Consider the following 46133-nt stretch of genomic DNA (forward strand, 5'->3'; position numbering starts at 1 on the left):
GTGGGTCCCCTCGGCGCTTGACAGGGGAGGCCTGCAGGCCTCCCCCAGCTACCGCTGGGAGGTACCCCCAGCGGCAGGCCCACCCCAGGGGCTTTGGGGGCTCCGCCCCTGGCCTTCGGCCACCCTCGGCCCGGGCCTGCCTCCGGACCAGCCTGCCACCCCTGTCAAGCACCTCCCCCACACACCACGGGGCGGCACTCTCGTGAGACGGTGACCCGGGGCTGCGCTGACGAGTGGGTGTCGGGGTGGCACTCCCGCGAGTTCGTTGACCCGGGTCCTGGGCCGCGCCCGTCGGCCGGCGGTTCACGGCCGGGCGCTCCGCGTCACGCGTCGTAGGCCGTGGAACGGCTGACGTCCTCCCAGGCGTTCAACTCCGCGCGCTCCGCGTCCGCGTGGGCGCGGATCGCGTCCACGGCGTCGTCGCCCAGCGCCAGGCGCAGCGGGGTGTGGTCGGCGTCCAGCGCGGTCAGGATGGCCTCGGCGGCCCGGACCGGGTCGCCGGGCTGGGTGCCGTCGGAGTCCGCCAGACCCGTGCGGACGCCGCCGACCGTGTCCTCGTACGCCGGCAGGACCGTGGCGGTGCTCCGGAGCGCGCCGGCTCCGGCGAAGCCGGTGCGGAAGGCGCCCGGTTCGACGATGAGGCACGTGATGCCGTGCGCGGCGACCTCGCCGGCCAGCGCCTCGGTCAGTCCTTCGAGGGCGAACTTGGTGGCCGAGTACGCGCCCACGCCCGGGAACGACAACCGCCCGCCCATGCTGCTCATCTGCACCACCGCACCCGACTTCTGCGCCCGCATGTGCGGCAGCACGGCCCGCACCAGGGCGGCCGGGCCGAAGAAGTGCAGGTCCATCAGGTCGCGCAGTTCGGCGTCCGAGGTCTCCTCGACCGCGCCGACCAGGCCCCGGCCGGCGTTGTTGACCAGTACGTCGATCCGCCCGAAGCGGTCGACGACCTCGGCGACCACCTCCGCGGCGCGGGCCGTGTCGGCGACGTCCAGGGCCACCGGCACCAGCCGTCCGGCGTGTGCGGCGGCGTCGTCCGCGAGGGCGGCGGGGCGGCGCACCGCCGCGACGACGGTGTCGCCGGCGGCGAGGGCGGCCTCGGCGAGCGTGCGGCCGAAGCCGGACGAGGCGCCGGTGATCAGCCAGATCCGGTCGCCGGGCGTCGTCGGCGTGTCCTGCGCGGGCATGGGTGTCCTCCTGGGTCGGCCGGGTCGCGCCTGTGCGGGCATTGTCGGTCACCGCGGGGGCGCCGGCGGGTTTCTCCGTGCACAGTCAGGAGCCCCTCGGAGTACGAGATTGCCCGGCGGGCGCGGCTCAGGGCGGGGCGAGGAGCATCAGGACCTCGTCCCGGGTGTCGTCCGGGGCGAGCCGGAGCGCCGCGGGCCAGCGCCCGGCCTCGCGCCAGCCGAGGCGCCCGTAGAACGACTCCAGCCCCTCACCGCCGCGGGCCGCGAGTCGGAGTTGCTCCAGGCCGAGTTCGTCCCTGGCCAGCCTGCGCAGCTCGGTCATGAGCGCCGTGCCGATGCCGCGGCCGCGGTGGGCGGGGCGGGTCTGGAGGTGGTGCACCGTCCCCCAGTGCCCGACGAGCCGGTACGGATCGCGACGCAGCAGCACCCAGCCCGCGAGCTCCCCGCCGACCCTCGCGGTGACGAGGTGCCCGCGGCCGGGCGCGAGTCCGCCGATGATCCCGTCCGCGACCGGACCCACCTCGTCGGCCGAGACCGGCGGGAACGGGAAGCCTGCGGCCCCGCCCGCGTTGGTGACGGCCACCCAGCAGTCCACGAGCTCCCCGCGCAGCCGCGCCCCGACCTGCTCCGGGTCGCTCACCCGGGCCAGCGCGGGCGGGCCCGTCCGTGCGTACGTCATGCGGTCAGTTGCCGCCGGTCTGCTCGACGAGGTCGTTCAGGGACCCGATCCGCCCCGTGGTCTTGAGCTTCTCGCCCGTGTCCGACCAGGTCCGCCCGATGTCCTTGGCGGCCTTCTCGGCGGACTCCGTGCTGTAGTCGGGCTTGTACGCGTCGGCCGAGAAGATGTCGCCCCAGGACTTCTGCTCGATGTCGTCCTCGTTCGCGTGCGGGTTGCCGTACAGCGCGTTGGCGCCGACCTTCAGGGCCCCCGGGATGTACTGGTCCTCCTCCCACAGCGCTCCGGCGGCGATGCCGAGTTCCGCGGCGAGTACGCCGGCGTCCTGGACCAGGGCCCGTACGCCCCACTCCCACCGCTCGCAGAAGTCCTCGAACGCACCGGCCACGTCCGCGTGCCCGGCCTCCATGCCGGTCATCGCCAGGGACGAGAAGCCGGCGCCCATCGACGCGCCGCCGGCCGTGCCGGTCTCACGCAGCCCGGCCACCGCGCCGCGCAGGCCCGTGGTGATGTTCCGGACCGCCTCCGGGTCCATGGCCAGGTCCTTGTCGCGGCCCACCGGTCACCTCCGCAATGTCGAGATCGGGATCCCCCGCACCGCGGGCCACGTTGTCCGCCGCCGCCGACGGGGCCGCCGGGCGGGTGCGGGGCGAGAGGCAGCCCGCAGGCGCCGGGCGCACAATCGAAGGACGAACGCAATGACCACGGCCGCCGCGCGGACGTGCCCGTCGCCCCGACGCCCCGTCGCGCCGACGCACCCGTCACTCCGGCGGCGCGGGGCACCGGAACGGCCGGTACCGGCCTTCCCCCGCCCCTCAGTCCTTGGGGGACGCCATGGATCTCGGCTTCCTGAAACCGCTCTTCACCCGGCAGGGCCCCTGGGCCTCCGTGTACATCGAGACCACCCGCGCGACCGAGGACGCGCAGAAGATCCAGCAGTTGCGCGAGCGCGCCCTCGCCTCCCAGCTGATCGACGCGGACGTGGACGGCTACACGGTCCGGGCGATCATGAACCACCTCCTGCAGGAGCCGGTCTCCGGCGCCCCGCCCGGCCGGGCCCTGTTCGCCGCCGGCGCCGAGGTGGTGCTGGACGTCCCGCTGGCCCGGCCGCCGGCAGCGACCGACGCGAGCTGGTCGATCCTGCCGCACGTGGCGCCGTTGGCCGTCCTGAAGGGCGACCAACCGGACTGTCTGATCGCCTTCATCGACCGCACGGGAGCCGACCTGGAACTGTGCGACGACCGGCAGCGGCGGCGCCTCGGCGAGGCCCGGGGCCGGGCCTGGCAGGACCGCGGCCACCGCGGCACGCCCGAGGACCGCCACGAGTGGCACTACCGGCACAAGGTGGAGAACGCCTGGGAGGAGACCGCCGGCATCATCGCCGCCGAGCTCGCCCGCCGGATGCCCGAGACCGGCGCCGGGCTGATCGTCCTGGCCGGCGACGCGCGCGAGCGCCACGCCGTGCACCACCGGCTTCCCGAGCGGGTGCGGGCGGTGACGGTGGAGATCGACGGCGGCGGCCGTGCCCGCGGCACCTCGGAGGACGTCCTGGACCGGCAGATCCGACAGGCCCGCGAGAAGTTCGCCCGGGACCGCCTCGACAGCGCCCTGGACCGGTTCCGCACCGGTCGCGGCCGCCCCGGCGAGCACCGTGAGTCCACCGTCGACACCGGCCCCGGGGAGGCGGCCGAGGGCATGCCGGCCGTGCTGGACGCCGTCCGCACCCACCAGGCGGCCACCCTGCTGCTCACCCCGGGCGGTGCCGACGCCGGACGCGAGGTGTGGATCGGCCCGGGGGCCGACGAGGTCGCCGTGCAACGCGGCCAGGCCAAGGCCATGGGCGTCGCCAAGCCCGAGCGGGCGCGGGCGGACGACGCCCTGCTGCGTTCGGCCGCGGCGGCCGGCTGCGAGGTGCTCGTGGTCCCCGAGGGTGTCGCGGGTCCCGCCGGTGGCCTGGGCGCCGTACTCCGCTGGACCATGTGAGGGACTGGGCCGGGCGCATCGCGCCGCGCCCGCGGATGCGCCACCCGTCGGTTGCGCATCCGGGGGCGCCCGCCTCTCGATCGCGCGTCGCCGAGGTGCCCGACTCCGAGGTGCGCGACGCCGGTGCCCCCGATCCCGAGGCCGCCCCGCCGGAACGGCCCTAGGTGGCGGCGGCCGTGCGCAGGCCCAGGGTGACGAGCACGGCCGCGGTGCCGCGGGCCAGGGCCACCCTCGCGCGCGGGCGGCGCAGCAGGGCGGTCGCCGGCCCCACCAGGCCCGCCCAGAGGCCCAGCCACGCGACCATGAGGGCGGCGTGCGCGGAGGCCAGCACCAGCGCCTGGCCGGCGAACGGCCGCCCGGGTGCCACGAACTGGGGCACCAGCGTCAGGTAGATCGAGGCCGCCTTGGGGTTGAGGACGTTCCCCAACAGCGCCTGTGCGTAAGGTGAGTTCCCGCCCCGCACCGGTCGCGGGAGGCGCGGGTGCCGGGACCGGGCCCGGGCGGGTGCCGGCGCCTGGGCGCAGGCCCGGGCGGATCCGACGGCGTGCGCCGCGCGGGTGGCGCCGTACCAGGTCCACAGGCCCAGCCCGACCAGGTAGCAGGCGCCCGCCAGCCGTACCGCCGCGAAGGCCCGGCCGGAGCTCGCCACCAGGGCGGACAGACCGGCCGCGGCCAGGCCCGCGTGCACGTACAGGCCCGTCACCGTCCCCAGCGCCACCGGTACGGCCCGCCGCCGCCCGCCCTCCGACACGTGCCGGACCAGGAGGGCGAGGCTCGCGCCGGGCGTGGCGACCAGGGGCAGGAGTGCGGCCAGGAACCCCGCGACCGCGTACGGGTCCGCGCCCGCCGCGCTCACGGCACCACGCGGTAGTGCGTGGTCAGCCGGCCCTCCTCGTCCAGGACGTGGTACGCGAGGCCGGGTGGCTGCTCGCGGTCGGCCACCCCTTGGCCCGCGTCCTCCCACGGCAGCCGCAGGGTCCACGTGACGGCGGGGCCGACCAGCAGCGGGCGGCCGGCGAAGGTCGACGCGGCGGCCGTGTGCGCGTGGCCCGTCAGGACGGCGGCCACCGCCGGGTGGCCGTCGAGCAGGCCGGCCAGCCGCTCGGGCCGTTCGAGCAGGTAGCGGTCCGGGAGCGGGTGGTGCAGGAGCACCGGCGGCTGGTGGAAGGCGAGCAGCGCACGGGTGCCCCGGGCGAGTCCGCCGAGCGTCGCGTCGATCCAGGCGACGGTCTCGTCGTCGAGCAGGCCGTGGTCCTCGCCGGGCACGGTGCTGTCGACCATCAGGACGGCGGTGTCGCCGATCCGGTGCACGCGGTTGACCGGCCCCCCGGCGGGCTCCTCGCCCAGCAGGGCCTTGCGGTACGCCGACCGCGCGTCGTGGTTGCCGGGACAGGTCAGCACGGGGAACGGGGCGTCCAGCAGCCGGGCCGCCTCCTCGTACTCCGCCTCGGCGCCGTGGTCCGCGATGTCGCCGGTGACCAGCAGCGCGTCGACCGGTCGGGGCAGGGCCCGCAGGTGGTCCATGACGCGCGCGGTCCGCTCGGTGGCCCGTGCGGTGCCGTCCAGGTGCAGGTCGCTGATCTGAGCGAGCAGCAGAGACAACTCTCCCCCTAATGGAAAACAAGTGTTTACCGTTAGCGATCACGACCCTAGACTGATCACCCGGGCGGCCGCAAGGAAGGGCCGGCCCGCCCGGCGGGTGCCGGGAGCGAGCGGGGCGGCCCCGGAGGGCCGCGGGAGAGGTGGGGTGAGGGGCCGTGGAGCGGTGGCTGGCACTGGAGCTGGCGGGTACGGTCCGCCACGACGGCGACGGCGGGGTGGCCGACGACCTGGACACGGTCGAGGGCCTGGCCCTCTGGCTCGCCGGCCGGCCCGAACTCGCCGCCGCCGCACCGGCGGCGGACGAGCGGCTGCGCTCCGAGGTCGTCGCCCTGCGGCAGGCGGTACGGGCCCTGTTCGCGCGCGCGGTCCAGCCGGCCCCGCCGAGCCGCGCGGACGCCCACCGGCTGCTGCCGCTCGGGGAGGCGCTGGACCGGCTCAACGCGGCGGCCGCCAGGGAACCCGTCGTCCCCCGGTTGAGCTGGCCCGCCGAGGCGCCGCCCGAGGCGCGCCTCGTACCCGTGCACGCCGCCCCGGAGGCGGCGGGGCCGGGGGTTCCGGCGGGCGCGACGGCGCCGGGCGGGTCGGGGCGGGCGGTCGGCGCGGCGCACGCCGCGGACTCCGGCGCGGTGGTCGCCGAGCTGGCCCGCGCGGCGATCGCGTTCCTCTCCGGCCCCCGGAGCGGACAGCTGCGGTCCTGCCAGGCGCCCCGCTGCGTGCGCTACTTCCTCCAGAGCCACGGCCGGCAGGCCTGGTGCAAGCCCTCGTGCGGCAACCGGGCCCGGGTCGCCCGGCACGCCGAACGCCGGCGCTCGGGCCAGCCTCCGACGTGACGGCTTCGACGTGACGGCTGCGACGTGACGCCGTCGACGTGACGCGACGTTCCGGCGGCCCGCCCGCGCGGTGGGGCCGGGGGTGCGGCCCGCGGACGCGTTCCCGGCGCGCCACGGCGCGCGGAGCGGGTGCCACCGGGATACTCCCGCTCATGGCAGAGACGTTTGAGCACAGGCCCGCGGTGTGGACCGCGGCCCGGCTGCGCGAAGCACTGGCGGAGCTCCCCGCGGACACCCCGATCCACATCGGCGTCGCCGACGCCCCCGGTGACTTCGACGAGTACGGCGACTACGTGCTCGTGGCCGCCGAACCCGTCGAGATCGACCTCGCGGACGAGGCGACGGAGGTCCGGTTCACCCTCTTCGCCGACGCCCGGGCCGGCGTCTACTTCGCCGACCTGGACTGACCGAACAGCGCGCGGGCCGCGGCGACGACCACGTCGGGCCGCTCCTCGTGCAGGTAGTGGCCGGCTCCCGGGACCACCTCGACCCGCAGGTCGTCCGCGTACCGCTCGCCGCCGGCCAGCACCCCGGGCGGCAGGACGAAGTCCTCGGCCCCGGCGAGGATCACCGTCGGCACGGTCAGCCGCGCCGCCTTGTCCCGGCCCCGCAGGAGCGCCGGCACGTCCCGCAACGCGTAGGCCCGGTGCAGCAGTTCGCCGGCCCGGGCCCGCGCCGGCTCGGCACCGGAGCGCAGGTACTCGGCCACCGCCGCCGGGTCCCATCCGCGCCGGTCGACGTACCCCTTGCGCAGCAGGAACCGGGTGAAGCCGGGCCGGCGGCGCAGCACCCACCGGCCGAGGCCCGGGAACTCCAGCACCGAGGTGTACCAGTACCGCCAGGCCTGCGGCGCCAGCCGGCGGTGCAGCGGCCAGGGGTGCACCATGTTCAGGGCGAGGTAGGCGCTGATCCGCTCCGGCGCGCGCAGGCACAGCCGGAAGCCCGCCCACGCGCCCCACTCGTGCCCGATCAGGCCCACCCGCTCCAGGCCCAGCGCGTCCAGCAGCGCCAGTACGTCGGCGACGCGGGTGTCGGTGTCGTACCCCGAGGCCGGAGCCTGCGACCAGCCGAAGCCGCGCAGGTCCACGCAGATCAGGCGGTGCTCGCGGGACAGTTCGGGGACCAGGTGCCGCCACGCGTACCAGTGCTGGGGGAAGCCGTGCAGGAGGACGAGCGGATCGCCCGTCCCCGCCTCGGCGACGTGCAGGGTGACGTCCCCGACCTCCACCCACCGGTGCGTGACGCCCGGCACCTCGGGCAGCGGCGCGGCCCCGGCGGGGGCCGGGACCTCGGGCCCCGCGTCGCCGGCGGGGGCCTCCGGATCGGCGGACGCCGGGCCGTGCCCGGGGCCTTCGTGCCCGGGGCCTTCGTGCGTCGGTCCGGCGTGTGACGGTCCCTCATGGGCCGGTCGTCCGTGGGTCGTGGTGGTGCGGTGGTCCATGCGACTCCTCCTGCCTGGTGCGGCTGCCGTGCGGCGGCCGCGAAGGGGCGGTGGGCCCCTCGCCGCTACGTCAGGAGGCGCCGAACCCGGCAGACGTTCCCCGGGATCTTCCGCGGACGTGCCGGCGTCCCTTCGGCCGTCCCGTCCGCGAGCCGGTCGGCCGGACCCGCCGGCGGACTTTCCCGGGGTCCCGGGGGAGTACGGACACCCCGTCGCGCCCTCTGAGGGGTGAAGCCCGCACACGACGGAGGAGAACCGCGATGCCCGCGCCGACCCCGACAGCCCCCACCCTGCCCCGCGACCGGCACGTCCCGGCCCCCCGCGCCGGCGCCCGGTCCGCCGCCGGACCCCCCGTGGCCGATGCCCGGTTCGGCCGGGCCGGTGCGCTCGTGCGCGCCGCGCGGGAGGGGGACGTCCTGGCCCTGGACGAGCTCATCGACCTCATGACCCCGTACATCACACGGGTGTGCCGCCCCATCGCGCTCGACGAGACGCCCGACGCGGTGCAGGAGACCCTGATCGCGCTCTTCCGCGGGCTGGACCGGCTGGCCGACCCCGACGCCTGCTACGCCTGGGTCCGTACCGTCGCGGTACGGGAGGCCGTACGGGTGCAGCGGCGGGCCCGGCGCGCCGAGCCGGTCGCCGACCCGGCCGACGTACCCAGCCCGGAGGACCACGAACTCGTCGTGCACGTCCACGACGTCCTGCGCCGGCTGCCCGCGGCGCACCGCGAGGTCCTCGTGCTGAGGGAGCTCGCGGGGTTGGGCGAGCGGGCCGCGGGCGAGCTCCTGGACCTGCCGGGCGGCACGGTCAAGTCCCGGCTGCACCGCGCCCGGGCCGGGTTCAGAGAGGCGTGGCGGGCTTGATGCTGCGGGGCGGGGCGGGGCGGGGCGGGGCCGGGCCGGGCGAGGCGGGGCGGCGGTCTCGGGGCCGCCGCGCCAGGCGCACGCCCCGTGCGAGCGGGCGGGTGCGGATAGCATGCGCGCCATGACCAAGATCACCATACGGGCCGCCCGGCGCGAGGACCTCCCGGAGATCGTCGCCATGCTCGCGGACGACGAACTCGGCGCGACCCGCGAGTCGCCCGACGACCTCACGCCGTACGAGACCGCGTACGAGCGCCTGGCCGTCGACCCGAACCAGCTGCTGGTCGTCGCCGACCGCGGGGGAGAGGTCGTCGGCACGCTGCAGCTGACCATCGTCCCCGGCCTGTCCCGCAAGGGCGCCACCCGCTCGATCATCGAGGGGGTGCGGGTGCACCGCAGCGAGCGCGGCCGGGGTCTGGGTGCCCAGCTCGTCGAGTGGGCCGTCGAGGAGTCCCGCCGGCAGGGGTGCCGGCTCGTGCAGCTGACCTCGGACCTGACCCGCACCGACGCCCACCGCTTCTACGAGCGCCTCGGTTTCACCGGCTCCCACCTGGGCTTCAAGCTCCAGCTCTGACCGCCGGCGCCGGACCGCCCGCGGGCGGATCCCGGCGCCGCTCCCGCTCGGGCGTCCAGGCGTTCGGGCACGGGACCGCGCCGCGGCTCGCCGCCCGCCCGCCCGGCGGGCCCCGGAGCGGCCGTTCGCCGGGGCGGGAGCCCGCACGGGTGGTCGGGGAGCGAACGGTTCCGGCCGTCCGGGGTGCGGACCGGGCCACGCGCGCCCGCCTGCCCCCGGCGGGGGCGCGGCAGGTGCCAGACTGGGTCGGTCGGTTCGGTGGCGTACGTTCCCGGAGGTGTCACGGCGTGGCATTCGGTGCCCAGGAGTCCTTCCCCGTCATGCGCCCCGCGGTGCGGGAGACCTACGGTCCGTCGGACCTGAGCAGGGAGCCGGTCTTCGCCGGCGGGTTCATCAACTTCGGCTACTGGAGCGCCGTCGACCTGACGGCTCCGCTCGGCGAAGCGGAGCGCGTCCGCAGCCAGCAGGACCTCTACCGGCACGTCCTGGACGCCGCCGGACCGCTCGGCGGGCAGCGCGTCCTCGAGGTCGGCTGCGGGCTCGGCATGGGCTGCGCCCTGGCCCTGCGCGAGCGCGGGCCGGCCGCCGTCACCGGCATGGACATCCACCCCGCCCAGCTGGAGCGGGCCCGCGACGCCCACGCCGGCCTCCTGGAGGAGGCGCCGGGGCGGCTGCGGTTCGTCAGGGGAGCGGCCGAGGGGATGCCCTTCGGGGACGACGAGTTCGACGCGGTCGTCAGCGTCGAGGCCGCCCAGCACTTCCCGGACCTGACCGCCTTCGCGGCGGAGACGGCCCGGGTGCTGCGCCCGGGCGGACGGGTCGCGGTCGCCAGCTTCTTCGCCGCGGACGACGGGGCCGGCCGGGCCGCGGAGCTCGCCCAACTGCTGGACACCTTCGCGAACGGGCTGGACATCGCCCGCCCCGTGACGGCCCTCACCGGCGCGCTGACCGCGGCCGGCCTCGCCGACGCCCGGGCGGAGTCCATCGGCCCACAGGTGTGGGCGGGTTGGGACGTCTGGCTGGCCCGGCTGTGGGCGCCGGACACCTGGCCGCGGAACTTCCTACGGGCCTACGAGCGGGGGATCCTCGACTACCACCTCGTCACGGCCCACCGACCGCCGACTCCCTGAGCCGCTGCCCTGTCGACCGCCGGCTCCCTGAGCCGCCGACGGCGACCCCGCCCTGGCGCCGCCGCGCCACCGTCGACGTCCGCGGCCGGCCGTCGCCGACGGGCCCGGTCGGGTCCGGTCCGGGCGCGGCTCACCCGCGCGGAGCGCCCTGCCAGCGCCACCGCGTCACGCGCTCCCGCCCGGGCAGATCGCCCCGGCCGGTCGCCCACAGCAGGGTGGCCCAGGGGTCGGCGTCGGCCGGGGCGTCGGGGAAGAGCCGCGCCAGCACGCGGGCGCACACCGCCGCCGGGGCCCGCCAGTCGAGCCCGAGACCCAGGGCGAGGTCCTCGGCGTGCACGAACAGCTCCACGAGGCCCATGGCCGCCGAGCCCTCGGCGTCCACCGTCCCGAACACGTGGTGGGCGCGCGCCTGCGGCGTCGCCGTCCGCACCATCGCCACGTGCAGCGCGCCGCAGGCCTCGAGCACCTGCACCACGCCGGCGGGTCCGCCGTCGCGTTCGGCGAAGACGACGTTCGCCGGCTTGCCCGGAGCGGTGCTGCGGTACACGAACGGTACGTCGGAGGCGGCGTGCGGGGCCTGCGGGCCCAACTGGGCGGCGTACGCGAAGAGGTCGTCGGCCAGGTGCTCGGCGGTCTCCCAGCAGGTCCACTCCAGGGTGCCGGCGGGCCGGTCCCAGTCCGCGGCGAGCGCGGCGGGCGCGCGGAGCAGCGCGACGACCAGCCGGACCCCCTCGGCCAGGTCGTCGGCCGTCACGGGCCCCGGAGCGGGGGGTCGCAGCGCAAGATCATGATCGGACACCCGGCCGAGCCTAGGGCCTTCGGTCCGCGGACGGCCACCCGCTTTTCGGCGCGACCCGCTGCCGTCGGCCGTCCCCGGCCGGGCGCCCGGGCGCGGTCCGCCCCTGCCCGTCCGTGGGACCGGGGGATGTCAGCTCTGACGGCGGATCAGCTCCTCCAGCGAGCCCTCCGGTACGGTCCCTTCGGGGGTGAGCTTGTCGACGGCCGCGGGGAGCGTGCGGGCCAGTTCGTCGGCGGCCTCCTCGGGGGAGACGCCCGCCTGCTGTGCCACGTGGTCGAGCGCCTGGTAGGGCAGCGCCTGCGCGACCTCGGGGCCGGTGACCTCCTGGTTGGCGCCCGTGCCGATCCACGAGTCGGCCTGTGCGCCCAACCCGCCCTCCTTCAGAGTGTCCAGCAGCGCCCCCAGCGGGTTGCTGCCCGCCCCGTGCGTACCGGCTCCGCCGAGGGAGGTGAGCAGCGCCCCCAGCAGTGCACCCCCGCCCTTGCCGCCCTGCCCGCCGAGCAGTCCGCCGAGCAGACTTCCCAGGTCGTTGCCCATCGCCGTCGCCTTCCCTCGCGTCCTGACGTCCTGACGTCCACCCCGTTATACGAGCCGCTCCCCGCCACCCCGTCCCGGCGAGGCCCCTCGCCCCGGCGCGTTCACCCGTCAGGGCGTGGCGGGTCGGTCAGGCCGTCGACGCGGCCGCGGCCGTGGCGGCGACCGGCAGGGTCGGGCCCGGGGAGGCGGCCGTAGGGGGGCGGCGGAAGCCCTTGACCATCAGGTGGCCGGCCAGGGCCAGTTCCCACGCGAAGACCGGGACGGCGGCCAGGGAGCCCCACGGGGACAGCTGCGGGTAGGCCCGAACAGGACCGCGGTCGCGGAGGCGAGGATCAGCGGGCCGCCGACCAGCCCGAGGACTGCGACGGGGCGCGGGACCAGCCGCGACCGGTACATCAGCAGGGCGGCCAGCACCGTGTTGGCGCCGAGGACGAAGTTCGGTCCGAGCAGGAACGTCCAGTCGTGCACCGCCACCAGGGCACCGCCGACCGTCCGCAGCGCGTCCGCGTCCGGACCGGCCGCCCCCGACCCGTCGCGGCGCAGCGTCACCACCGCCAGCAGGCTCACGATCCCGACGCAGATGGCGGCCGCCTCCAGCGTGCGCAGCGCCGCGTAGCCGAGCGCGAGGCCCTCGCCGTGGCGGCGGACCACGGGGAAGAGGGTGACCGCGGTGCCGACGACCGCCAGGGCGGGGCCCACCTCGAAGAGGGCGCCCAGCAGGACGGGGGCGTCCGGGCCGCGTCCGGTGACGTACTCCGCGTGCGCGAGCACCGGCTCGTACAGGGCGAGGGCGCGGAACTGGGCGTCGTACCCATGGCGCTCTACAAGCACGTGGCCTACAAGGAGGAGCTCCTCGACGGCCCGGTCGACGCGGTGCTCGCCGAGATCGCCCCGCCGGCCGCGGAGGGGACCTGGAAGGCGGCGGTCCGGGAACGGATCCTGTCGGCCCGTCAGGTGCTGCTGCGGCACCCCTGGGCCGCCCGGGTCATCACCTCGCGCGCCGCTCCCACCCCCGGGGCGCTGGCCTACCTCGACTCCGTCATCGGCACCCTGCGCGGCGGCGCTGTCCGTGGACCTCGCCCACCACGCCATGCACGCCCTCGGCAGTCGCGTCCTGGGCTTCACGCAGGATCTGGTCCCCACCGGGGTGGGGGCGACTCCGGGCGCGGAGACCGGTGCCGGTGCCGGTGCCGGCGGCGCGGCCGGTCCCGGCGGCGGGCTCGCCGGCGACCTCGGCGGCGGGACCGACCCCGCGGCGGCCGGGACGTCCGAACTCGCGGCCCGGTACCCGCACATCGCCGCCGTCGTCGCCGACCGCGCCCACGACGGTGCCTCGGTGGTGGGGGCGGGCTGCGACGACCAGTTCGAGTTCGAGTTCGAGTTCGCCCTCGACCTCCTCCTGGACGGGATCGAACGCCTCCACCGCCGGGGTTGGGCCTCCGGCACCGCCGGCACCGCCGGCCGCGCCTGAGGGGCGCGCCCCGGGCGGGTTCGGACGCCGTCTGAGTACCCGTACGGATGCGGCCCGCGGCCGGGCCGCGCCACGATGCCCGCATGACGAACTCCCCCGCAGGGGCGGGCGGTCGGACCCGCTCCGCCGTCCCCGTCCTCGTCGTCCTGACCGGGCTGCTGCTCACGCCGCTGTGCGCCGCCTTCTGGTGGGCCGTCAACAACGCGATCGAGCACAAGAGCGGCACCGACTGGGCCGGCAACCACGAGACGAAGGTCGGACTCGAGCACGCCGCCGTGCTGCTCGCCGGACTGCCGCTGTTCGGCCTCGCCGCCGGCTGGACCGGCGCCACCGTACTCGGGCGCCGCCCGGCGGTCGGGGCCGCGGCCGGGGCGCTGCTCGGCACGGCCGGGGTGTGGGTCGTCGGCATCGGCGCGGTCTTCAGCGCCCTGAGCAACTGGACCTTCGAGTTCTGACGCCGCGGGGGCCGCGCCGGACGACCGGAGCCGGTCCGCGGCGGTCCGCCGCACGCGCCGGCCGGACCAGGGGGTGTCGTACGACGGGCCGGAGCAGGGGGCACGGTCCGGTGCCGTGCACCGCACGGCGGAGGAGCGGAGCCACGCGGTCAGGCACCTCCCGGCGGTACCGGGGGGCGTCGGCGACCGAGGACGACGCGGCGAGGCGGGGTGTCCTACGGACCCGGCGAGCCCGGCTTGGTCCGTAGGACACCCCCAGGGGGCGGGGGCGGTGGTCCGCGGGCGTCGGTCGCCGGCGGCGACACCCGTCCGGTGGCCCGGGCCCGTCCGCGACAATGGGCGGATGCGATACGCGATTCTCGGCAGTGCCCAGGTGGTACGGGACGACGGCAGCCCGGTCGCCCTCGGCGGCGCACGGCTGCGCGCACTCGTCACCGCGCTGGCCCTGCGGCCCGGTCGGGCCGTGCCCGCCGGGACGCTGGTCGCCGAGATCTGGGACGGCGCGGAGCCCGCGGACGCCGTGGCCGCGCTCCAGGCGCTGGTCGGCCGGCTCCGCCGCGCCCTCGGCCACCACCACGTGCTGTCCGACGCCGGGGGCTACCGGCTCGCCGCGGACCGGGAGGCCGTGGACGCGTACCGCCTCGACCGGCTCGCCCGCGAGGCCGCCGCCGAGCTGGCCGCCGGGCATCCGGACCGGGCCGCCGCGCTCTACGACGAGGCCCTCGCCCTCTGGCGCGGCCCCGCCCTGGCGGACCTGCCCGAACCGGGCGCCGAAGCGGCCCGGTTGGAGGCGGTGCGCCGCGATGCCCGCCGCGGCCGGATCACCGCCGCGCTCGCGCTCGGCGAGGCGGACCGGGCCCTGCCCGAGCTGACCGCGCTGTGCGCCGACCACCCGTTCGACGAGCCGCTGCAGGCCCTGCGGATCCGCGCGCTGCGGGCCGCGGGACGGCCCGCCGAGGCCCTGGTCGCGTACGAGGACGTGCGCCGCGGCCTCGCCGACCGGCTCGGCACGGACCCCGGCCCGGAACTCCGGGCGCTGCACGGCGAACTCCTCGCCCCCGACCGGGCACCGCGGCCGACGTCCCCCACGACCCGCCCCGGATCCACCCGGACGCCCGACACCGGAACCGCGACGGCACCCGACACCCGGAGCGTGCCCGCATCGGGTGCCGCGGCGGCGGATGCCCGGGCGGTCGCGGCGCCCGGGACCGGGACCGGGACGGCGCAGACCGCCGCCGGGGCCTCCGGTGGCTCCGGCGGCCCGGAGCGGACCGGGTCCGCAACCGCTCCGACCCGCCCCGCCGGCAACCTGCGGGCCCGCCTGACCACGTTCGTCGGGCGCGAGGAGGACATCCGGGTCGTCACCGAGGACCTCGGTGCCGCACGGCTCGTCACGCTGCTCGGACCCGGCGGCTCGGGCAAGACGCGGCTTTCCCTCGAAGCGGCCGAGGCCCTCGGCCGCAGTGCCGGCCGCGACGGCACGTGGCTCGTCGAACTCGCGCCCGTGGAGGCCCCCGAGGACGTGCCCGAGGCGGTCCTGGGCGCCCTCGGCGCCCGCGAGACCAAGCTGCGCGGCGCCGCCGCCGAGGAACTGCGCGCCATGACGGACCGCACCGGCGGTGACCCGCTGGCCCGGCTGATCGACCACTGCGCCCCGCTCGAACTCCTGATCGTGCTCGACAACTGCGAGCACCTCGTCGCGGCCGCCGCCGACCTCGCCGAGGCCCTGCTCACGCACTGTCCGGGCGTGCGCGTCCTGGCCACCAGCCGTGAGCCCCTCGGCGTTCCGGGCGAGGTCACCCGCCCGGTCGAACCGCTGCCGGACCCGGTCGCCCTCCGCCTGCTGCAGGACCGGGGGGCCGCCGCCCGCCCCGGCTTCCGCACCGACGACGACCCCGACGCGGCCGCCGAGATCTGCCGCCGCCTCGACGGCCTGCCCCTCGCCATCGAACTCGCCGCGGCCCGGCTCCGGATGCTCTCACCGCGCCAGATCGCCGACCGGCTCGACGACCGCTTCCGCCTCCTCACCAGCGGCGCCCGCACCGCGCTGCCCCGCCAGCAGACGCTGCGCGCGGTCGTCGACTGGTCGTGGGAGCTCCTCGACGAGCCCGAACGCACCGTCCTGCGCCGGCTGTCCGTGTTCGCCGGCGGCTGCGACCTCGCCGCCGCGGAGGCCGTCTGCGCCACGCCGGGGGACCGCTTCGACGTACCGCACGTGGTGGGCTCCCTCGTCGACAAGTCCCTGGTGGTGGTCGCCCCCGCGGACGACGGCCAGATGCGCTACCGCCTGCTGGAGACCGTGGCCGAGTACGCCGCGGAGCGCCTCACGGCGGCCACGTCCGAAGCCGCCCCCGCTTCCGGTCCCGCCCCCGCTTCCGGTCCCGCCCCCGCTTCCGGTCCCGCCCCCGCTTCCGGTCCCGCCCCCGCTTCCGGTCCCGCCACCGCCTCCGGTCCCGCCACCGCTTCCGCAGCCGCCACCGTCCCCCAAGCCGGCCCCGCTTCCGGCCACGTCCCCGACCGGGCTGCCACCGAGGCCCGTCACCTCGTCCACTACCGTGAACTGGCCCGGACCACCGAGCCCCTGCTGCGCAGCCGCCACCAGCGTGCCGCCGACGCCCGGTTCACCACCGAGTACGAGAACCTGCGCACCGCCCTGCGCCGTGCCGCCGCGGCCGGACAGGCCGACGAGGTGCTGTGCCTGGTGCACAGCCTCTCCTGGTACTGGCTGATGCACGACCTGCGCACCGAGGCCCGCCACTGGTCCGACGCGGCCGCCGCCCTCGGCCCCGACCCGTTCGCGCCGCCCGTCGTCCCCGCCGTGCCCGTGTACGAGAGGCTGCTCGACACGCCTCCGCCGTACCACGGCGAGATACGGACCGAAGGCTGGCGCGGCGTCCAGATGATCCGGTTCGCCGCCCGCAGCGACCAGGGCGGCGGCGAGTGGTGGACCGAGGACTGGCCCGCCCGGGTCGAGGGCGTGCTCGCCGCCTACAGCCCCGGTCTGCCGCAGCTCAGCCGCCACCCGGGCGGCCTGTGGGTGTACGCCGTGATGCTGACCGGCGACGGCGAACTGCTGCGCCGCCACGTGGACGCCGCCGTCGAGACCTGCCGGGCGGGCGACCACCCGTGGGAGCTGGCGGCCGCCCTCCAGCTGCGCGCCAACATCCTCGCCAACCGGGCCGACTGGGCGCAGGGCGCGGCCCGCGACGCCGAGGAGAGCCTGGCCCTCTTCCGCCGGCTCGGCGACGACTGGGGGTGCGCCGAGGCCCTCTCCGCCCGCGCCGAGTCGCTCGAGAAGCACGGGGAGTTCGCCCTGGCCGCGGCGGACTACCGGGCGGCCGTCCGGCACGCGCGGCGGCTCGGCGCGCACGCCCAGGTGACCGTCCTGGAGGTCCGGCTGGCCGGCACCCTCTCCGAACAGGGCCCCGCCGAGCAGGAGGAGGGCGAGCGGATGCTGCAGCGCATCCTGCAGGACCCCCCGCGGTTCGGCAACGAGGCCCTGCCGGCCGCCCGCATCTTCCTCGCCGTGCGCCTGGGCCGGACCGGCCGGCACGCCGAGGCGCGCGCCCAACTGGAGACCCTCCAGAGCGAGTTCCCGATCGGCTCGTACGCGGTCTTCGACGGTTTCCTGCTCGGCGCCCTCGCCTGGCTGGAGAACCTCGAAGGCCGGTACGAGGAGGCCCTCGCCGTGGTGCGCCGCGCGCTCGGCACGGTCCACGACAGCCTCTTGCGGATGGTCATTCCGCAGATGGCCGCGGTCTACTTCATGACCGCCGCGGAGGCCCTCGCCGGTCTCGGCGGCCCCGACCGGTCCCTCACGGCGGCCCGGCTGCTCGGTGCCTACGAGGCCCAACTCCCCGCCGGGCACGTGCCCGTGACCACGGAGCGGCAGAGCGCCGCCCGGACGGAGGCGCTGCTCAGGGCCGCCCTCGGGGACGCGGCGTACGAGGCCGCCCACGCGGAGGGCACCGCGCTCGACCAGGACCGGGCCACCGCGCTCGTGTGACGCGCGGGGGCGGCCGCGATCAGCCCCGGCCCTTGGGGGGCCAGTAGTTGTGGACGGGGAAGACCCGGACCGCGGCCTTCTCGGGGTCGCTGGGCCAGCCCAGTTCGACGGCGAGCGGCATCATGCGCTCGGTGAACGCGTTCATCTGCTCCTCGGTCTCCCAGACGTCGAAGACCTCCAGGCCCTCGCCGGTGGGTACGCACGTGTGGGACACGCAGCCTTCGAAGATCTCCGGTGTCTCCTGGAGCTTCGCGTTGAGGGCGTCGTACTGGTCGGTGCTGATGCCGGGGAGCGCGGCGTGGACGAGGACCGCCATGGCCTTTCCCTCCTCGTGAGGTCGGACGTGGGGGCCGGCCCGGTCGCCCGGTGGCGGGCCGGGGCCCCGTCGCCCAGGACACCACGCCCCGGACCGGACGGCATCCGGACGGCATCGGGACGGCGTCCGGACGGTGCCCTCACGACTGCCCGGCGGCGGCCGGGCCGGGGCCGGTCGGCAGCCCCGCGGCCCCGGACCTCACCTCGGTGCCGGGCCGCCACCCGCTCCGCCCAGGAAGTCGGCGATCAGCCGGTTCGTGGGCTCGGGCAACGCGGTGGGGAGCGCGAAGTGGGTCAGGCCGGGCAGGACCTCGACCCGGGCGTGCGGGACGGCCGCCCGGGCGCGGACGGCGATCCGCGCCGCGTCGTGCACGGCGCTGTGCTCGGCGAACAGCACCAGCAGCGGGGCCCGCAGCCCCGCCGGGTCCACCCGCCGCCCCGTGACCGGCCGCCGGCCGGCGAAGGCCTCGGCGGCCAGGGCGTACAGGCGCTGCCACTGCGGGTCGGTGCGGGTACCCGCCGTCTCCCGTGCCACGAAGCGCAGCGCGCGGGCCCGCGTCGGCCGCGCCAGCAGCGGCAGCGAGCGCAGCAGGAACCCGGCCCGGAAGCCCCCGAAGCACTGCGTCGGGTCCAGCAGCACGAGCCGGTCCACCCGGCCGGGCGCGTGCAGGGCGTACGAGGCGGCGAGCCAGGCCCCGTACGAGTGCCCCAGCAGGTGCGCCCGTGCGACGCCCAGGCCGTCGAGCACGGCGTCGAGCCAGGCCGTCAGGTCGGCGGGGCCGCCCAGCGGGCGGCCGGCCGGGACGCTGCGTCCGGCGTCCCGGAGGACGTCGACGGCCAGCACGCGGTGGCGTGCCCCCAGCGCCCGGGCGTTGCCGAACCAGACGGTGCCGGTGGCACCGCCGCCGTGCAGCAGGACCAGCGGGGGCGCGTCGGGCGGCCCGTAGACGTGGACGCGGGTGCTGCCGTACGGCGTGGGCACGTCCAGCTCGCGCGTGCCGTCCGGCCAGCGGGCGAGCAGGGCGTCGTAGGCGGCGGAGAACTCCTCTTGGGCGGACACGCGAACCCCCGTCTGCGGTCGTTGCCCCGCCCGTACCCGATCACGTGCGGGCGGATAGGCGCCGACCCTATCCGGCCCCGCGCGCGAAGATCACGCCGCCCCCGGCCGACTCTCCACCGCGCGGACGGAGTTGCGGCGGTGGCGCGGCGGTTGGACCGCGAGGGACGGGCCCTCGGCCGCCCCGTCGGCCCGGTGCGCGGTCACGCCGGCCGGTGCCCGGCCGCATCCGACGCCTGCTTCGGGGCGGCCGCCGGGGCGGCCGGACCGGCGCCGACCGCCTCCCGGTCCCGTCCGGCCGGGACCAGGTGCCGTACCAGGGCGGTGCCGGCGAGCAGGCCGACCAGCGCGCACACGGCCGGCCAACCGAAGGCGGCGTACGCCCGGACGCCGAGCCACGAGCCGACGGTGCCGCCCGAGTACGCACAGGTCATGTAGGCCGTGTTCAGGCGGCTGCGGGCGTCCGCGCGCAGGGCGTACATCCGCGACTGGTTGGCGACCGCGCCGGACTGCATGGCGACGTCCAGGAGCAGGATGCCCGCGGTCAGGGCGACGAGACCGACCGTCCCGCCCAGGGCTCCGGCCGCGAGGACCACGGCCGCGGAGAGGATCCCGAGCAGCGTCACCAGGTTCACCGGGCCGGGGCCGTACCGGTCCACCAGGCGTCCGGCGTACGGAGTGCACAGCATCGTGGCGGCGCCGACCAGGGCGAGGACGCCGACGGCCGAGGTGCCGTACCCGTACTCGGGGCCGGTCAGGAGCAGCGCCACACAGGTCCAGGCCGCCGAGAAGCCGCCGAACGCGGCGGCCTGGTACAGGCAGGAGCGGCGCAGCTCCGGCTCGGTGCGCAGCAGGCGCAGGGGTTCGGCCAGGAAGCGGACGTACGGGAGGCGGGCGGCGTCGGGGGCCGGGGTGGTGGCCGGCGCCGCGTACGCCATGACCCCGGCCAGTACCAGGGTGACCGCCGCAGCCACCAGGTAGGGTGCCCGCCAGCCCAGCCACTCGCCCAGCGTCCCGCTGAACGCACGGGCCAGCAGCATGCCGCCCGTCGAGCCGCTCAACAGCGTGCCGAGCACCGCGCCCCGGCGCTCGGGCGCCACCAGCCCGGCCGCCAGCGGGCCGATGATCTGCGCGGCCACCGTGGTGAGTCCGACCAGGACGCTCGCCGCGACCAGGGGCGGCAGCGACGGGGCGCAGCCCGCGCCGAGCAGGGCCAGGCCGGCCAGGGCGAGCAGCACGACCAGCAGCGTGCGGTGCCGGAACCGGTCGCCGAGCGGCACCAGGAAGACCATGCCCGCCGTGTAGCCGATCTGGGTGGCCGTCACCACCACGGTGGCGGTGTCGGGGGAGACGCCCAGGCCGGTGGCGATGAGCGGGCCCACGGCCTGCGGGAAGTAGAGGTTGCCCACGGCCACGGCGCAGGTCACGGCCAGGATCAGCACGAGTCGACGGCTCATACCCGAAGTCCACGCCACCGACCGCGCCCTGCCAAACGATGTAGCCCTGGGCTAAACGGTCCGGCCTCCCGGACGCCCGCCGCGCGGTCGGTGGGCGTCCGGGAGGGAACGTCGGGTTCAGCAGCCGCCGCAGTTGAAGTACGTGACGTCCCAGTGGTTGCCCTCGTCGGCGTACAGGTTGCCGGCGCCGGACTTCCACTGGGGTGCCCCGTCGCCGCGCAGGCCGACGTAGGCGAAGGTGTTCTTGATGTAGGTGCCGATGCACGTGTACTTGGCGAAGTCCAGCTTGTAGCCGTTCCAGTGCGAGTACGTGCCGGACGCGTGCCCGGTCTCGGTCCCGCCGGTGATGTTGAGGGCGCAGCCGCTCGCGCCCTTGAGGGTCTGGGCGCCCTGGGCAGTCGCGAGGTTGAGCTGCTCGAAGGAGGTACAGGTGGGGTTGTTGCGGTCGGAGCAGCCGCCGGACGAGGACCAGGTGATGCCCGAACTCCGGAACATCGAGGTCGCGGTGGCGTGACTGATCTTGGTGGCGGCGTGGGCGTCCGTCGCGCCCGTGAGCACGCCGACACCGGGGGCGAAAAGGGCGCCGAGGACGAGGGCGAGTGCGCTGAGGACCGGGCGAACCTTCATGGCGTGTCTCTCCTGCGGGTCACCGTGCGGAATGGGACGGGCGTGCAGGTGGGGCCCGGAGTGCCGACCGGGCACACCGATGGTGCCCGACCGCCCGGCGCCCCCGCCAGGGGGCCGGGCCCGCGGCGGAGGACCGTGCCCCCGCCGGGGTGCGGGGCCGCTGTCGCCGGCCGTCGCCCCGGGCCGGACGTGCGCCGCGGCAGGATGTGACAGAAGCCCGTCATTGTGGTCGTGCGGGGTGCGCGGCGAGGATGGGCGCATGTCCACCACGTCCACCACCCGCCGCGTCGTCATCGCGGTCTTCCCCGATGTCGACCTCCTCGACGTCACCGGTCCGGCCGAGGTGTTCGCGCTGGCCGACCGCGAGACGGGCGGCCGGGCGGGCTACGAGGTGCTGCTGGCCGCACCGGGGGCCGGGACCGTCACCACCTCGGCGGGGGTGCGGCTCGTCGCCGACCTGTCGTTCGCCGAGGTCGACGGGGTCATGGACACCCTGCTGGTGCCGGGGGCGGTGGACGTGCACCCGGACGGACCGGTCGCCCGGATCGACCGGGACGTGGTGGCGTGGCTCGGGAGGGTCGCGCCGCTGGCCCGCCGGGTGGCCTCGGTGTGCGTGGGCGCGCACCTGCTGGCCGCCGCGGGGCTGCTGGACGGCAGGACGGCCACCACCCACTGGTCGACCGCCGCCCAACTGGCCGCCGACCACCCGGCGGTGACGGTGGACCCCGACCCGATCTTCGTACGGTCCGGCAACGTGTGGACCGGCGCCGGGATCAGCGCCTGCATGGACCTCGCGCTGGCGCTGGTCGCCGACGACCTGGGGGAGGAGGTGGCGCTGGCCGTGGCCCGGCAACTGGTCATGTACCTCAAGAGGCAGGGCGGACAGAGCCAGTTCTCGGTCCCGCTGAGCCGGCCGCCGGCCGCCCGAAGGGACATCGACGAGCTGCGCGTGTTCATCGCCGAGCACCTCGACGACGACCTGTCGGCGGCCGCGCTGGCGGCGCGGATGTGTCTGAGCGAGCGCCATTTCGCCCGGGTCTTCCGCCAGGAGACCGGCACGACGCCGGCGGCGTACGTCGAGGCCGCCCGGGTGGAGGCGGTCCGCCGGCTGCTGGAGAGCACCGACGAGCCGCTGGACCGGGTGGCCGCGGACAGCGGGCTGGGCTCGGTGGAGACCCTGCACCGCGCGCTGCGCAAACAGATCGGGACCACCCCGGCGGCCTACCGGCGCCGCTTCCGCACCACGGGCTGAGGCCTTCCCCCCTCCCGTACCCGTTTCGTCCGCCCCGGGCGGGCGCCGGCGTGCGGTCCCTCCGGGGCCGCCCGGCGGAGCCCGCCGCATCACTTCACTTCACTTCACTCGAACAGGAGTTCCCTACCCATGTCCTCGTCCACGTCCTCGTCCCCGTCCACGCCCGAGTTCACGTCCACGCCCCCGTCCCCGTCCCCGTCCAAGACGCTGCGCGACGTCATCGGCCTCGACGACCGCCTCCCCCGGCTCGCCGACAGCACCGTCGTCCTGATCGACTTCCAGAACACCTACCGCACCGGCGTGATGGCCCTCGAAGGCGCCGAAGAGGCCCTGGCGGCCGGGGCCCGCCTGCTGGCCGCCGCCCGTGCCGCCGGGGCCCGCGTCGTCCACGTCGTCAACGACGGCGGCGCGGACACCCCGTACGACATCCGCGCCGAGATCGGCGCCATCAGCGCCGAGGTGGCCCCGGCCGACGGGGAGCCGGTGGTCGTCAAGGCGGTGCCCAACGCCTTCCACGGCACCGACCTGGAGAAGACCCTGCGCGACCTGGGTGCAGGCGAGGACCTGGTGCTCGCCGGCTTCATGACCCACATGTGCGTCGCCTTCACCGCGCAGGGGGCCTTCAACCTCGGTTTCCGCCCCACCGTCGTCGCCGAGGCCACCGCCACCCGGCCGCTCACCGCCCCCGACGGCACCGTCGTGTCCGCGGCCGCGCTCCGGACGGCGGCGCTGACCACCGTGGCCGACCTGTTCGGCGTCGTGGCCGCAACGGTCGCCGACCTCACCGCCCGCCCCTGACGTCGCCGTACCGGCGATCCGGCGCCGGTGGTGGCGCAGGTCAGTACCAGGTCTGGTTCTTGCCCCAGTGGCAGTCCCACTGGGTGGCGGGGGCGCCGTTGTCCTTGGACCAGCCGCCTATCTCCAGGCACTTGCCGCTGTTCACGTTGACGAGGACGGAGGTCATGTCCTGGTCGCCCACCTCGTAGACGTTCCACTGCTGGTTGGCGCCTCCGTGGCAGTCCCACTGGCCGATGGCGGCGCCGTTGTCCTTGGACCAGCCCTTGACCTCCAGGCACTTGCCGCTGTTCTTGTTGTAGATGAGCTGGCCGGAGCCGTAGGGCACGCCCATCCACAGCTGGTTGTCGCCGATGTGGCAGGCCCACTGATTGACGCCGGCTCCGTTGTCCTTGGACCAGCCGCCCACTTCGAGGCACTTGCTGCTGTTGCGGTTGGACAACGGGTTCCACCGGGACAGATCGACCGCGGCCGATGCGGGCGAGGCGGGCAGGCCCAGTGTGATCAGCAGGGCGCCGCCGGCGGCTCCCAGGGTGCGGCGGAGGTTCTTGGGCGTGGTGAATCGCATGGTGGTCTCCTTGAGGCTGTCGGGTGTGGACTAGTACCAGTCCTGGTTCAGGCCGCCGTGGCAGTCCCACTGGGTGGCGGGCGCGCCGTTGTCGGTGCGCCAGTCACCCATCTCCAGGCACTTGCCGCTGTTCACGTTGACCAGGGTCGCCGTGTCGCTGAAGCCTTCGAAGCGCACCATCCACTGCTGGTTGGCGCCGCCGTGGCAGTCCCACTGGCCGATGGCGGCCCCGTTGGCCCTGGACCAGCCCTTGACTTCAAGGCACTTGCCGCTGTTCTTGTTGTAGATGAGGTAGCCGCTGCCGGAGGGGGTCCCCGCCCAGTACTGGTTGGCACCGGCGTGGCAGTCCCACTGGTTGACGGCGGCGCCGTTGTCGGTGGACCAGCCGCCCACCTCCAGGCACTTGCTGCTGTTGAGGTTGGACAGCCAACGCCACTGGGACAGGTCGACGGCGGCCGCGGGAGAGGTGGGCAGGGCGAGGGAGACGAGCAGGGCGCCCACGGCTGCACCCAGGGTGCGGCGGAGGTTCCCGGCCGGCTTGGATCGCATGGTGTTCTCCTTGGAGGACGGCGGTGTGGTCAGACCCACCACTGGTTCTCACCCCAGTGGCAGTCCCATTGGGTGGCCGGGGCGCCGTTGTCGTAACTCCAGCCGGCGATCTCCAGGCACTTGCCGCTGTTCACGTTGATCAGGGCGAACGTGTAGGAGGTGCTCTGGCGCACCTTCCACTGCTGGTTGGCGCCTCCGTGGCAGTCCCACTGGCCGATGGCGGCACCGTTGTCCTTGGACCAGCCCTTGACTTCAAGGCACTTGCCGCTGTTCCTGTTGCGGAGGAGGTAGCCGCTCCCGGAGGGGGTGCCCTCCCAGAACTGGTTGTCGCCGCCGTGGCAGTCCCACTGGTTGACGGCGGCGCCGTTGTCGGTGGACCAGCCGCCCACCTCCAGGCACTTGTTGCCGTTGAGGTTGACCACGGTGCCCCAGGGCATGTCGAGGGCGGCCGCGGGAGAGGCGGGGAGGGCGAGGAGGGCGAGCAGGGCGCCGCCGGCCGCTCCCAGGGTGCGGCGGAGGTTCTTGGCTGTTTCGAATCGCATGGTGTTCTCCTGGAGGGCGGGGTGTCGGACGGGATCAGGCCCAGACCTGGTTGTCGCCCCGGTGGCAGTCCCACTGCGTGGCAGGGGCACCGTTGTCGATGCGCCAGCCGCCGATCTCCAGGCACTTGCCGCTGTTCACGTTGGTCAGGAGCAGGATGCCTTCGCCCAGGACCTCCGTCTTCCACTGCTGGTTGGCGCCGCCGTGGCAGTCCCACTGGTCGATCTGGGCCCCGTTGTCCTTGGACCAGCCCTTGACCTCCAGGCACTTGCCGCTGTGCGCGTTGACGATGAGCCGGCCCTCGCCGTAGCGGATGCCCTTCCACCTCTGGTTGTCGCCGTCGTGGCAGTCCCACTGGTCGACGCCGGCGCCGTTGTCGGTGGACCAGCCGCCCACCTCCAGGCACTTGGCGCTCTTCCAGTTGGCGAGGAAGTACCACTCGTTCAGGTCGGCGGCGGTGGCCGGCGCTGAGGGCAGGGCCAGCGAGATGAGCAGCGCGCCGCCGGCGGCACTCAGCACGCGGCGGACGGACGTGGCGATGTTCAGGTGCACGGAAATATCCCCTCATGCGACCAGTGAAGGTCGACTTTCAGCCCGCAGCGGGCGAATGGTGTGTGACCGCGTCAGCCCTGTCGAGAGGGCGTCGGTCGTCAGGGCCGGAACCAGGCCTGGCGTCAGGGGAGTTTTCCCCGGTCGCGGTGCTTGACGTACTGCTGCCGGCCGGCCGACACCCGATTAAACCTTTCCGGGCACGGAGACAACTGCGCGATCCGTGCAGCGTTGTTCGATGTTCCGTGCAGGGTCCGGTTTGTCCCTCCGTACTCCCGTTAGCGTTCAGGTCGCCTCGGGGGGAGGCTCCGCACCACGTCTCCTCCCTCCCGCACGCCCTCACGCAGGGCCGACGAGTAGGGAAAGGGGAAACCGATGAGTACCCGGCGCAGGAAGGCGGCCGGCCTGCTGGCAGGTGTTGCGCTCCTCGGCTTCGGCGGCATCACGCCGGCGAACGCGGGCGTCACCGCGGAAGGCCAGTTCGAGTCGGAAATCAAGTGGTGGACGGCTCCGACGGAGTCCCGCCGCTGGTCGGACAACAACGACACCTGGGACTACACCGGCATCTACTTCGCGGGATGCCGGTCGGACGACGACTACCGGGGCTACGACTACGCGTCACTGCGCCTGTGGAAGTACGTCTCCTACGCCCCGGACCGCAACAAGGGCACCCGGGACAACCACTGCGGGTGGGTGGACTACGGCGATCCGGACGACGCGGGCACCTACTACTTCTCGCTGGTGGACGTCGGGAACGGCGACTACATCGAGATCGACTACGTCAAGGTCGCCTGGTAGCCGCCGGCCGGATCAGGGTCGGGTCTCCGATCCGCGAGGGTGCCGTCCGCTGGGGGCGGCGCCGGACACATGGAAGAGGTATCAAGTGAAGATCGGTTCGAAGTCGTTGGCCGGGGCGGTGGCCGGTGCCGCGCTCCTGGGTGCGGTGTCGGTGATTCCGGCGCACGCCGCAGAGGGGTGGTTCGAGTCCAGCATCGGCTCGTGGCACGTGGACAACGAGTCGCGTCGCTGGTGGGACAACAACGACACCTGGGACTACACCGGCATCTACTTCGCGGACTGCGTCACGGACGGCGGTGACGGGTTCCGGTTCGCCGACCTCCGGCTGTGGAAGGTCGTCGACGGCGCTCCGGACCGCGACAAGGGGAACAAGAGGAACTACTGCGGGTGGGTGGACTACGGCGACCCCAACTCGCGGGGCAACTACTACTTCGAGCTGACGGACGTGTCCAGCGGCTCGTACCTCTCCGTCGACTACGTGAAGGTCGCCTGGTAGTGCGCGTGCTGACCACGTAGGGGGAGGGTCCCGGTGGGTTCAGCACCGGGACCCTCGCCCGTCCACTGTCCCACGACCACAGCCGTCCCGCCGGCAGCGGGGTGGCGGATTGCGCGTTCCTCCATGTCTCTGGTTTTTGATCGTGTGTCGTTCCGGTACGGGCGCAAGACGCCTGTTTTCAGCGAGTTCAGTCTCCGGATCGATGCGCGGGCCACGGTCCTCCTCGGCCCGAACGGAGCCGGCAAGTCCACGCTGATGGCCCTCGCCGCCTCCCACCTGTCCCCCTCCGCCGGGTCGGTCACCTTCGACGGAGGCACCGCGAAGGGCCGCCATCTGGCCGCCTACCGCGAGCGCGTGGCGTGGATCCCCCAGCAGATCACCCCCATGCCCGGGCTGACCGTACGGGAACAGGTCGCCTATGCGGGATGGCTCAAGGGCATGCCGAAGGCCCTCGCGTGGAAGGCGTCCGAGGACGCGCTGCGCCGCGTCGACCTCACCCGTCTCGCGGACCGCAGGAGCCACCAGGTGTCCGGCGGGCAGCTCCGCCGCATGGGGATCGCGGGGGCGCTGACCCACCGCAGTGGGCTGATCCTGATGGACGAGCCGACCGCCGGCCTCGACCCCACGCAGCGCCAGGTGTTCCGTGAGCTCGTCGACGACCTCGCCGGCAGCGTGCAGGTGATCGTCTCCACACACCAGACCGAGGACCTCGCGGACCTGTACACGCACGTGGCCGTCCTCGCCCACGGCGAGATCTGCTTCCAGGGCGACCCCGCCGACTTCCACGCCCTGGCACCGGCCGACACCGGCGGACGCCGGCAGGCCGAAGCCGCCTACGTGAAGCTCGTCGGACGGGAGATCTGACCGATGCGCGTCTCCACTCTCCTGCGGTCCTCCTCGGCCGGAACCATGCTCGTCTTCCTGGCCGGCTACGTCCTGCTGCTCCTGTCGGAGGCGATCACCTCGTCCGCCGTTCCCGGATACGGGCCGTCCGTCCTCGGCAGCGCCTCCTACACGATCCCCTTCGCCGCGGCCGCCTGCGCGGCGAGCGGAGCATGGGAGGGCGCACGCCTGCGCCGGGGCAACGTCTTCGGGCAGACCCCTGCCCGCGGCCGGCTCGCCGTCGCGCTGCCGCTGCTGGTCCCGGTGTGGGCCATGGGCGTCGCCGGGATGCTCGTCGCGGTCGGTGTCGCGGTCTCGGCCGCGGGAACGCTCCCGTCCCTTTCCCACCTGGGCATGTTCGCGGTGTACGCGCTGCTGATGGCGGCCGCCACGCTGGCCGGACACCTCCTGGGCGGCCGACTTCCGCAGCTTGCGGCCGCACCGTTGGCCATGGTCGCCGGGTTCTGCCTGACCGCGTTCCCCGGATCCTGGGACACCCCGTGGCCCCGCCACCTGGTCGCCGGCGCGTACGACAGCTGCTGCTCGGTCGGATCGGTCATCGACCCCGTGGCCGTGTGGGCGCCGCTCCTGTTCACCGGCGGCATCACCACCGCATGCCTCCTCGCGATCGCCCGGGCCGGCCGCTGGAAGCCCCTGGCCGCCCTGGTCGCCGCGTCCGCGGCCTCGGTGCTCCTGGTCATCGACATGGACTACGAGCCGGTCGCCGACCGGAACCCCGAGGCCTTGGTCTGCGACACCGCCGGCGTCCCCGAGGTGTGCCTGTGGCCCGAGACCCCGGGACGCGCCCGGATCGCGGCGATCACCCGCACCTACAGCGGCCGCCTGAAGGGCGCCGGGCTCCCCGTGCCCTCCTCCCTCACCCAGAACCGGGACCTCAAGCCCGGGCAGGCCGGCTTCGGAGGCAGCGGTCAGGTCCGCGAGCAGGACATCGCCGCCAACCTCGCCCACACCCTCCTTCCCCGCATCCCCGAATGCGCCCGAACCAGCCACAGGTACCCGGCGTTTCCCGCGCGGGGACCGCTCACCGCCTGGCTGACCGCCATCGCCGAACAAGCCCCCCCGGCGCCGGTCCGGGGCCGCGTCTCCCCCGACGACGCCAGACTCACCGAGAAGGTCCTCGCGCTGCCGTCCGACCGGCAGCGCGCCTGGTACGAGACGAACCGGGCGGCGCTCACCGGCTGCGACCAGGGGCCGGCCCTGAACCCCGAAGGGGCGGGCCGGTGAACTGGTGGGCCGCATCCCGGAACGTCCCCACCCTCGCCGCCGTCACCGCCGTGACGGTCGGCGCGGGCATGGCGTTCGGACAGAGCCGCATCCCCGTACCCGCGATGGTCGGCGGGGCCGGACGCTTCCTCCTCGCCGCGCTGATCACCGTCGTCCCCGCCGTGGCGTGGCTCGCCTCCACCGGCCGCGCCCGGGACGCCACCGAAGCGGTGGCCGTGCGGGCCGTGCACCGCTTCGACACCGCCCTCGCCGCCGCCTGCGCAACCCTCGCCCTGAACATGGCCGTCCTCGGACACGTCGCGGGCGCCGACCCCGTGGCCCTGGCGATCGGCCGGAACACCGCCTTCTACCTCGGCCTGGCGCTCGTCCTCAACCCCCTCGCCGGCGCCCGGATCGCCGCCCCGCTCCTCACCGCCGTACCCCTGGTCCTCGCCGTCGGAGGGTGGCGGAGCGGCGGCCGCGGACCGCAGCCGTGGGCCGTCGTCCTGCACCCGGCAACCAGCATGCCCGCCCTCCTGGCGGGCGTCGCGGTCCTGGTCGCCGGGGCGGCGTTCAGCAGCCTCAAGCCGCCGCGCGGAACGTTCTGACCGTGGGCTCCGACGGTGAGGCCCCTGGGCGTGCGCGTGAGCGCGGCTCCTCCGCCCAGGGGCACGAGCCGCCCGGCGTGGGCCGCGCCGGCCCGGAGCATGGTGTCACGACGCGTCGGCAGCGAAGAACAGCTGGTTTCCCCCGTAGTGGCAGTCCCATTGGCGGGCCGGAGCGCCGTCGTCCGTACGCCAGTCCGCGATTTCGAGGCACTTGCCGCTGTGCACGTTCTGAAGGACCACGTAGTCGGTCCCGTCAACAGTGGTACCCATCCAGTTCCACTGCTGGCTGGCCCCTCCGTGGCAGTCCCACTGCCGTACCGCGGCACCGTTCGTGCGGCTCCAGTCGGCGACCTCGAGGCACTTGCCGCTGTGGCCGTTGTACAGCAGGTCTCCTGCACCGCCCTTGTCCCAGAACCACCACAGCTGGTTGTTCCCCGGATGGCAGTCCCACTGCCCGACCGCACCACCGTTGGCGGTGCTCCACCCGGCGACCTCGAGGCACTTGACGCTGTTGTGGTTGCTGAGCCTCTGCCAGTTGCTGCCGATGCTCGCGGACGCGGGCGGCGCGGGGAGGCACAGGGTCACGAACGCACCCGCCGCAACCGTCCCTACGGCGCGGCGAACGAACGTGGCTGTTTTGTCTGTCATGGACATCTCATTCTCTTGGGGCGGTGTCTCCGGACGAGAATGTAGGCGGGCGCAGCGCGCGCAGGTGTGCGTGGCGTGCAGGGATTCCGTCCTCTGCGTGCCGTGGGGCGGCCTGGGAGAGCGCACGGTGTTCGGTCGGGGTGATCCCGTAGGCCTCGCGGAACGCCCGGCTGAAGGCGGTGGCGCTCGAGAAGCCCCAGCGAGCCGCGATCGCCTGGACGGGCTGACCGCTCAGTTCCCCGCCCGCGAGGTCGGTGTGGGCGCGCTCCAGCCGGCTTCGGCGGATGTGTGCCGCGATGGTCAGGGGCTGGTCGCCGAAGAGGACGTAGAGGCGCCGCAGGGACATGTTGTGCCGATCGGCGATCATCTGGGGAGTCAGGCCCGGGTCGCCGAGGTTGTTCTCGATGAAGCGGTGGATCCGCTGCAGTGTCTCCTGCGCACGGGCCTCGGTGGGCGCCTGGCCGGGGTCACCGAGCTGCCGGGCGAGGAACGCGGTGGCCAGGTCGAGTGCGACGGACCCCATCCCGCGCCGCTCCTCCGAGCGGCAGTCCGGGCCGTACGCGAGCAGCGTCCTCAGGAAGTCGGCGAGGACTGCCCCCGACCCCGTGTCTGCGGCCAAGCCCGTCGCGAGGAGGCGGTCCACACGGTCGGGGCGCAACGCCACGGCCTGACGGGGGATCTGCATGACCACCGACTCGATCTGCCCGCCTATGCACGCCCCCTCACTCGGCCGTGAGGTGTCCGTCAGCACGAGTCCCCCCGCGACCACCGACTCGTTGCGTCGCTGGGAGATCCTCAAAGACCCTCGGGTGACGAGCGCCAGCTGCAGGTGCTCGGGATCGCCGCGCCGGACATGGGACAAGGTGCGGCGCGAAAGCACCGGTGAGCAAGCCACTACGGACAGCCGCACCACGCCGAGATCCAGGTCCGTGATGCTCGCCCGGAAGTCGGCCGCATGGCGTGTGCTGAGCGATACGGGCATCACATCGGTGGACACTGCCTCGCAGAACCAGTCGAACGTGCTCTCGCTCGCCCCGACAGCATCCGGCGCAACCGGCGACTCCATGCGATCCCCCAACCTCGACGTGGCCGCGCTCCGGCCCTTCACCGGCCGTCGCACCGCCGTGCTCCACCCCACCGCTGCCTTGATCATTATCGGGCACCTGCTGCTGGCGGGGCCCAGCGGCGCGCGTCAGCCGGGAACGGACGGTCCGCGCTCACGCCGTGACCGGGCTGCCGCACCGTCCCCCCGACCCCGGTTGTCCGCGGACAACCGGGGTTGTCCGGCCACCTCGACGCCCTGACCTGCGCCGTCGCTCCCCGCGGGGACGGTCAGCCCAGACCGCCCCCCAGAGTGGTGCACGGCCCGTCGCCCCGGCCCCCTGGGGCGGCCGCACGCCGCGGTTGCCCCGGTCCCCGTGGCGGCCGCGCCGCGGACCACGCCCCGCGTCCCGGCAGGCGCGCCCCGTCGCTCGGGTCGCGGCCGATCGCCCCGAATCCCCCGTACGCCCGACCCTGGAGGTTAGCGTTGTCCCGACTGCGCAACGTGGTCCCGGCGGCCGTGCTGTCGCTCGCCGTACTCGGTACCGGAGCGGCAGTCCTCCGTCCCGGACCGGCCGGAACCACCGCGACCGCCGCGCCGGTCCCCGACCGCCCGGGTCCCGCCCGCCGGTCCGCGGCACCGGCGCCCCGCCCGCCGACCGAGGCCGAGCTGGACCTGCTGCACGACGCCCGCGAGCTCCTGTTGCGCGACTGCATGCGGGCCGAGGGCTTCGTGTACCGGCCCGTACCGCGCCGGCCGCTCGCCGACGCCCGGGACTTCCCGCTGGTCGTCACCGACGTCGCCTGGGCCCGGCGGCACGGCTACGGCGGTGACCTGCGGCGCGCCGCCGAGCGCCTGGCCCGCGACGACCCCAACCAGCGCTACTTCCGCGGTCTCGACCCCGCCCGCCGGGCCCGGGCCCTGGTCGCGGCGAACGGGGCCCGCCCGGACGGGCCCACCGTCCGTACCCCCGACGGCGCCCGGCTCGGGCGGAGCGCGGACGGCTGCCAGTCCGATGCGGACCGCCGGCTGTACGGGGACCTGGCCCGCTGGTTCCGGGCCCGGTCCACCCTCACCTCCCTGACCGCCCTCACCGACGACCGCGTGGCCGCCGACCCGGACTACGCCCGGGCCCTGCAGCCCTGGTCGGCGTGCATGCGGGACAGGGGACACGCGTTCGCCGGTCCCGCCGCCGTCCGCGACACGTTCCCCCTGCCACGCGGCGCCGAGCTCCCGCTGGCCGTCGACGAGGCGGTCTGCGCCCGGTCCTCCGGGCTGGCCGGCACCGTCGAGCGGCTGCACCGGACGCACGAGCTCCGGCTGCACCGGCAGTACCGGGCCGACGTGGCCGACGCGTACCGGCTCCAGTCGGCCGCGCTGCCCCGGGCCCGCGCGGTGGTCGCGGCCGGCTGAACCCGAGCCGCACCGACCACCCCCGATACCGCACCACCCCATGCAACGACAGTCCAGTCCCTGACCTCCGACACCAGGAGAACCAGCATGCGTTCGTTACGGACCCTCACCGCCGCCACCGCCCTGGCCACGGCCGCGCTCCTCGCCACGCCGCTCGCCGCGGAGGCGGCCGCCGCGCCGGCCTCCGTCCCCACCACCGCGACGGCGGCCGCCCGGCCGGCGCCGCAGGTGGCGGACCCCAACGGCTACGTCTACGCCTGGTACGACGTCAACTTCCAGAACCTGTGCGGCTGGTGGACCGGCAACGCCGCCAACTGGGGCGACTGCTGGAACCGCGCGAGCTCGCTGTGGAACAACCGCTACCCGGGCGCCAACGACGACATCTTCGTCTACTGGGGGCTGAACTGCAGCAAGGCCCGCCGCGGCGTGTACAACGGCGTCTACCTCGCGGACCTCACCCAGTGGCCGTTCGACTGGGGCACCGGCCAGGGCTCCGGTACGTCCCTCAACGACAACATCGCCTCCCACTGCGTGACCAACCTCCCCTAGCCTTCCGCGAACGGGGGACCGCGGGAGCGGTCGGCCCCGCCCCGGCCCCCATCGGGTGGGAGCGGGGCCGGCCGGCGTCGTCGGGAGCCCGGTCAGGCGCGCCACAGCACCCAGGGCTCCTCGACGCACCCGCCCTGGCGGGCCTGCTCCGACTCCCCGCCCCCGGAGCGGACGGTCACGCACTTCCCGCTGTTCCGGCTGGCCAGGTGCCAGGCGCGGAACCGCGGACTGTAGCGGAAGGTCCAGAACTGGTCGCGGAACAGACCCCCCTCGTCACCGCAGAGGAACTGGGTGACGACGGCGTCGTCCGCCGTGCTCGCGGCGTCGACGGACAGGCACAGGCCGTTGTGCCGGTTGCGCACCGCGTACACCGGTCCGGAAGGGCCCGTCGCCTCCAGCGTGAGCTGCCAGAACTGCTCGGCACCGGCTCCGCAGTGGTTCTGCACGACACCGACCGACGGTACGTCGTTCCCGCGCGGCGCCGACAGGCACATGTCACTCGCGGCGTTGGTCAGCCGCAGTGGGCCCGTCGGCAGCGGGGGCGTGCCGTCCGTCGGGCTCGGCGTCGGGGACGGGGACGCGCTGGGGGAGGCGCTGGGCCGGGGCGGGGTCGAGGCGCCGGACGGCGGTACGGGCCCCGGCGACCGCGGTGCGGCCGGGGTCGGAGGCAGGGCCCCGGTGGTCGGGCGGCCCGTCGTCGGGGCGGCGGCCGTCGGCGTCGGGCCGGGAACGGTCGACGGACCCGTCGCGGTCGGCGGCGGCGTGCCCGGTGCGGGGCCGCCGGATCCGACCCCCGGTCCGCCGGTCGCCACGGGCGCGGCCGACTGGCCCCGCCCGGTGAGCAGCCCGCCCACCAGGGCTCCGCCGAGCGCGGCCGCGACGAGCAGGAGGGCGCCGGTCACCGCGAGCAGGGCGACCGGTGCCGTCGACCGCCGGTCGGCCCCCGGCCGTCCGGCGCCGGATATCGCGACGGCGCCGCCCGGGTGTACGGGGGCGAGCTCCGCGGCCGGACCGCCGCGGCCCACGGCGGCGGGCGGCGCCGCGGCCGGTGCGTGGTCCATGCGCTCCAGGACGACCCCCTCGAGCACCTCCTCGTCCCAGCCGTCCGGCACCTGCCGCCCGTCCCACCGGTCCGGAACCGGGCCGTGGCCGGCCGCCCCCGCCCGGTCCCCGAGCGGGTCCGCGCCCCGGTCCCCGAGCGGGTCCGCACCCCGGTCCCCGGTACGGATCCCGCGCCGGGCCACGGCGTGCAACCGCCGCACGCCCTCGCGGTGCAGCTCCAGTTCGCTGCCCACCCGGACCAGGGCCAGGGTGAGTTCGGGACCGGCGCCGGCGTCGTGCCCGTGATCGGCGGCGCGCAGATGGGCCTGGGCGAGGGCCTCGCGGGCAGCCGCCCGTACCGCACACGCCGACCCCAACTCGCCCACGGCGGCGGCCAGATCGACGGTGACGGGCACCGGCTCCGCCGGCCGCCCGGCGTCGGAGCCGGTGCCGGTGCCGGAGTCCGGGTCCTCACGAACACCGGCGTGCGGGCCCGCCGGCGCCGTGGCGTCATGACCCGCCGCAGCACCCCCGTCCGGAGCGTTCGGAGCCACCGGGACCTCGCCGTCCGGGACCGGTCCGGCCGGCTGCCCGGCGCCGGTCCGGTCGTGGAGCACGGTGATGACCGCCAGCAGGGTCTTCACCAGCCGCGCCGACTCCGCGAGGTCGGCCTCGGCCTGCCGCAACGCCGCGTCGACGCTGGGCTCCGGCGCACTCGCGGCCTCCGCCGCGAGTGCTGCGTCGTGCAGTCGACGGGCCCGCTCCAGCACGGTGTCCCTGCCCCGCGCGTCGCGCACCCGGTCCCTGATGACGGTGCCGAGCCGGCCGAAGGGGACGATCCGGGCCCCCGACCGGTACTCGCTCCACAGCGTCCGGCCGCCCCCGTACCGGCCGGCGAGCTCGCGGACGGTGAGCCCGTCGGTCATCTCCAGGAGGAAGGCGGCCAGTTCGTTGGCCGCGCTGGTGGCCCCCTTCATCGCGCCCTGGGGACGCCCGGTTCTCGCCATGCCCGACTCCTGTCGTCCGTCCGCGCCCCGGGTCCGGGGCCCGAACAGGGAACACGGGCCGATCACAGGTGTCCACGTTCCGCCGTCGCCTCGACCCGAAACGGGCAGGAAGCGTCTGAAAGAGGTAGGCGCATGATGCCCGGAACCCCGACGACCCGGTACTCCCCACTGCGCCGGCCCTCGGCCGGAACACACCGCCAGGTCCCCGATGCGCCGCCGCCCCCGAGCCACCGCCCGCTGCGCCCGACCACCCCCGGTCCGCCCCGCTCAGCCCCGTGCCGCCCCGCCCCCGGCACGGCCCGTGCGGTGCACCCGGGCCAGCATCAACACCGTGTCGTCGGTGGGGGCTTCAGGCAGGAGGCGGGCCAGGATCCGGTCGGCGGCCGCCTCCAGGCCCTCGGCCGAGCCCGCCCGCGCGCTGCCCGCCTCCTCCGAGAGCGCCCGGTGCAGCCCGGCCAGCCCGACGTCGAGGTCCCGGCCGCGGGCCTCGACCAGCCCGTCCGTGTACAGGGCGAGGACGGACCCCTCGGGCAGCTCGACCCCGGTCGACCGGAACGGTACGCCCCCCACGCCGAGCGGCACGCCGAGCACGTCCCCGAGCGGGCGAACCGAGCCGTCCGGGTGCCGCGCGAGCGGCGGCGGATGGCCGGCGTTCCCGATGCGCGCCCGCCCCGTGTCCGGGTCGTACACGAGGTACAGGCAGGTGGCGAGCTCGATTCCGGCCTCCCGCGCGCACACGTCGAGCTCCGCGAGTACCTCCTCGGGCCGCTCGGTGTAGCGGGCGACCGCCTTGGCCGTGGTGTGCAGCCGCCCCATCGCCGCGGCGGCCGGCACGCCGTGGCCCATGACGTCCCCGACGACCAGCGCGATCCGGCCCCCGGCCAGGGACAGCACGTCGTACCAGTCGCCGCCGACCTCGGTGACGCGGCCGCCGGGGAGGTAGCGGTGGGCGACGTCGACGTACGGGCTGGTGGCCGGTGCGCTCGGCAGCAGGGCCCGCTGCAGCGTGAGGGCGATGTCCTGGACCCGGCTGTAGAGGAGGGCGTTGTCCAGGGAGAGCGCCGCCCGGGAGGCGAGCTCGCCCGCTAGCTGCAGGTCGGCCTCGGTGAAGGCGGGCCGGGCGGTGCCGCGGCCGAACATCGTGATGCCCTGGACCGTGCCGCGGGCGACGAGCGGGGCGATCACGAGGGACGCCAGTCCGCTGTGGAGGAGCCGCCCGGCCCGCTCCTTGTGCACCACGGTACGGGCGGCGAAGTCCGCGTCCACCTGCACGGCGATCGGGCGGCCGGTGCGCAGCATGTCGTGGATGGCGGAGGCGGGCGGATAGGTCACCGTGTCCAGTTCGGCGAGCATCTCGGGTGCGGGTGGCGGCAGTACGGTGTGCGCGGCGATGCGGCGCGTGACCAGGGGCCGCGCCGGGTCGAACGGGACCGCCTCGTCTGCCCACTGGACGAGCTCCACGACCGAGCCGTCGCAGAACTCCGGCACAACCGCCCCGACCAGCTCCCCGGCGGTCACCCGGACGTCGAGGGTCGTGCCGATGCGCGCCGAGGCGCGGTCGAGCAGCTCGAGCCGCCGCCGCGCCGCCGCGGCCTCCACGATGGCCCGCTCGCGGTCCGTGACGTCCAGCAGCACCCCGCCGCAGCCGCGCCGGGAGTCCCCGGCCCCGCTGAGCGGGAAGAAGCTGACCGAGCGCACCTGCTCGACGTCCCCGGCGGTGCGCACGGCGACGAGGGCGCCGACCACCGGCGGTCCGCCGGCCGCGACCCGGCGCAGCATCCTCAGGTACGCGCCCCGGTCGTGGACCGGGGTGACCTCGTCCACGCGCCGGCCGAAGTGCTCGGCCAGCGGTACGCCGTCCATGTCGGCCAGGGCCTGGTTGAGATGGACGTACCGCAGCTCCTCGTCGAGCATCGCCAGCCCGATGGGGCAGCTCTCGAAGAGGGAGTCGAGGAAGGACAGGTTCGTCTTGACGCGGTCGAGGTCCACCCCGTTGCTGGCCAGCACCATGACGTCGGAGCCGCCGGTGCCGGTGACGGGGAAGCCGCGGAAGCCGCAGTCGAACACCGTGCCGTCGCGGTGCAGGGCGGGCATGCGGACCCGCCAGTAGCCGAGGGTCCGGGCCCGCTCGGCGAGCAGGGCGCCGGGATCGGGCGCACCGGGGTCCGGGGTGGGGAAGAGCACGGTCGACGGGCGGCCCAGCACGTCGCGGGCGGGGTGTCCGAAGAGCTCCCGCGCGCCCGGCCCCCACGAGCAGACCCGGTCGTCTTCGTCGAGGCCGAAGACGGCGACCGCGACCTGTTCCAGCAGCGAGCCCGCCTCGGACCGGATCGGGCTGCTCCACGACCGCTCCGCTCCCGCGGCAGGTTCCTCCCCCGGCAGGCGCGATGCCATCGGACCCCCTTCGGGTGCGGCGCCCCGGTCGGCTCCCTCAATTCTGCGCAGCGGACGACGGGCGTGCGAACGCTGGGGCTCGGCGGTGGTCCGGCGGCCGTGCGGGCCCGGGACGGGGCGCGCACCGCACGTCGGCGCGTGCACCGCGCGTCGGCGGGCGGGCCCTTTCGGAGGTGCTGCGCTGACTGCGCCGAAGAATTACCTGCATGAAAGAAGAGATCGGGCGAACGGAACGATCGGGAGGTGGACCCGGCCGGGTCGAGCCCGCACCCCCCGACTACGCTCCGCCTACACCCGTCGGTAACCGGCCCTTGCCGGCCACGACCCTCCGATCTCGACGATGCGAGCCCCACTCATGCTCATGTCCCTCCGCTCCTGGGCCACAACGTGGTTGACCCGCCTCCTGCTGGTGCGCCTGCGCAAGCAGGGCGGCCTCGACCTGTCCGTGCTCAGGAGGCTCCCCGACGCCGCGCTGATGCCGCTGCACCGGGACGGCCTCGATCCCGTCGCACCGCTCGGCGAGCTCCGCGACCGCGAACCGGTCAGCCGGCTGCCGATACCCGGAGCGACGGTCTGGCTGGTGTCGGGGTACGCGGAGGCGAAGCAGGTCCTGGGCGACGCGGGGGCGTTCAGCAACGACTTCCGGCACCTGGTGGGCACCGCCGCGTCGGAGGCGGACGAGAACCCCGGAGGACTCGGCTTCTGCGACCCGCCGGACCACACCCGGCTGCGCCGCCTGCTCACGCCCGAGTTCACGATGCGCCGGCTGAACCGGCTCACGCCCCGCATCCACGCCATCGTCGAGGAGCAGCTCGCCCAGCTGGAGAAGGCGGCCCAGGCCGACCCGGACGGCCGGGCCGACTTCGTCGAGCACTTCGCGATGCCCGTCCCCGCCCTCGTCATCTGCGAACTGCTCGGCATACCGTACGAGGAGCGCGACGCGTTCCAGGAGTTCTCCGTGGCCCGCTTCGACGTGGTCGGCGGCACCGCCGCCTCGTTCGGTGCCGTCGCCCAGTCCCTCGAGTACCTGCGCGGCGTCGTGGCCGCGCAGCGCCGCGACCCGGGCGACGGCCTGCTCGGCATGCTCATACGCGAGCACGGTGACGCGGTCACCGACGAGGAGCTGGCCGGACTCGCCGACGGGGTCCTGACCGGGGGCCTGGAGACCACCGCCAGCATGCTGGCCCTCGGTACGCTCATCATGCTCCAGGACCGCGAGCACTTCGACGCCCTGCAGCGGGCCGAGGACCCGGCCGCCGTCGCGGCCCCGTTCGTCGAGGAGCTGCTGCGCTACCTGACCGTGGTCCAGACCGCCTTCCCGCGCTTCGCCCGCGAGGACGTCGAGGTCGGCGGCGTACCGATCGCGAGCGGCGACATCGTGATCGTCTCGCTCAGCGCCGCGGACCGCGACCCGCGCCTCGGGGAGGACATGGAGGCCTTCGACCCGTCGCGCCCGCCCACCCCCTCGCACCTGGCCTTCGGCCACGGCATCCACCGGTGCATAGGCGCCGAACTCGGCAAGATGGAGCTGCGCGCCGCCTTCCCGCAGCTGGTCGCGCGCTTCCCCGGGCTGCGGCTGGCCGTGCCGTCGGCCGAGCTGGAGTTCCGAAGGCTCTCGATCGTCTACGGCGTCGACACCCTGCCCGTACACGTGGACTGACGAGCCGTCGTCACCCTCCCGCGCCGCCCGTGCGTCCGCGCCGCCCCCGCAGGACGCGGGGGCGGCGCGGGACGGCGGGCGGCAGGGCTCGCGCCGGGGCCGGGGCCCGGGGTGGGAGGCCCGGGATCGGAGGGCCGGGCCCAGACCGCCGGGGTCAGGCCCGGGGTCAGAGCATCACGTGCTTGACCTGCGTGTACTCCAGCAGTCCGGCCAGGGACAGGTCGCTGCCGTACCCCGAGTGCCGCACGCCGCCGTGCGGCATCTCCGACACGGTCGTCCCGTGCGTGTTCACCCACACGATGCCCGTGCGCAGCGCCCGGGTGGCCCGCAGCGCGCGGTCCAGGTCCCGCGTCCACACGCTGGCCGCGAGCCCGTACCGGACCCCGTCCGCCAGCCGCAGGGCCTCCTCCTCGCTGCGGAACGGCTGCACCGTCACCACCGGGCCGAAGACCTCCTCCTGCACGATCTCGTCCTCCTGCCGCACTCCCGCGACCACCGTCGGGCGGTGGAAGAAGCCGGGCCGGTCCAGGGGCCGCCCGCCGGTGAGGACCTCCGCCCGGTCGGGCAGCCGGGCGAGCAGCCCGCGTACGGAGGCCAGTTGGGCCGCGTTGTTCAGCGGACCGAAGTCCGCCGACGCATCGCCCGGCGGGCCGGTGCGCAGTGCGGCCGCGGCCGTGGCGAAGGCCTCGGTGAACTCCTCGTACACCCGGTCGTGCACCAGCAGGCGCGCGGCCGCCGTGCAGTCCTGCCCGGCGTTGTAGAACGCGACGGCGGCCAGTTCGGCCGCCACCGCCCGCACGTCCACGTCCTCGTGCACGATCACGGGCGCGTTCCCGCCCAGCTCCAGGTGGACGCGCTTGAGGTCGTCGGCCGCGGCCGACGCGATCTCCCGGCCCGCCCGCACGCTCCCGGTCACCGCGACCATCCGGACCGCCGGGTGGCCGACGAGCGCGCGCCCGGTGTCCCGGTCACCGCACACCACGTTCAGCACCCCGGGCGGCAGGTGCGCGGCGGCGATCCGGGCCAGGAGCACCGCGGAACCCGGCGTGGTGTCCGCGGGTTTGAGCACCACGGTGTTCCCCGCCGCCAGGGCGGGCGCCACCTTCCACACCGCCATCATCAGAGGGTAGTTCCACGGTGTGATCTGCGCGCACACCCCGACCGGCTCCCGGCGCAGCAGCGAGGTGCGCCCGGCCGCGTACTCGGCGGCCGCCGTGCCGGGCAGGCCCCGTGCCGCCCCCGCGAAGAACCGTACGACGTCCACGACGGCAGGCAGTTCGTCGGTGCGGAACAGCAGCGGCGGCTTGCCGGTGTCCGCGACCTCCGCCGCGGTCAGCCGGCCGGCGTGCCCCTCCAGGGCGTCGGCCAGGTCCAACAGGGCCCGCTGCCGCGCGGCGGGGGTGCGCCCCGCCCACGGGCCCCCGGCCGCCTCCGCCGCCGCACAGGCGGCGGCGACGTCGGCCGGTCCCGAGCGCGGGGCCCGGCGGACCGGGCCGACGCCGGCCGGGTCGGCCAGTTCCATCCACGCCCCGGACACAGCGGGCCGGTCGACGCCGCCGATGTGGTTGGCGAGTTCGGGATCCGGTGCCGGTGCCGGTGCCGGTGCCGGTGCCGGTGCCGGTGCGGGGGCCGGCCCCGGGACCGCGCCCGGGCGGTGTCCCGCATCGAGTTCAGCCACGGCGCAGCGCCTCCTTCGCGGCGGCCCGGCCCGTACGCACCGCGCCTTCCATGTATCCGGCCACCCACTGGTCGGATCCGCAGACGTAGAAGGGCGGTTCGTGGGTTCCGTGCCGGGGCCCCACCGCCATCACGTCCCCCGGGACCCACTGCGTGACGTACCCCTGCGTCCACGGGTCGGTGCCCCATCGGCGCAGGAACACCGCCACCGGATCCAGCGCCCCGGGCCCGAACAACCGGGCGATCTCACCCAGGAGTTCGCCCTCGCGCAGCTCGTCGGGCATTCCCGCCAGCACGCCGTACCGCTCCGGCGGCACCAGCGCGGACAGGACGCCCTCGCCCTGCGGCCAGGTGCTCCCCAGCACGCCCTCGTTCTCCGACAGGCCGCTGCACCCCGTCTCGCGCCAGAACGGTCTCTCGTACGCGGCGACGAACTTGGCGGCGTGGGCCTGCCGTTGGCGGCGCAGCGAGGCGAGCCGCTCCTCGGCCACCCCGCGCACGGTCACCCGGCGCAGCGGTCCGACCGGCAGTGCGCACACCACGGCCCCGGCGGTGAGCCGCTCCCCGTGCACGAGCTCCACCGTGCAGCCGGCGGCGGGAGACACGTCGACCGCCCGGACCGGGGCGCCGAGCCGGATCCGGTCGGCGCCGAGTCCGTCCGCCGTGCGCAGGGCCACCGTGGCCGAGCCCTCCGCGACCCGCAGGCCCTCCCAGTCCTCGTACCCGTACGCCTCCCCGCCCGGCACGGCCGCGTGCTTGCGCAGAGCCGACAGCAGGGACGTCCGCTCGTACGAGCCGCTCGCCAGACCCAGTTGGCCGACCTCCCACAACCGGACCACGGCCGGGGACGCCCCCTCGGCCCGCAGCCAGTCGCCGACCGAGAGCCGGTCGAGTTCGGCGGCCCGCGGGTGGGACCACGGGTCGGCCGGGTCGACCGTACCGGCCAGGGCGACGAACGCCGCCGTGACCCGCTCGTGGCCCCTCCCGTCACCCGGGCCGAACCAGTGCGGCCGGTCTCCCGTCGAGACCGCCTCGGGCGTGGCCCGGGCGATCACCCCCGGCTCGGCGGTGTAGCTGGGCACCAGGGTCAGCCCCAGCTCGCCCGCCAGCTCCAGGTAGGCCGTGTGCGCCCGGCCCACCACCTCGCCGCCCAGCTGGACGAGCCGGCCGTCCGGCAGCCGGGTCTGCTCGACCCGGCCGCCGACCCGGTCGCGGGCCTCGACGACGAGGACGTCGGCCCCGCCGGCGGCCAGGTCGCGGGCGGCGCTGAGGCCGGCCAGCCCGGCCCCGAGCACGATGACGTCGTACCCCACGTGACCGTCCCCCTCAGTCCAGGACCAGGCAGTGCTCGGGCCGCCAGCCCACCGTGACCGGCTCGCCGCCGATCCACCGGTCCTCCCGGCGGGACCGGTCGGTGTTCTGCTCCAGGGCCGCGACGCTCACCCCGGGGGCCAGCTCGACGAGGTACGTGGTGGTGGCGCCCGAGTAGACGGTCTCGCGGACCACGCCGTCGGCGAGGGTCATGCCCGGCTCGAAGTCGGACAGCCAGATCTTCTCGGGACGCACCGCCAGGTGCACCCGGCCGCCCTCGGCGATGTCGGGCCGCTCCCCGACGGGCAGCACCGGTCCGCCGTCGACGTGCACCCGGCCGTCCCGGAACACGCCCGGCACCAGGTTGGAGGTGCCCATGAAGGAGGCGACGAAGCCGTTCGCCGGCCGCTCGTACACGTCCTCGGGCGTACCGCACTGCGCGATCCGGCCCTCCTCCATGACGGCCACCCGGTCGGACATCGTCAGCGCCTCGTCCTGGTCGTGGGTGACGAACACGAACGTGATGCCGATCTCCCGCTGGATCTGCTTCAGCTCGACCTGCATGCGCCGCCGCAGCCGCAGGTCCAGCGCGGCCAACGGCTCGTCCAGCAGCAGCACCTGGGGACGGTTGACCAGCGCCCGGGCCAGCGCGACGCGCTGCCGCTGACCTCCGGAGAGGGTGCGCGGCCTGCGGTCGGCGAGCCCGTCCAACTGCACCAGGTCGAGCATGTCCGCGACGCGGGAGCGGATCTCGGCGCGGCCGACGCCCTTGCGCCGGAGGCCGAAGGCCACGTTGTCCGCGATCGAGAGGTGGTCGAAGAGCGCGTAGCTCTGGAAGACCGTGTTGACGTCGCGCAGGTGCGGGGGCAGGCCGGTGACGTCCTGGCCGCCGAGCAGCACCGCGCCGTCGGTGGGATCGGCGAAGCCGCCGATCATCCGCAGGGTGGTGGTCTTGCCGCAGCCCGAGGGGCCGAGCAGGGAGAAGAACTCGCCGGGGGCGATGTCGAGGCTGAGGTCACGGACGGCGTACGCGTCCCCGTAGCGCCGGCTGACCCGGTCGAGCCGGACGGCGGGCGGGTCCTCGGGACCGGGTGCGGCGGGACGGGGTGCGGCGGGACCGGTGGGCGGCTGGACGGGCGCGGAGGTCATGGATCACTTCCCGGAGAGCAGGTCGAGGCCGCCGCGGCGGCCGAAGAGACGCGGGATCGCGAGGGCCAGCGCGATCAGCGCCACGGAGCCGGCCAGCATGAGCGTGCCGACGGCGTTGATGGTGGGCTGGACCCCGAACCGGATGGCCGAGTAGATGCGCACCGAGAGCGGCTGGGGGTCGACGCCCGTGGTGAAGTAGGCGAGCACGAAGTCGTCGAAGACGAGGGCGAACACGAGCACCGCGCAGGCCAGGATGCCGGGCAGCAGCGCCGGCAGGGTCACCAGCCGCAGCGCCTGCCAGCGGGTGGCCCCGAGGTCCATGGCGGCCTCCTCCACCTCGGGATTGAGGGCCGCGACGCGCGACCGCATGATCACCGTGACGTAGCTGATGGAGAAGGTGACCTCGGAGAGCATCACGGTCGCGGTGGACAGCGGTACGGCCACGCCCTTGAAGAGCAGCATCGCCGCGACGCCCGTCACGATCTCCGGAGTGATCAGCGGGACCAGCATGATCAGGCCGGCCAGCGAGCCGAGCCGGTTGCGCGAGCGGACCAGCCCGAGCGCCAGCGTCACCCCGAGCACGATCGAACCCGCGGTCGCCACCAGCGAGATGCGCAGCGACGTGCCCAGCGAGCCCAGCAGCAGGTCGTCGTGGGCGAACGCCTCGTACCACCGCAGGCTGAACCCCTTGAACACGGTCAGGGACTTCTGCGCGTTGAACGAGAACAGCGCGACGACCCCGATCGGCAGGTAGAGCAGGGCGAAGAAGCAGACGGTGACGGCGATCGCGAACCGGGGCCGGCGCTCCGCCCGCCGGCGACGCTTCCGGCGCACGGTCGCGCCCTTCGCGGCGGGACGCGCGGCGGCGGTCGGGGCCGTCGGTACGGTGGTGGACTCCGCGTTCATCGGACCGCCTCCGCCTCGTCGCGGCGGGCCCGGCGCAGGTAGCCCAGCAGGGCCACGAACAGCACCGCCATCAGCAGCATCGTCAGGGCCGAACCGAGCGGCCAGTCCTGGCCCTGGAAGAACTTGTCCTGGATCAGGTTGCCGATCATGATCTGGTCCGGTCCTCCCATGAGTTGGGCGCTGACGAAGTCGCCCATGGCGGGCAGGAACACGAGCACGCAGCCGGCCGTCGCCCCCTGCCGGGTGGCCGGCACGGTGACGAAGAGGAACGTGCGCAGCGGCCCCGCGTACAGGTCGCGGCCGGCCTCGATGAGCGAGACGTCCATCCGCTCCAGCGCCGCGTAGAGCGGGATGACCATGAAGACCACGAACCCGTAGACGAGTCCGGCGATCACCCCGGGACCGGTCTGCAGGATGGCGGTGCCGTCGCCGGCGACGCCCAGGGCGCGCAGCGCCCGCAGCACCGGTCCGTCGTCGGAGAGCACCACCGACCAGCCGTACATCCGCACCAGGTAGTTGGCGAAGAACGGGACCACGATCGCGGCGATGAGGAGGTTCTTGAACCTGCCGCCGTGCAGGGCGATGGCGTACGCCACCGGGTAGGCGACCAGCAGGCAGACGAGGCAGGCCAGCAGCGCGTACCCGAGGGACCGCAGCAGCACCACCCGGTAGGCGGGGTCGACCAGGGCCGCCAGGCTGCTCGGGTCGAGACCGAAGCGGGGGTTGCCGAGCGGGTCGGTGGTGCCGACGGAGAGCGCGGCGACCAGCAGGAGGGAGGCGAGGAGGAAGGCGCTCATCCAGACGGTGCCGGGGAGCATCAGCCACGTCCAGAGGCGGGTGCGGGTGCGGGTGCGGGTGGGGCGGGCAGGGCCCGTGGCGCGGGTGGGGTCCGTGGTGCCCGGGCGTGCCGCGCGTGTGCGTCGTGCCATGTCAGCCGGCCTTCACTTCGGTCCAGGCGCGGTCGCGGGCCCGTTCGCCCGGGCCGTCCGTGCCCCGGAAGAACAGGTCGTCCCGCAGGTCGTCGGTGCTCACCACGCAGGCCTCGAACGGGCCGACCACGGAGCGGTACGTGTCCTCGGTCCCGGCGACGGGCATCGGGTAGCCGATGTAGCGGATGTTCCGCTTCACGTTCTCCGGGCGCAGCATGTAGTCGATGAACAGCATCGCGGTGCCGGGGTGGGGGGCGTCGACGGGGATGGCGTAGCAGTCGGAGTTCACGGGGGCGCCCTCCTTCGCGGTCTCGAACCCGAACACGTCGGGGTCCTTGGCCTGGGCCAGCATCGCGGCCATGTCCCCGCTCCACGCCTGGGTCATCAGGGCGTTGCCGTTGAGCAGGTTGTTGTAGCTGTCGCTGGAGAAGCCGCGCAGGTGCGGGCGCAGCGACTTCAACGTGGCCGTGATGCGGCGCAGTTCACCCGGATCCGCGGTGCACAGGTCCACGCCCAGCTTGAGGGCGGCGAGCCCGAGCACCTCGTCACGGTCGTCGAGGACGAACACCTTGCCGCGGGCCCCCGGGTTCCACAGGTCGTCCCACGAGCCGGTCAGTTCGTCGCCGAGCCGGTCCCGGCGCCAGCCGATGCCGGTCTTGTACATCGTGAAGGGCACGGTGTGCGCGGACCTGGCGTCGTACCAGGGGTCGGCGAAGTAGTCGTACGCGTCGAACACCGCGCCCGCGTTGGTCAGTTGGGAGTGGTCGATACGGTGCAGCCGGCCGCCGGCGGCGAGTCGTTGCGCCCATTTGGCGTTCGGGAAGACGACGTCGTAGCGGTTGCCGGCGTTGAGCTTGGCCGCCATGCCCTCCATCGAGTCGTAGTTGGACTGGATGACCTTGACCTTGTACTCGTCCTCGAAGCCCGCGAAGACCGCCGGGTCGACGAAGTCGGCCCAGTTGAAGTAGACGAGGTCGCCGTCGGGCTTCATCTCGATCGGCCGCTCGGCCGCCGCGCCGGTGGACCCGCTCGCCATGAATCCGCAGCCGGCGGTGGTCAGGGCGAGGGCGGCGGACCCGCCGGCGCGGAGGAAGGAGCGCCGGGACGGGGACGGGGAGGGGGAGGGGGAG

The 46133-nt window shown here is 75.0% G+C and carries 45 protein-coding genes and 1 pseudogene; 19 read left to right on the top strand and 27 right to left on the bottom strand.

Features of this window, described 5'->3' with window-relative positions; all coding sequences use genetic code 11:
- Nucleotides 1-323 precede the first annotated feature (323 nt).
- The 3 genes from IF43_RS0127350 to IF43_RS0127360 all read right to left on the bottom strand — a co-directional run bounded on the left by IF43_RS0127350 (nucleotide 324) and on the right by IF43_RS0127360 (nucleotide 2425).
- The gene (locus IF43_RS0127350) at nucleotides 324-1190 is read right to left on the bottom strand and encodes an oxidoreductase (RefSeq protein ID WP_030206199.1); all 867 of its coding nucleotides are present in this window, start codon (nucleotides 1188-1190) and stop codon (nucleotides 324-326) included.
- Between the two features lie 127 nt (nucleotides 1191-1317).
- Nucleotides 1318-1869: a GNAT family N-acetyltransferase gene (locus IF43_RS0127355; protein ID WP_030206201.1), complete on the bottom strand. Its 552-nt coding sequence runs from the start codon at nucleotides 1867-1869 to the stop codon at nucleotides 1318-1320.
- A 4-nt stretch (nucleotides 1870-1873) separates the two neighbouring features.
- Nucleotides 1874-2425 carry a hypothetical protein gene (locus tag IF43_RS0127360; RefSeq protein WP_107048605.1) on the bottom strand — a complete coding sequence of 184 codons (552 nt, stop codon included), beginning with the start codon at nucleotides 2423-2425 and terminating at the stop codon, nucleotides 1874-1876.
- Between the two features lie 275 nt (nucleotides 2426-2700).
- Here IF43_RS0127360 and IF43_RS0127365 point away from each other — a divergent pair, with 275 nt between their 5' ends.
- On the top strand, nucleotides 2701-3849 hold the full coding sequence (locus IF43_RS0127365; RefSeq protein ID WP_030206206.1) for a hypothetical protein: 1149 nt from the start codon (nucleotides 2701-2703) through the stop codon (nucleotides 3847-3849).
- Between the two features lie 160 nt (nucleotides 3850-4009).
- Here IF43_RS0127365 and IF43_RS0127370 read toward each other — a convergent pair whose 3' ends face one another.
- Entirely contained in the window at nucleotides 4010-4705 is a 696-nt protein-coding gene (locus IF43_RS0127370; protein WP_030206209.1) for a LysE family translocator, read from the bottom strand.
- On the bottom strand, nucleotides 4702-5445 hold the full coding sequence (locus IF43_RS0127375; protein WP_030206211.1) for a metallophosphoesterase: 744 nt from the start codon (nucleotides 5443-5445) through the stop codon (nucleotides 4702-4704). Before IF43_RS0127375 ends, IF43_RS0127370 begins: the two co-directional genes overlap by 4 nt.
- Before the next feature lie 161 nt (nucleotides 5446-5606).
- Between IF43_RS0127375 and IF43_RS0127380 the strand changes: the two genes are divergently transcribed.
- A complete protein-coding gene (locus IF43_RS0127380) occupies nucleotides 5607-6281 on the top strand; it encodes an ABATE domain-containing protein (protein WP_030206218.1) in 675 nt (224 codons plus the stop codon).
- Between the two features lie 152 nt (nucleotides 6282-6433).
- Nucleotides 6434-6688, top strand: a complete 255-nt coding sequence (locus IF43_RS0127385) for a DUF6225 family protein (RefSeq protein WP_030206221.1) — start codon at nucleotides 6434-6436, stop codon at nucleotides 6686-6688.
- On the opposite strand, the gene IF43_RS0127390 is transcribed toward IF43_RS0127385, so the two are convergent.
- On the bottom strand, nucleotides 6667-7722 hold the full coding sequence (locus tag IF43_RS0127390; RefSeq protein WP_051796246.1) for an alpha/beta fold hydrolase: 1056 nt from the start codon (nucleotides 7720-7722) through the stop codon (nucleotides 6667-6669). The two genes, IF43_RS0127385 and IF43_RS0127390, sit on opposite strands and share 22 nt — an antisense overlap.
- Nucleotides 7723-7982: 260 nt before the next feature.
- Here IF43_RS0127390 and IF43_RS0127395 point away from each other — a divergent pair, with 260 nt between their 5' ends.
- The 3 genes from IF43_RS0127395 (at nucleotide 7983) to IF43_RS0127405 (ending at nucleotide 10292) form a co-directional block, all read left to right on the top strand.
- Nucleotides 7983-8588 carry an RNA polymerase sigma factor gene (locus IF43_RS0127395; protein ID WP_078910494.1) on the top strand — a complete coding sequence of 202 codons (606 nt, stop codon included), beginning with the start codon at nucleotides 7983-7985 and terminating at the stop codon, nucleotides 8586-8588.
- Between the two features lie 121 nt (nucleotides 8589-8709).
- Nucleotides 8710-9162: a GNAT family N-acetyltransferase gene (locus IF43_RS0127400; protein WP_030206238.1), complete on the top strand. Its 453-nt coding sequence runs from the start codon at nucleotides 8710-8712 to the stop codon at nucleotides 9160-9162.
- A gap of 287 nt (nucleotides 9163-9449) precedes the next feature.
- Nucleotides 9450-10292 (top strand): methyltransferase domain-containing protein, encoded by an 843-nt coding sequence (locus tag IF43_RS0127405; RefSeq protein ID WP_030206245.1) that lies wholly within the window; start codon nucleotides 9450-9452, stop codon nucleotides 10290-10292.
- 130 nt (nucleotides 10293-10422) lie between these two features.
- Here IF43_RS0127405 and IF43_RS0127410 read toward each other — a convergent pair whose 3' ends face one another.
- The 3 genes from IF43_RS0127410 to IF43_RS36950 form a co-directional block, all read right to left on the bottom strand.
- Nucleotides 10423-11091, bottom strand: coding sequence for a maleylpyruvate isomerase N-terminal domain-containing protein (locus IF43_RS0127410; protein WP_234332554.1), 669 nt, complete (start codon nucleotides 11089-11091; stop codon nucleotides 10423-10425).
- 129 nt (nucleotides 11092-11220) lie between these two features.
- The gene (locus IF43_RS0127415; protein ID WP_037890272.1) at nucleotides 11221-11628 is read right to left on the bottom strand and encodes a YidB family protein; all 408 of its coding nucleotides are present in this window, start codon (nucleotides 11626-11628) and stop codon (nucleotides 11221-11223) included.
- Between the two features lie 219 nt (nucleotides 11629-11847).
- Complete coding sequence (locus tag IF43_RS36950) at nucleotides 11848-12459, bottom strand: DUF4386 domain-containing protein (RefSeq protein WP_267884803.1); 612 nt, start codon at nucleotides 12457-12459, stop codon at nucleotides 11848-11850.
- On the opposite strand from IF43_RS36950, the pseudogene IF43_RS39890 reads away from it, so the two are divergent.
- The 3 genes and pseudogenes from IF43_RS39890 (at nucleotide 12388) to IF43_RS0127435 (ending at nucleotide 17560) form a co-directional block, all read left to right on the top strand.
- Nucleotides 12388-13099: pseudogene (locus tag IF43_RS39890) on the top strand (TetR/AcrR family transcriptional regulator C-terminal domain-containing protein). The gene IF43_RS36950 and the pseudogene IF43_RS39890 sit on opposite strands and share 72 nt — an antisense overlap.
- An 83-nt stretch (nucleotides 13100-13182) precedes the next feature.
- Complete coding sequence (locus tag IF43_RS0127430) at nucleotides 13183-13554, top strand: hypothetical protein (protein WP_030206252.1); 372 nt, start codon at nucleotides 13183-13185, stop codon at nucleotides 13552-13554.
- A gap of 343 nt (nucleotides 13555-13897) precedes the next feature.
- Complete coding sequence (locus tag IF43_RS0127435; RefSeq protein ID WP_030206253.1) at nucleotides 13898-17560, top strand: BTAD domain-containing putative transcriptional regulator; 3663 nt, start codon at nucleotides 13898-13900, stop codon at nucleotides 17558-17560.
- Nucleotides 17561-17579: 19 nt separating this feature from the next.
- Here the strand turns inward: IF43_RS0127435 and IF43_RS0127440 are convergent, their stop codons facing one another.
- The 4 genes from IF43_RS0127440 to IF43_RS0127455 all read right to left on the bottom strand — a co-directional run bounded on the left by IF43_RS0127440 (nucleotide 17580) and on the right by IF43_RS0127455 (nucleotide 21016).
- Nucleotides 17580-17876, bottom strand: a complete 297-nt coding sequence (locus tag IF43_RS0127440) for a hypothetical protein (protein WP_030206258.1) — start codon at nucleotides 17874-17876, stop codon at nucleotides 17580-17582.
- Between the two features lie 198 nt (nucleotides 17877-18074).
- Nucleotides 18075-18935 (bottom strand): alpha/beta fold hydrolase, encoded by an 861-nt coding sequence (locus IF43_RS0127445; RefSeq protein WP_030206260.1) that lies wholly within the window; start codon nucleotides 18933-18935, stop codon nucleotides 18075-18077.
- Nucleotides 18936-19135: 200 nt separating this feature from the next.
- On the bottom strand, nucleotides 19136-20389 hold the full coding sequence (locus IF43_RS0127450) for an MFS transporter (protein ID WP_030206264.1): 1254 nt from the start codon (nucleotides 20387-20389) through the stop codon (nucleotides 19136-19138).
- Nucleotides 20390-20506: 117 nt separating this feature from the next.
- The gene (locus IF43_RS0127455; RefSeq protein ID WP_030206265.1) at nucleotides 20507-21016 is read right to left on the bottom strand and encodes a hypothetical protein; all 510 of its coding nucleotides are present in this window, start codon (nucleotides 21014-21016) and stop codon (nucleotides 20507-20509) included.
- A gap of 259 nt (nucleotides 21017-21275) precedes the next feature.
- Here IF43_RS0127455 and IF43_RS0127460 point away from each other — a divergent pair, with 259 nt between their 5' ends.
- Both IF43_RS0127460 and IF43_RS0127465 read left to right on the top strand, forming a co-directional pair.
- Entirely contained in the window at nucleotides 21276-22268 is a 993-nt protein-coding gene (locus IF43_RS0127460; RefSeq protein WP_030206268.1) for a GlxA family transcriptional regulator, read from the top strand.
- Nucleotides 22269-22397: 129 nt separating this feature from the next.
- Nucleotides 22398-23066, top strand: coding sequence for an isochorismatase family protein (locus IF43_RS0127465; protein ID WP_078910495.1), 669 nt, complete (start codon nucleotides 22398-22400; stop codon nucleotides 23064-23066).
- A 40-nt stretch (nucleotides 23067-23106) separates the two neighbouring features.
- Here IF43_RS0127465 and IF43_RS36960 read toward each other — a convergent pair whose 3' ends face one another.
- From IF43_RS36960 to IF43_RS0127485, 4 genes are read right to left on the bottom strand one after another with little or no spacing between them, the layout of a single operon-like run.
- Nucleotides 23107-23631 (bottom strand): RICIN domain-containing protein, encoded by a 525-nt coding sequence (locus IF43_RS36960; RefSeq protein ID WP_051796255.1) that lies wholly within the window; start codon nucleotides 23629-23631, stop codon nucleotides 23107-23109.
- Between the two features lie 30 nt (nucleotides 23632-23661).
- A complete protein-coding gene (locus IF43_RS0127475) occupies nucleotides 23662-24180 on the bottom strand; it encodes an RICIN domain-containing protein (RefSeq protein ID WP_051796257.1) in 519 nt (172 codons plus the stop codon).
- 29 nt (nucleotides 24181-24209) lie between these two features.
- Nucleotides 24210-24722 carry an RICIN domain-containing protein gene (locus tag IF43_RS0127480; protein WP_051796260.1) on the bottom strand — a complete coding sequence of 171 codons (513 nt, stop codon included), beginning with the start codon at nucleotides 24720-24722 and terminating at the stop codon, nucleotides 24210-24212.
- A 34-nt stretch (nucleotides 24723-24756) separates the two neighbouring features.
- Complete coding sequence (locus IF43_RS0127485; RefSeq protein ID WP_051796263.1) at nucleotides 24757-25272, bottom strand: RICIN domain-containing protein; 516 nt, start codon at nucleotides 25270-25272, stop codon at nucleotides 24757-24759.
- Between the two features lie 372 nt (nucleotides 25273-25644).
- Between IF43_RS0127485 and IF43_RS0127490 the strand changes: the two genes are divergently transcribed.
- The 5 genes from IF43_RS0127490 (at nucleotide 25645) to IF43_RS0127510 (ending at nucleotide 29277) form a co-directional block, all read left to right on the top strand.
- On the top strand, nucleotides 25645-26067 hold the full coding sequence (locus tag IF43_RS0127490) for a hypothetical protein (protein WP_030206281.1): 423 nt from the start codon (nucleotides 25645-25647) through the stop codon (nucleotides 26065-26067).
- An 85-nt stretch (nucleotides 26068-26152) separates the two neighbouring features.
- Nucleotides 26153-26563 (top strand): hypothetical protein, encoded by a 411-nt coding sequence (locus tag IF43_RS0127495; RefSeq protein WP_030206283.1) that lies wholly within the window; start codon nucleotides 26153-26155, stop codon nucleotides 26561-26563.
- A gap of 123 nt (nucleotides 26564-26686) precedes the next feature.
- Complete coding sequence (locus tag IF43_RS0127500) at nucleotides 26687-27427, top strand: ATP-binding cassette domain-containing protein (RefSeq protein WP_030206284.1); 741 nt, start codon at nucleotides 26687-26689, stop codon at nucleotides 27425-27427.
- Nucleotides 27428-27430: 3 nt separating this feature from the next.
- Complete coding sequence (locus tag IF43_RS0127505) at nucleotides 27431-28690, top strand: hypothetical protein (RefSeq protein WP_030206285.1); 1260 nt, start codon at nucleotides 27431-27433, stop codon at nucleotides 28688-28690.
- Nucleotides 28687-29277 (top strand): hypothetical protein, encoded by a 591-nt coding sequence (locus IF43_RS0127510; RefSeq protein WP_051796265.1) that lies wholly within the window; start codon nucleotides 28687-28689, stop codon nucleotides 29275-29277. The genes IF43_RS0127505 and IF43_RS0127510 overlap by 4 nt, the downstream gene beginning before the upstream one ends.
- A gap of 105 nt (nucleotides 29278-29382) precedes the next feature.
- On the opposite strand, the gene IF43_RS0127515 is transcribed toward IF43_RS0127510, so the two are convergent.
- Together IF43_RS0127515 and IF43_RS0127520 are read right to left on the bottom strand one after the other, a co-directional pair.
- Nucleotides 29383-29925 (bottom strand): RICIN domain-containing protein, encoded by a 543-nt coding sequence (locus tag IF43_RS0127515; protein WP_158939517.1) that lies wholly within the window; start codon nucleotides 29923-29925, stop codon nucleotides 29383-29385.
- Nucleotides 29926-29932: 7 nt separating this feature from the next.
- Complete coding sequence (locus tag IF43_RS0127520; RefSeq protein WP_234332555.1) at nucleotides 29933-31078, bottom strand: helix-turn-helix domain-containing protein; 1146 nt, start codon at nucleotides 31076-31078, stop codon at nucleotides 29933-29935.
- A 375-nt stretch (nucleotides 31079-31453) separates the two neighbouring features.
- Here IF43_RS0127520 and IF43_RS36965 point away from each other — a divergent pair, with 375 nt between their 5' ends.
- Nucleotides 31454-32380 carry a hypothetical protein gene (locus IF43_RS36965; protein ID WP_051796270.1) on the top strand — a complete coding sequence of 309 codons (927 nt, stop codon included), beginning with the start codon at nucleotides 31454-31456 and terminating at the stop codon, nucleotides 32378-32380.
- A gap of 87 nt (nucleotides 32381-32467) precedes the next feature.
- Complete coding sequence (locus tag IF43_RS0127530; protein WP_030206297.1) at nucleotides 32468-32929, top strand: hypothetical protein; 462 nt, start codon at nucleotides 32468-32470, stop codon at nucleotides 32927-32929.
- Nucleotides 32930-33021: 92 nt separating this feature from the next.
- Here IF43_RS0127530 and IF43_RS36970 read toward each other — a convergent pair whose 3' ends face one another.
- Together IF43_RS36970 and IF43_RS0127540 are read right to left on the bottom strand one after the other, a co-directional pair.
- Nucleotides 33022-34977, bottom strand: a complete 1956-nt coding sequence (locus tag IF43_RS36970; RefSeq protein ID WP_037890276.1) for an RICIN domain-containing protein — start codon at nucleotides 34975-34977, stop codon at nucleotides 33022-33024.
- A 267-nt stretch (nucleotides 34978-35244) separates the two neighbouring features.
- On the bottom strand, nucleotides 35245-37371 hold the full coding sequence (locus IF43_RS0127540; protein ID WP_030206299.1) for a SpoIIE family protein phosphatase: 2127 nt from the start codon (nucleotides 37369-37371) through the stop codon (nucleotides 35245-35247).
- 355 nt (nucleotides 37372-37726) lie between these two features.
- On the opposite strand from IF43_RS0127540, the gene IF43_RS0127545 reads away from it, so the two are divergent.
- The gene (locus tag IF43_RS0127545) at nucleotides 37727-39031 is read left to right on the top strand and encodes a cytochrome P450 (RefSeq protein ID WP_199922796.1); all 1305 of its coding nucleotides are present in this window, start codon (nucleotides 37727-37729) and stop codon (nucleotides 39029-39031) included.
- 166 nt (nucleotides 39032-39197) lie between these two features.
- Here IF43_RS0127545 and IF43_RS0127550 read toward each other — a convergent pair whose 3' ends face one another.
- The 6 genes from IF43_RS0127550 to IF43_RS0127575 all read right to left on the bottom strand — a co-directional run.
- On the bottom strand, nucleotides 39198-40568 hold the full coding sequence (locus IF43_RS0127550) for an aminobutyraldehyde dehydrogenase (RefSeq protein ID WP_267884804.1): 1371 nt from the start codon (nucleotides 40566-40568) through the stop codon (nucleotides 39198-39200).
- 133 nt (nucleotides 40569-40701) lie between these two features.
- Nucleotides 40702-42021, bottom strand: a complete 1320-nt coding sequence (locus IF43_RS0127555; RefSeq protein WP_030206309.1) for an NAD(P)/FAD-dependent oxidoreductase — start codon at nucleotides 42019-42021, stop codon at nucleotides 40702-40704.
- A gap of 13 nt (nucleotides 42022-42034) precedes the next feature.
- Complete coding sequence (locus IF43_RS0127560; RefSeq protein WP_037890280.1) at nucleotides 42035-43168, bottom strand: ABC transporter ATP-binding protein; 1134 nt, start codon at nucleotides 43166-43168, stop codon at nucleotides 42035-42037.
- Between the two features lie 3 nt (nucleotides 43169-43171).
- Nucleotides 43172-44074 (bottom strand): ABC transporter permease, encoded by a 903-nt coding sequence (locus tag IF43_RS0127565; RefSeq protein WP_037890284.1) that lies wholly within the window; start codon nucleotides 44072-44074, stop codon nucleotides 43172-43174.
- Complete coding sequence (locus tag IF43_RS0127570; RefSeq protein WP_078910497.1) at nucleotides 44071-45003, bottom strand: ABC transporter permease; 933 nt, start codon at nucleotides 45001-45003, stop codon at nucleotides 44071-44073. The genes IF43_RS0127565 and IF43_RS0127570 overlap by 4 nt, the downstream gene beginning before the upstream one ends.
- A 1-nt stretch (nucleotide 45004) precedes the next feature.
- Nucleotides 45005-46133 (bottom strand): spermidine/putrescine ABC transporter substrate-binding protein (locus tag IF43_RS0127575; RefSeq protein WP_030206320.1); only part of this gene is annotated, 1129 nt, incomplete at its 5' end.

The sequence above is a fragment of the Streptomyces sp. NRRL S-87 genome (assembly GCF_000719335.1).
GTDB lineage: Bacteria > Actinomycetota > Actinomycetes > Streptomycetales > Streptomycetaceae > Streptomyces.

What these genes read in the sequence shown, in the direction of transcription:
- IF43_RS0127395 (WP_078910494.1), top strand. Translation starts at nt 7,983, where the DNA reads ATGCCCGCGCCGACCCCGACAGCCCCCACCCTGCCCCGCGACCGGCAC.
- IF43_RS0127430 (WP_030206252.1), top strand. Translation starts at nt 13,183, where the DNA reads ATGACGAACTCCCCCGCAGGGGCGGGCGGTCGGACCCGCTCCGCCGTC.
- IF43_RS0127530 (WP_030206297.1), top strand. Translation starts at nt 32,468, where the DNA reads ATGCGTTCGTTACGGACCCTCACCGCCGCCACCGCCCTGGCCACGGCC.
- IF43_RS0127505 (WP_030206285.1), top strand. Translation starts at nt 27,431, where the DNA reads ATGCGCGTCTCCACTCTCCTGCGGTCCTCCTCGGCCGGAACCATGCTC.
- IF43_RS0127385 (WP_030206221.1), top strand. Translation starts at nt 6,434, where the DNA reads ATGGCAGAGACGTTTGAGCACAGGCCCGCGGTGTGGACCGCGGCCCGG.
- IF43_RS0127450 (WP_030206264.1), bottom strand. Translation starts at nt 20,389, where the DNA reads ATGAGCCGTCGACTCGTGCTGATCCTGGCCGTGACCTGCGCCGTGGCC.
- IF43_RS0127560 (WP_037890280.1), bottom strand. Translation starts at nt 43,168, where the DNA reads ATGACCTCCGCGCCCGTCCAGCCGCCCACCGGTCCCGCCGCACCCCGT.
- IF43_RS0127475 (WP_051796257.1), bottom strand. Translation starts at nt 24,180, where the DNA reads ATGCGATCCAAGCCGGCCGGGAACCTCCGCCGCACCCTGGGTGCAGCC.
- IF43_RS0127545 (WP_199922796.1), top strand. Translation starts at nt 37,727, where the DNA reads ATGCTCATGTCCCTCCGCTCCTGGGCCACAACGTGGTTGACCCGCCTC.
- IF43_RS0127500 (WP_030206284.1), top strand. Translation starts at nt 26,687, where the DNA reads ATGTCTCTGGTTTTTGATCGTGTGTCGTTCCGGTACGGGCGCAAGACG.
- IF43_RS0127490 (WP_030206281.1), top strand. Translation starts at nt 25,645, where the DNA reads ATGAGTACCCGGCGCAGGAAGGCGGCCGGCCTGCTGGCAGGTGTTGCG.
- IF43_RS0127455 (WP_030206265.1), bottom strand. Translation starts at nt 21,016, where the DNA reads ATGAAGGTTCGCCCGGTCCTCAGCGCACTCGCCCTCGTCCTCGGCGCC.
- IF43_RS0127390 (WP_051796246.1), bottom strand. Translation starts at nt 7,722, where the DNA reads ATGGACCACCGCACCACCACGACCCACGGACGACCGGCCCATGAGGGA.
- IF43_RS0127570 (WP_078910497.1), bottom strand. Translation starts at nt 45,003, where the DNA reads ATGGCACGACGCACACGCGCGGCACGCCCGGGCACCACGGACCCCACC.
- IF43_RS0127480 (WP_051796260.1), bottom strand. Translation starts at nt 24,722, where the DNA reads ATGCGATTCGAAACAGCCAAGAACCTCCGCCGCACCCTGGGAGCGGCC.
- IF43_RS0127365 (WP_030206206.1), top strand. Translation starts at nt 2,701, where the DNA reads ATGGATCTCGGCTTCCTGAAACCGCTCTTCACCCGGCAGGGCCCCTGG.
- IF43_RS0127565 (WP_037890284.1), bottom strand. Translation starts at nt 44,074, where the DNA reads ATGAACGCGGAGTCCACCACCGTACCGACGGCCCCGACCGCCGCCGCG.
- IF43_RS0127515 (WP_158939517.1), bottom strand. Translation starts at nt 29,925, where the DNA reads ATGACAGACAAAACAGCCACGTTCGTTCGCCGCGCCGTAGGGACGGTT.
- IF43_RS0127465 (WP_078910495.1), top strand. Translation starts at nt 22,398, where the DNA reads ATGTCCTCGTCCACGTCCTCGTCCCCGTCCACGCCCGAGTTCACGTCC.
- IF43_RS0127435 (WP_030206253.1), top strand. Translation starts at nt 13,898, where the DNA reads ATGCGATACGCGATTCTCGGCAGTGCCCAGGTGGTACGGGACGACGGC.
- IF43_RS0127400 (WP_030206238.1), top strand. Translation starts at nt 8,710, where the DNA reads ATGACCAAGATCACCATACGGGCCGCCCGGCGCGAGGACCTCCCGGAG.
- IF43_RS0127520 (WP_234332555.1), bottom strand. Translation starts at nt 31,078, where the DNA reads ATGATCAAGGCAGCGGTGGGGTGGAGCACGGCGGTGCGACGGCCGGTG.
- IF43_RS36970 (WP_037890276.1), bottom strand. Translation starts at nt 34,977, where the DNA reads ATGGCGAGAACCGGGCGTCCCCAGGGCGCGATGAAGGGGGCCACCAGC.
- IF43_RS0127460 (WP_030206268.1), top strand. Translation starts at nt 21,276, where the DNA reads ATGTCCACCACGTCCACCACCCGCCGCGTCGTCATCGCGGTCTTCCCC.
- IF43_RS0127440 (WP_030206258.1), bottom strand. Translation starts at nt 17,876, where the DNA reads ATGGCGGTCCTCGTCCACGCCGCGCTCCCCGGCATCAGCACCGACCAG.
- IF43_RS0127415 (WP_037890272.1), bottom strand. Translation starts at nt 11,628, where the DNA reads ATGGGCAACGACCTGGGAAGTCTGCTCGGCGGACTGCTCGGCGGGCAG.
- IF43_RS36960 (WP_051796255.1), bottom strand. Translation starts at nt 23,631, where the DNA reads ATGCGATTCACCACGCCCAAGAACCTCCGCCGCACCCTGGGAGCCGCC.
- IF43_RS0127355 (WP_030206201.1), bottom strand. Translation starts at nt 1,869, where the DNA reads ATGACGTACGCACGGACGGGCCCGCCCGCGCTGGCCCGGGTGAGCGAC.
- IF43_RS0127350 (WP_030206199.1), bottom strand. Translation starts at nt 1,190, where the DNA reads ATGCCCGCGCAGGACACGCCGACGACGCCCGGCGACCGGATCTGGCTG.
- IF43_RS0127540 (WP_030206299.1), bottom strand. Translation starts at nt 37,371, where the DNA reads ATGGCATCGCGCCTGCCGGGGGAGGAACCTGCCGCGGGAGCGGAGCGG.